This window comes from Streptomyces sp. NPDC031274, assembly GCF_055570235.1.
This window is the reverse complement of sequence record NZ_JBVIHP010000013.1, coordinates 171,546-227,056: the sequence shown is the minus strand read 5'-3', so window position 1 is coordinate 227,056 and position 55,511 is coordinate 171,546. Positions and strand designations below refer to the sequence as shown.

General features: G+C 70.3%; 53 protein-coding genes, 5 tRNA genes, 1 other RNA gene and 1 pseudogene (2 of these 60 cut by a window edge). 40 read left to right on the top strand and 20 right to left on the bottom strand.

Going from position 1 to position 55,511, the window contains the following annotated elements; all coding sequences use genetic code 11:
* Positions 1–737: the 5' end (the start) of an amidophosphoribosyltransferase gene (gene purF / locus ACZ5CR_RS22255; protein ID WP_468859923.1), read on the bottom strand. 790 nt of this gene lie to the left of the window's left edge; 737 of the gene's 1,527 nt are visible here — the first part of the coding sequence; its start codon is at positions 735–737; the stop codon falls past the left edge of the window.
* Positions 738–912: 175 nt separating this feature from the next.
* Between purF and ACZ5CR_RS22250 the strand changes: the two genes are divergently transcribed.
* The 3 genes from ACZ5CR_RS22250 (at position 913) to ACZ5CR_RS22240 (ending at position 4,088) form a co-directional block, all read left to right on the top strand.
* A complete protein-coding gene (locus ACZ5CR_RS22250; protein ID WP_468859921.1) occupies positions 913–1,014 on the top strand; it encodes a putative leader peptide in 102 nt (33 codons plus the stop codon).
* 77 nt (positions 1,015–1,091) lie between these two features.
* A complete protein-coding gene (locus ACZ5CR_RS22245; protein WP_468859919.1) occupies positions 1,092–2,525 on the top strand; it encodes a sulfatase family protein in 1,434 nt (477 codons plus the stop codon).
* A 171-nt stretch (positions 2,526–2,696) separates the two neighbouring features.
* Positions 2,697–4,088, top strand: coding sequence for an LPXTG cell wall anchor domain-containing protein (locus ACZ5CR_RS22240; RefSeq protein WP_468859917.1), 1,392 nt, complete (start codon positions 2,697–2,699; stop codon positions 4,086–4,088).
* Here ACZ5CR_RS22240 and ACZ5CR_RS22235 read toward each other — a convergent pair.
* The 4 genes from ACZ5CR_RS22235 to ACZ5CR_RS22220 all read right to left on the bottom strand — a co-directional run bounded on the left by ACZ5CR_RS22235 (position 4,030) and on the right by ACZ5CR_RS22220 (position 7,242).
* Positions 4,030–4,872, bottom strand: a complete 843-nt coding sequence (locus ACZ5CR_RS22235; RefSeq protein WP_468859915.1) for an META domain-containing protein — start codon at positions 4,870–4,872, stop codon at positions 4,030–4,032. The two genes, ACZ5CR_RS22240 and ACZ5CR_RS22235, sit on opposite strands and share 59 nt — an antisense overlap.
* Before the next feature lie 82 nt (positions 4,873–4,954).
* Positions 4,955–5,749, bottom strand: a complete 795-nt coding sequence (locus tag ACZ5CR_RS22230) for a maleylpyruvate isomerase family mycothiol-dependent enzyme (RefSeq protein ID WP_468859914.1) — start codon at positions 5,747–5,749, stop codon at positions 4,955–4,957.
* Between the two features lie 9 nt (positions 5,750–5,758).
* Entirely contained in the window at positions 5,759–6,397 is a 639-nt protein-coding gene (locus tag ACZ5CR_RS22225) for a TetR/AcrR family transcriptional regulator (protein WP_468859912.1), read from the bottom strand.
* 5 nt (positions 6,398–6,402) lie between these two features.
* On the bottom strand, positions 6,403–7,242 hold the full coding sequence (locus ACZ5CR_RS22220; protein ID WP_468859910.1) for a M23 family metallopeptidase: 840 nt from the start codon (positions 7,240–7,242) through the stop codon (positions 6,403–6,405).
* A 93-nt stretch (positions 7,243–7,335) separates the two neighbouring features.
* Between ACZ5CR_RS22220 and ACZ5CR_RS22215 the strand changes: the two genes are divergently transcribed.
* Positions 7,336–7,938 (top strand): Uma2 family endonuclease, encoded by a 603-nt coding sequence (locus tag ACZ5CR_RS22215; RefSeq protein WP_468859908.1) that lies wholly within the window; start codon positions 7,336–7,338, stop codon positions 7,936–7,938.
* Positions 7,939–8,057: 119 nt separating this feature from the next.
* On the opposite strand, the gene purL is transcribed toward ACZ5CR_RS22215, so the two are convergent.
* Genes purL through purS form a run of 3 tightly spaced genes read right to left on the bottom strand, consistent with a single transcriptional unit; the run spans position 8,058 to position 11,259 of the window.
* Positions 8,058–10,307, bottom strand: a complete 2,250-nt coding sequence (gene purL, locus ACZ5CR_RS22210) for a phosphoribosylformylglycinamidine synthase subunit PurL (RefSeq protein WP_468859906.1) — start codon at positions 10,305–10,307, stop codon at positions 8,058–8,060.
* Complete coding sequence (gene purQ / locus ACZ5CR_RS22205) at positions 10,307–11,011, bottom strand: phosphoribosylformylglycinamidine synthase subunit PurQ (RefSeq protein WP_468859905.1); 705 nt, start codon at positions 11,009–11,011, stop codon at positions 10,307–10,309. Before purQ ends, purL begins: the two co-directional genes overlap by 1 nt.
* Complete coding sequence (purS, locus tag ACZ5CR_RS22200) at positions 11,008–11,259, bottom strand: phosphoribosylformylglycinamidine synthase subunit PurS (protein WP_135332092.1); 252 nt, start codon at positions 11,257–11,259, stop codon at positions 11,008–11,010. The genes purQ and purS overlap by 4 nt, the downstream gene beginning before the upstream one ends.
* Positions 11,260–11,604: 345 nt before the next feature.
* Here purS and ACZ5CR_RS22195 point away from each other — a divergent pair, with 345 nt between their 5' ends.
* The 8 genes from ACZ5CR_RS22195 to ACZ5CR_RS22160 all read left to right on the top strand — a co-directional run bounded on the left by ACZ5CR_RS22195 (position 11,605) and on the right by ACZ5CR_RS22160 (position 16,504).
* Positions 11,605–11,922, top strand: coding sequence for a histone-like nucleoid-structuring protein Lsr2 (locus tag ACZ5CR_RS22195; protein ID WP_389915034.1), 318 nt, complete (start codon positions 11,605–11,607; stop codon positions 11,920–11,922).
* Positions 11,923–12,046: 124 nt separating this feature from the next.
* Positions 12,047–12,118: transfer RNA gene (locus ACZ5CR_RS22190), tRNA-Gly, on the top strand.
* A gap of 79 nt (positions 12,119–12,197) precedes the next feature.
* Positions 12,198–12,273, top strand: a tRNA-Gly gene (locus tag ACZ5CR_RS22185).
* Positions 12,274–12,556: 283 nt separating this feature from the next.
* Complete coding sequence (locus ACZ5CR_RS22180; protein ID WP_468859903.1) at positions 12,557–13,528, top strand: ABC transporter ATP-binding protein; 972 nt, start codon at positions 12,557–12,559, stop codon at positions 13,526–13,528.
* A 23-nt stretch (positions 13,529–13,551) separates the two neighbouring features.
* Positions 13,552–14,364 carry an ABC transporter permease gene (locus ACZ5CR_RS22175; protein ID WP_468859979.1) on the top strand — a complete coding sequence of 271 codons (813 nt, stop codon included), beginning with the start codon at positions 13,552–13,554 and terminating at the stop codon, positions 14,362–14,364.
* On the top strand, positions 14,361–15,800 hold the full coding sequence (locus ACZ5CR_RS22170; protein WP_468859901.1) for a sensor histidine kinase: 1,440 nt from the start codon (positions 14,361–14,363) through the stop codon (positions 15,798–15,800). The genes ACZ5CR_RS22175 and ACZ5CR_RS22170 overlap by 4 nt, the downstream gene beginning before the upstream one ends.
* Positions 15,797–16,405: a response regulator gene (locus ACZ5CR_RS22165; RefSeq protein ID WP_468859899.1), complete on the top strand. Its 609-nt coding sequence runs from the start codon at positions 15,797–15,799 to the stop codon at positions 16,403–16,405. Before ACZ5CR_RS22170 ends, ACZ5CR_RS22165 begins: the two co-directional genes overlap by 4 nt.
* 23 nt (positions 16,406–16,428) lie before the next feature.
* Positions 16,429–16,504 (top strand) — tRNA-Gly (locus ACZ5CR_RS22160).
* Positions 16,505–16,599: 95 nt separating this feature from the next.
* On the opposite strand, the gene ACZ5CR_RS22155 is transcribed toward ACZ5CR_RS22160, so the two are convergent.
* From ACZ5CR_RS22155 to ffs, 6 genes are all read right to left on the bottom strand, one after another.
* Positions 16,600–17,496 carry a phosphoribosylaminoimidazolesuccinocarboxamide synthase gene (locus ACZ5CR_RS22155; protein ID WP_468859897.1) on the bottom strand — a complete coding sequence of 299 codons (897 nt, stop codon included), beginning with the start codon at positions 17,494–17,496 and terminating at the stop codon, positions 16,600–16,602.
* Positions 17,497–17,614: 118 nt separating this feature from the next.
* Positions 17,615–19,108 (bottom strand): N,N-dimethylformamidase beta subunit family domain-containing protein, encoded by a 1,494-nt coding sequence (locus tag ACZ5CR_RS22150; protein WP_468859896.1) that lies wholly within the window; start codon positions 19,106–19,108, stop codon positions 17,615–17,617.
* Between the two features lie 364 nt (positions 19,109–19,472).
* Positions 19,473–21,497 (bottom strand): M48 family metalloprotease, encoded by a 2,025-nt coding sequence (locus ACZ5CR_RS22145; protein WP_468859894.1) that lies wholly within the window; start codon positions 21,495–21,497, stop codon positions 19,473–19,475.
* Between the two features lie 461 nt (positions 21,498–21,958).
* On the bottom strand, positions 21,959–23,212 hold the full coding sequence (gene purD / locus ACZ5CR_RS22140; protein WP_468859892.1) for a phosphoribosylamine--glycine ligase: 1,254 nt from the start codon (positions 23,210–23,212) through the stop codon (positions 21,959–21,961).
* Between the two features lie 397 nt (positions 23,213–23,609).
* Positions 23,610–25,967 (bottom strand): DNA polymerase III subunit gamma and tau, encoded by a 2,358-nt coding sequence (locus tag ACZ5CR_RS22135; RefSeq protein WP_468859890.1) that lies wholly within the window; start codon positions 25,965–25,967, stop codon positions 23,610–23,612.
* Positions 25,968–26,009: 42 nt separating this feature from the next.
* An RNA gene (gene ffs, locus ACZ5CR_RS22130) (signal recognition particle sRNA small type) lies at positions 26,010–26,108 on the bottom strand.
* Between the two features lie 152 nt (positions 26,109–26,260).
* Between ffs and ACZ5CR_RS22125 the strand changes: the two genes are divergently transcribed.
* The 3 genes and pseudogenes from ACZ5CR_RS22125 (at position 26,261) to ACZ5CR_RS22115 (ending at position 28,053) form a co-directional block, all read left to right on the top strand.
* Positions 26,261–26,348 (top strand) — tRNA-Ser (locus ACZ5CR_RS22125).
* 161 nt (positions 26,349–26,509) lie between these two features.
* Positions 26,510–26,653, top strand: a pseudogene (locus ACZ5CR_RS22120) (PIN domain-containing protein); the annotation flags it as partial.
* Positions 26,654–26,733: 80 nt separating this feature from the next.
* Positions 26,734–28,053: a sensor histidine kinase gene (locus tag ACZ5CR_RS22115; protein WP_468859889.1), complete on the top strand. Its 1,320-nt coding sequence runs from the start codon at positions 26,734–26,736 to the stop codon at positions 28,051–28,053.
* Between the two features lie 97 nt (positions 28,054–28,150).
* On the opposite strand, the gene ACZ5CR_RS22110 is transcribed toward ACZ5CR_RS22115, so the two are convergent.
* Positions 28,151–28,813, bottom strand: coding sequence for a response regulator (locus tag ACZ5CR_RS22110; RefSeq protein WP_468859887.1), 663 nt, complete (start codon positions 28,811–28,813; stop codon positions 28,151–28,153).
* Between the two features lie 402 nt (positions 28,814–29,215).
* On the opposite strand from ACZ5CR_RS22110, the gene ACZ5CR_RS22105 reads away from it, so the two are divergent.
* From ACZ5CR_RS22105 to ACZ5CR_RS22090, 4 genes are all read left to right on the top strand, one after another.
* Complete coding sequence (locus ACZ5CR_RS22105) at positions 29,216–29,974, top strand: S1 family peptidase (protein ID WP_468859885.1); 759 nt, start codon at positions 29,216–29,218, stop codon at positions 29,972–29,974.
* 109 nt (positions 29,975–30,083) lie between these two features.
* Positions 30,084–30,497, top strand: a complete 414-nt coding sequence (locus ACZ5CR_RS22100) for a GDSL-type esterase/lipase family protein (protein WP_468859884.1) — start codon at positions 30,084–30,086, stop codon at positions 30,495–30,497.
* A gap of 194 nt (positions 30,498–30,691) precedes the next feature.
* Positions 30,692–31,645 carry an ATP-binding cassette domain-containing protein gene (locus ACZ5CR_RS22095; protein ID WP_468859882.1) on the top strand — a complete coding sequence of 318 codons (954 nt, stop codon included), beginning with the start codon at positions 30,692–30,694 and terminating at the stop codon, positions 31,643–31,645.
* A gap of 239 nt (positions 31,646–31,884) precedes the next feature.
* Positions 31,885–32,721, top strand: a complete 837-nt coding sequence (locus tag ACZ5CR_RS22090) for an ABC transporter permease (protein WP_468859880.1) — start codon at positions 31,885–31,887, stop codon at positions 32,719–32,721.
* 57 nt (positions 32,722–32,778) lie between these two features.
* On the opposite strand, the gene ACZ5CR_RS22085 is transcribed toward ACZ5CR_RS22090, so the two are convergent.
* On the bottom strand, positions 32,779–36,144 hold the full coding sequence (locus ACZ5CR_RS22085; protein WP_468859878.1) for an AfsR/SARP family transcriptional regulator: 3,366 nt from the start codon (positions 36,142–36,144) through the stop codon (positions 32,779–32,781).
* An 81-nt stretch (positions 36,145–36,225) separates the two neighbouring features.
* Here ACZ5CR_RS22085 and ACZ5CR_RS22080 point away from each other — a divergent pair, with 81 nt between their 5' ends.
* Positions 36,226–37,188: a LysR family transcriptional regulator gene (locus ACZ5CR_RS22080; RefSeq protein ID WP_468859876.1), complete on the top strand. Its 963-nt coding sequence runs from the start codon at positions 36,226–36,228 to the stop codon at positions 37,186–37,188.
* On the opposite strand, the gene ACZ5CR_RS22075 is transcribed toward ACZ5CR_RS22080, so the two are convergent.
* On the bottom strand, positions 37,113–37,709 hold the full coding sequence (locus ACZ5CR_RS22075) for a GNAT family N-acetyltransferase (RefSeq protein ID WP_468859874.1): 597 nt from the start codon (positions 37,707–37,709) through the stop codon (positions 37,113–37,115). The genes ACZ5CR_RS22080 and ACZ5CR_RS22075 overlap by 76 nt on opposite strands.
* 229 nt (positions 37,710–37,938) lie before the next feature.
* Here ACZ5CR_RS22075 and ACZ5CR_RS22070 point away from each other — a divergent pair, with 229 nt between their 5' ends.
* The 7 genes from ACZ5CR_RS22070 to ACZ5CR_RS22040 all read left to right on the top strand — a co-directional run bounded on the left by ACZ5CR_RS22070 (position 37,939) and on the right by ACZ5CR_RS22040 (position 43,197).
* Positions 37,939–38,193, top strand: a complete 255-nt coding sequence (locus tag ACZ5CR_RS22070) for a hypothetical protein (RefSeq protein WP_468859872.1) — start codon at positions 37,939–37,941, stop codon at positions 38,191–38,193.
* 11 nt (positions 38,194–38,204) lie between these two features.
* A complete protein-coding gene (locus tag ACZ5CR_RS22065; protein ID WP_468859870.1) occupies positions 38,205–39,434 on the top strand; it encodes an SPFH domain-containing protein in 1,230 nt (409 codons plus the stop codon).
* 235 nt (positions 39,435–39,669) lie between these two features.
* Positions 39,670–40,251: an HhH-GPD-type base excision DNA repair protein gene (locus tag ACZ5CR_RS22060; protein ID WP_468859868.1), complete on the top strand. Its 582-nt coding sequence runs from the start codon at positions 39,670–39,672 to the stop codon at positions 40,249–40,251.
* A 727-nt stretch (positions 40,252–40,978) separates the two neighbouring features.
* Positions 40,979–41,305: a hypothetical protein gene (locus tag ACZ5CR_RS22055; protein ID WP_468859866.1), complete on the top strand. Its 327-nt coding sequence runs from the start codon at positions 40,979–40,981 to the stop codon at positions 41,303–41,305.
* A 67-nt stretch (positions 41,306–41,372) separates the two neighbouring features.
* Entirely contained in the window at positions 41,373–41,525 is a 153-nt protein-coding gene (locus ACZ5CR_RS22050) for a hypothetical protein (RefSeq protein ID WP_468859864.1), read from the top strand.
* A 519-nt stretch (positions 41,526–42,044) separates the two neighbouring features.
* Positions 42,045–42,341 (top strand): type II toxin-antitoxin system VapB family antitoxin, encoded by a 297-nt coding sequence (locus ACZ5CR_RS22045; RefSeq protein WP_014155093.1) that lies wholly within the window; start codon positions 42,045–42,047, stop codon positions 42,339–42,341.
* A gap of 181 nt (positions 42,342–42,522) precedes the next feature.
* Positions 42,523–43,197 (top strand): LytR C-terminal domain-containing protein, encoded by a 675-nt coding sequence (locus ACZ5CR_RS22040; RefSeq protein WP_468859862.1) that lies wholly within the window; start codon positions 42,523–42,525, stop codon positions 43,195–43,197.
* A gap of 98 nt (positions 43,198–43,295) precedes the next feature.
* On the opposite strand, the gene upp is transcribed toward ACZ5CR_RS22040, so the two are convergent.
* A complete protein-coding gene (gene upp / locus ACZ5CR_RS22035; protein WP_363210194.1) occupies positions 43,296–43,931 on the bottom strand; it encodes a uracil phosphoribosyltransferase in 636 nt (211 codons plus the stop codon).
* Positions 43,932–44,081: 150 nt separating this feature from the next.
* Here upp and ACZ5CR_RS22030 point away from each other — a divergent pair, with 150 nt between their 5' ends.
* From ACZ5CR_RS22030 to ACZ5CR_RS21990, 9 genes are all read left to right on the top strand, one after another.
* Positions 44,082–44,267 carry a hypothetical protein gene (locus tag ACZ5CR_RS22030; protein WP_160505980.1) on the top strand — a complete coding sequence of 62 codons (186 nt, stop codon included), beginning with the start codon at positions 44,082–44,084 and terminating at the stop codon, positions 44,265–44,267.
* Positions 44,268–44,484: 217 nt separating this feature from the next.
* Positions 44,485–45,060 carry a tRNA adenosine deaminase-associated protein gene (locus ACZ5CR_RS22025; protein WP_468859977.1) on the top strand — a complete coding sequence of 192 codons (576 nt, stop codon included), beginning with the start codon at positions 44,485–44,487 and terminating at the stop codon, positions 45,058–45,060.
* Positions 45,061–45,186: 126 nt separating this feature from the next.
* Positions 45,187–45,618 (top strand): tRNA adenosine(34) deaminase TadA, encoded by a 432-nt coding sequence (gene tadA, locus ACZ5CR_RS22020; protein ID WP_468859975.1) that lies wholly within the window; start codon positions 45,187–45,189, stop codon positions 45,616–45,618.
* 102 nt (positions 45,619–45,720) lie between these two features.
* Positions 45,721–45,805: transfer RNA gene (locus ACZ5CR_RS22015), tRNA-Ser, on the top strand.
* 480 nt (positions 45,806–46,285) lie between these two features.
* Entirely contained in the window at positions 46,286–46,465 is a 180-nt protein-coding gene (locus tag ACZ5CR_RS22010) for a hypothetical protein (protein ID WP_468859860.1), read from the top strand.
* A 138-nt stretch (positions 46,466–46,603) separates the two neighbouring features.
* Positions 46,604–46,897: a Dabb family protein gene (locus ACZ5CR_RS22005; RefSeq protein ID WP_389914952.1), complete on the top strand. Its 294-nt coding sequence runs from the start codon at positions 46,604–46,606 to the stop codon at positions 46,895–46,897.
* A gap of 244 nt (positions 46,898–47,141) precedes the next feature.
* Positions 47,142–48,107: an RNA polymerase sigma factor SigF gene (locus tag ACZ5CR_RS22000; protein ID WP_468859858.1), complete on the top strand. Its 966-nt coding sequence runs from the start codon at positions 47,142–47,144 to the stop codon at positions 48,105–48,107.
* A 243-nt stretch (positions 48,108–48,350) separates the two neighbouring features.
* Entirely contained in the window at positions 48,351–49,211 is an 861-nt protein-coding gene (locus ACZ5CR_RS21995) for an RNA polymerase sigma factor SigF (RefSeq protein WP_468859856.1), read from the top strand.
* Positions 49,212–49,301: 90 nt separating this feature from the next.
* Positions 49,302–50,114 carry a hypothetical protein gene (locus ACZ5CR_RS21990; RefSeq protein ID WP_468859854.1) on the top strand — a complete coding sequence of 271 codons (813 nt, stop codon included), beginning with the start codon at positions 49,302–49,304 and terminating at the stop codon, positions 50,112–50,114.
* Positions 50,115–50,387: 273 nt separating this feature from the next.
* Here the strand turns inward: ACZ5CR_RS21990 and ACZ5CR_RS21985 are convergent, their stop codons facing one another.
* The gene (locus ACZ5CR_RS21985; RefSeq protein WP_249589006.1) at positions 50,388–50,591 is read right to left on the bottom strand and encodes a hypothetical protein; all 204 of its coding nucleotides are present in this window, start codon (positions 50,589–50,591) and stop codon (positions 50,388–50,390) included.
* Between the two features lie 172 nt (positions 50,592–50,763).
* Between ACZ5CR_RS21985 and ACZ5CR_RS21980 the strand changes: the two genes are divergently transcribed.
* The 4 genes from ACZ5CR_RS21980 to ACZ5CR_RS21965 all read left to right on the top strand — a co-directional run bounded on the left by ACZ5CR_RS21980 (position 50,764) and on the right by ACZ5CR_RS21965 (position 55,323).
* On the top strand, positions 50,764–51,243 hold the full coding sequence (locus tag ACZ5CR_RS21980) for a MarR family winged helix-turn-helix transcriptional regulator (RefSeq protein ID WP_468859852.1): 480 nt from the start codon (positions 50,764–50,766) through the stop codon (positions 51,241–51,243).
* An 89-nt stretch (positions 51,244–51,332) separates the two neighbouring features.
* On the top strand, positions 51,333–53,795 hold the full coding sequence (locus tag ACZ5CR_RS21975; RefSeq protein ID WP_468859973.1) for an MFS transporter: 2,463 nt from the start codon (positions 51,333–51,335) through the stop codon (positions 53,793–53,795).
* 180 nt (positions 53,796–53,975) lie between these two features.
* Complete coding sequence (locus tag ACZ5CR_RS21970) at positions 53,976–54,794, top strand: YceI family protein (protein WP_468859850.1); 819 nt, start codon at positions 53,976–53,978, stop codon at positions 54,792–54,794.
* 67 nt (positions 54,795–54,861) lie between these two features.
* The gene (locus ACZ5CR_RS21965; protein ID WP_468859848.1) at positions 54,862–55,323 is read left to right on the top strand and encodes a PPOX class F420-dependent oxidoreductase; all 462 of its coding nucleotides are present in this window, start codon (positions 54,862–54,864) and stop codon (positions 55,321–55,323) included.
* Between the two features lie 85 nt (positions 55,324–55,408).
* Here ACZ5CR_RS21965 and ACZ5CR_RS21960 read toward each other — a convergent pair whose 3' ends face one another.
* Positions 55,409–55,511 carry the 3' end of a TetR/AcrR family transcriptional regulator gene (locus ACZ5CR_RS21960; RefSeq protein WP_468859846.1) on the bottom strand. The gene runs 680 nt beyond the window's last position, so the window shows 103 of its 783 coding nt (coding positions 681–783); its start codon lies beyond the right edge, outside the window — the gene reads right to left on this strand; its stop codon occupies positions 55,409–55,411.

Here is a 55,511-nt window from a genome sequence, read left to right as displayed (position 1 = left end):
TCGCCGGGCTCGACCTCGCGGACGTAGCTCGCGCCGCAGATGTCGAGCGCCGCGGACTCCGACGCGATGACCCAGCCGCGCTCCAGGCGGCCAAGGACCAGCGGGCGGATGCCCTGCGGGTCGCGTGCCGCGTACAGCGTGCCCTCGTCCATGAAGACGAGGGAGAAGGCGCCCTGAACGTCCGGGAGGACCTTCATGGCGGCGTCTTCGATGCTCAGCGGCTTGCCGTCGCCGTCCGTCTGGCCCGCGAGGAGAGCCGTCACCAGGTCGGTGTCGTTGGTCGCCGCGACCTGGGTCGCGCGGCCGTTCTCCTTGGGCAGTTCGGCGACGAGCTCGGCGAGCTGGGCCGTGTTGACGAGATTGCCGTTGTGCCCGAGCGCGATGGAGCCGTGCGCGGTGGCACGGAACGTCGGCTGGGCGTTCTCCCATACGGAGGCCCCGGTGGTCGAGTAGCGGGCGTGACCGACCGCGATATGACCCCGGAGCGAGCTGAGAGAGGTTTCGTCAAAGACCTGGGAAACGAGCCCCATGTCCTTGAAGACAAGGATCTGGGAGCCGTTGCTGACCGCGATTCCCGCGGACTCCTGGCCTCGATGCTGGAGGGCGTACAGCCCGAAGTAAGTGAGCTTGGCGACCTCTTCACCCGGAGCCCAGACACCGAAGACGCCGCAAGCGTCCTGGGGGCCCTTCTCGCCGGGGAGCAGATCATGATTGAGTCGACCGTCACCACGTGGCACGACATCGAGTGTAGGCGAGATCGACCACTGGTCCGAATTGGGGATACAGACCCCGCACGGAGCGTGATGACGGCGCCGATGCGTACGCCGGTACGTACGCGGAGTACGAAGCCCGTGTGAACAGGTGGGCGCGAGCGTTGACAGGGGCGAGCGGGTCCCGTGAAGCTCCTGGTCCATGCCCCTGCAGCCCCTCGATGACCCGACGGTCATCCTTGTGGAGCGCCGCCACGTAGACCTGGTCCGTGTCGCGAGCGCGATCTGTCGCAGCGCTGCCTGAGCTCACCCTCCGTCTCACTTTTCCGACTTCGGGTACGTGCCGCCCTGCCGCGCCACGCCCCGTTCAGGAGCGCAGCCATGCCCTCGAACGACCAGTCCGCCCTGTCCCGAAAGCCCGCTCTGTCCCGACGTGCCTTCGCCGGTGCCGTGGGAGCCGGTGCCGCGGCCGCCGTGGGGGTGCCCGCCGCCGCCGAGGCGCGGGAGCGGCCCTTCCGTGCGGCTCCGCGCAGAGGCGGTCGGCGGCCGAACATCCTCTTCATCCTCGGCGACGACCTGGGCTGGGCCGACCTCTCCTCCTACGGGGCGCCGCACATCAAGACCCCGAACCTGGACCGCCTCGCGCGCCAGGGCGTGCGGTTCACCGACGCCTACTCCGGCTCGGCGACCTGCTCGCCGACCCGTTTCAGCCTCTACACGGGGCGCTTCCCGGGACGTACGAAGGGCGGGCTCGCGGAGCCGATCGCGGACAAGTCCGTGGGCCTTGAGCCGACGCATCCGACACTGGCCTCGCTGCTCAAGGACGCCGGGTACGCGACCGCGCTCATCGGCAAGTGGCACTGCGGCTACCTGCCGGATTACTCGCCCACCAAGTCGGGCTGGGACGAGTTCTTCGGGAACTTCGGCGGAGCCCTGGAGTACTACTCGAAACTGGGGCTCGGCGGTGAGTACGACCTCTACGAGGGCGATGTCCAGGAGGGCGACGCCGAGTACAAAGACCTGCGCTACTACACGCGCATCCTGACCGAGCGGGCCGCCGAGTACGTGCGGCGGGACCACGGGGACAAGCCCTGGCTGCTCAATCTGAACTTCACCACCCCGCACTGGCCGTGGATAGCGGACGGGGACACGCAGGAGAGCGCCGAGATCGTACGGAGGATCAAGGCGGGCGAGAAGGGCGCGCTCTGGCACCAGGACGGCGGCTCCGTGGAGAAGTACACGGAGATGGTGGAGGATCTGGACCGGTCGGTCGGTGAGGTCCTCAAGGCCCTGAAGAAGTCCGGGCAGGAGGAGGACACTCTGGTCTTCTTCGCCTCCGACAACGGCGGTGAGCGCTTCTCGTACAACTGGCCCCTGTCGGGCAACAAGTCCTCTCTCCAGGAGGGCGGTATCCGCGTGCCGACCATCGTGCGGTGGCCCGCGCGGCTCGACGGCGGGCAGGTCAGCCACGAGCCCGTGTTCACCCCGGACTGGACCGCGACGCTCCTGGAGATCGGCGGGGCCCGGCCGAACCCCGCGTACGAGCTCGACGGGACCAGCCTCGCGCCCTATCTCCTGAAGGGCGAGAAGCTCGCCGAGCGCGAGCTGTTCTGGCGGGTGCGCGGGGAGCGTGCGCTGCGGCGCGGGGAGTGGAAGTACTACCGGGGCAAGGGCGGCGACGACCAGCTCTTCAACCTCGCCGCGGATCAGCGGGAGCAGGCCGACCGGGCCGCGGACGAGCCGAAGCGGCTCGCGGAGCTGAAGGCGGCGTGGGAGAAGACGGACAAGGGGTTGCTGCCGTACCCGGCTGCCTGAAACGCACCGCCGGAAGCCTCCTGCCTGACACCCCCTGCCTGAACTGAGCCTTAAGCGCGGCCTAAGAAGCCATCCGAGGGGTTCGCGCGGGCCGATGTGATCGCTAGCGTGCCTCGCGCGCGCCCAAGTTGATCTACAGGTCCGCGCGAACCCCCACTCGGAAGGTCCCGCATGAAGCCGTCCCCGCGCCTCTGTCTCATACCGGCCGCCGTGGCCGCAGCCCTCACCGCTGCCGCCGCCGCTCCCGCGCCCGCTGCCGAAGAGCCGGAGCGGCGCGTCCAGGTCGCCATGGTCAACTTCACGGACAGCCGGATCCCGGACGCGGGCAAGCTCGAAACCGCCCTGAAGGGCAACTACTTCGGCGCCGAAGGATCCCTCACCTCGTACTACAACGAGGTCACCGGCGGTGCGACCACCTTCAAGGCCGCCGAGGGCGACGGGGTCACAGGACCCGTCGACATCGATCTCGCGGCCACCGGCTGCGACACCGGCAAGATCAACGACCTGACGCGCGAGGCGCTCGCCGCGAAGGGCGTCCCCGAGGACAGCTACGACCATCTGTCGCTCGTCTTCCCCTCGGAGAAGGCCGGCTGCGACTGGCTCGCGCTCGGCACCGTCGGCGGCGGCACCACCTGGATGCCCGTCGGCGCCGACGGCAAGATGTCGATGACGGCCCTGGTCCACGAGTTCGGCCACAACTTCGGCTACAGCCACCACATGCGCCTCCGCTGCCCCGACGGCGACCTCGGCGCGGGCTGCGAGGAGGACGGCACCAGCCACAAGACGCCGATGGGAGGCGGCGGCTGGGAGGCCGGGCTCACCTCGCCCGAGCTGCTGCACAACAAGTGGCTGACGGGCGGCGAGGTGGCGAAGGTCGGCAAGTCGGCGACGTACACGCTGCGTCCGCTGTACGGGAGCGGCAGCGGGGTCCGTGCGCTGGACGTTCCGCTGGGCGACGACCGTCTCGTGGTGGAGCTGCGGCACGAGTCCGGCACCCTCGACGGCGAGATCCAGGGCGTGCACGCCTACCGGGTGCCGGACGGGAAGTACGCCGAGTCGGCCCTCGTGGACCCGACCCCGGACGCCGACGAGTCCACCGGCGGCGACGCCCCGGCCGACGCGGACGCGCTCAAGGCGGGCACGAAGCTGACGGACAAGGCCCGGAAGGTGGAGGTCGAGGTCGTGAAGGCGGGGGCGGACACGGCCACCGTGAAGGTGAGCCTGGACGGGGTGGCCGCGCCCGCCGCCCCGGCGAAGGCTGCCGAGCGCGTACAGGACGGGCCCGTGCACGAGGAGCGCGCACAGGACGAGCGCGTACAGGACGGGGCCGTACAGGACGAGCCCGTGGAAGCCCCCAACGACGCGCGCCCCGAGGGTGGTTCCACCGAACTCGCCGAGACCGGCGGCGACTCCGACACCACCCTCGCCTACTCCATCGGCGGCGGCCTGATGCTCGCCTTCGGCGGCGCGTTCCTGCTGAAGTCCCGCTCCCGCCGGACGGTCGCTACTTCTGCTTCTCCTGCTTCTCCTGCTTCTCCTGCTTCAGGTCGGCATTCGCGCTGACGACCGTGCCGTCGGCGGCGGTGAGCGAGAGCCCGCTGTGGGTCAGCTTGTAGCTCACCTTGCCGTCGAAGAGCTTGAGGAGCTTCTTCTCGGTGTCGGCCGCGGCGCCCTGGCACATCATCCGGGTGCTCCGGGGAGCGCCGAGGGTGATGCTGTCGCCCTTCACCTCGGCCTTGGCGGTGACGTTGTTGCAGCCGAGCTTGCCGCGGACGGTGCCGTCCTTGCCGAAGGTCAGATGGGCCTTGCCGTCCACTTCCTTCGGCAGGGACGCCGAGGCCTTGCCGTCGCCGATGGCGTTCACGTTCCACTTGGTGCCCGTCAGCGGGACATCCGGCTCCGAGGTGAGGGCCACGCGGTCTCCCTTGTCGGTGGTGAGCGTCAGCTTGTCGCCGTCGACCGCGGCCTTCAGGTCGCCCTTGGCGAGGGCCGACTTGAAGGTCTCCTCGAAGTCCTGCTTGTCGCAGGCCCTCTTGGTGGAGACGGCGTTGGCGAAGCCGACGGTGTCGCCGTCCATCGACACGTCCGCGGAGAAGCCGTTGCAGCCGTAGTTGCCCTCGGCCTTGCCCTTGTCGTCGATCGTGACGTGAGCATCGCCCGGGGCCTGCTGTTTCTTGCCGTTCACGGTGAGGCTCTCGACGTTCCAATGGACGCCGGTGATCGCCGGTCCGGACCCGACGGACCCGCCGTCAGAGTCGCTGCCCGAGCCGGTTTGCGTACCGCACGCGGTGAGCAGTCCCGCGGCGGCCAGGGCCATGACGGTCGGAGTCAGTCGTTGATTTTGCATGCAGCTCTGACGGGACAAGTGGGTGATCTGGTTCCCCTCGCCCTGTCGAGCCGCCCACGGCCTGATCCAGACGAGAGGCGCCCTAGCTCATGACCGGAAGCAGCGCCGCCAGATCCGCCCGCTCCCCGCTCGCGCTGACCTTCGCTCCGTCGAGTGCCGTCTTCCATTCCGTACGCCCGGTCGCGAGGCGGATCCAGGTGAGCGGGTCGGTCTCGACCACGTTCGGCGGGGTGCCGCGGGTGTGCCGGGGCCCTTCCACGCACTGGACCACGGCGAACGGCGGGACCCTGACCTCGACGGCGCCGCCGGGAGCCTTCACCGCGAGGGCGTCGGCGAGCAGCCGGGTGCAGGCGGCGAGGGCCTGACGGTCGTACGGGACGTCAAGGCCCGGCACCGCGTCGTTCAAGTCGTCGGTGTGGACGATGAGTTCGACCGTGCGGGTGACCAGGAAGTCGTCGAGGGTCATCGCGCCGAACCGGGTGGGCGTGAGCCGTCCGGCCGTGGCATCGGGCAGCGCGGCCTCGAAATCGGCGAGGGTGCGCGCGTACAGCTCGCCGAGATCCTCCCGCACGGCGAACGCCCGCACCGCCTCGTCCACCTGCGCCGCGGCCGACGCGGTCGCGAACGGCCAGTCGAGCAGGGCCACTTCACGCGCCGGGGGCTCCGGCATGGCGAGGAAGCGGGTGACGCCGCCCAGCGCCATCGTGAGGTGCGCGGCCAGCTCCCGTACGGTCCAGCCGCCGAGCCGTGTCGGCAGGGCGAGCTGCTCGGGCTCCAGGGCGCCGACCGCTTCTCGTACGTTCCCGAACTGGGCGAGCACCGCGGTGCGGATCTTGGCGGGGTCGTACGAGCGTGTGCGCTTCTTGGCCGGTGGCATGGGGCGAGCCTAATTCTTCCCGGGGTACCCCTGGAGACCCTTTTCCACCTGGCCGAAGACCCGCTCGGTGGCCAGCGCGCACTCCTCGGCGATCTCGTCCATCGGGTCACCGTCGAGCGTGCGCCGGTGGTTCTCCATGATGAGCGCGTTGCGGGCGCCGATCAGCTGCGAGGCGGCGACGCGTGCGAGGAGCGTGTCGCCCGTCTCCTCGGCGAGGGCGTCCGTGAGGAGCTGGACGCTGCTCATGTGGAAGCCGACCATGCGGTGCGCGAGGGTCGGTGTGGCGCCGATGAGCTGGCGCACCTTGAGGGCGCGGGGGTCGCCGCTGAGGCCGATCGAGGGGTCGCGCCCGGTGATCTGCTCAAGGAACTGTCCGCGCATCGCGTCGACCGCGGACTGCCCCGGCCGCCGCTCGCGCACCGCGCGGGCCGGGTCGCCGACGTGCTCCTCCATCGGGCTGACGATCACGCCTTCCTTGGTGCCGAAGTAGTTGAAGACGGTCATCTTCGACACCTCGGCGGCCTCGGCGATCTCCGCCACGGAGACGTGGTCGAAGCCCCGCTCCGAGCAGAGATCCACCGCCGCCCGCCAGATACGTGAGGCCGTCTGCTTCTTCTTGCGCGCACGCAGCCCCAGCTCGTCAGTCATGCAGGTCACGGTACCGGGGCGGCTTCTTCCCCCACCGTGAACGTCTCGCCGCCGGCGGGCACCCCGACGCCGCTCCAGCGGAACGGCACACCCCGCGCGGTGCCCAGGTCGGGGCCGTCCATCAGCTGGAAGTGCACGTGGGGTTCGGTGGAGTTTCCGGAGTTGCCGCAGTGGGCGATGACCTGCCCGGCCTCGACCCTGTCCCCGGCGCGGACGGCGAGCGAGCCGCGCCGGACGTGCGCGTACATGGCGTGCGTGCCGTCGCCGAGGTCGAGGATGATGTGGTTGCCGACGATGCGGCGTGCCCCGCCCACCGTCCTGCCGACGCCCTCGACGGTCATCAAGTAGACCAACGCGGCGAGGGAGTTGCGGCTGAGGTGGTCGCGCTGGCCGTCCTCGGCGTGCACGACGGTCGCGTCGGCGACGGCGAGGAGCGGGGCCCCGAAGGCGGGGAAGGCTTTGTTGCCCCGGGCGATCGGCCACAGCCAGGCGAAGGCGGGCCGCTTCGGCCCCTCCTCCGGCTCGGCCACGATGTCGATGGCGTACGTCTGCGCGAGGTTGTGCGTGCCGTGGCTCGGCACCTTGTCGGCAGGGCTGTTCAGCGCGGACCAGCGGCCGGTGACCGGCGGTTCGATCTCGACGGGGGCCGGGGGCTCGGTGCGGGCCCTGCGGCTCAGGTCGCTGTGGAGCGCCAAACTGATCCCTATCGCACCGAGCAGCGGGATCCAGCCGGCCCAGAGCGGATAGGGCAGGTCCGCGAGGAACCCGGCGCCGACATCGGCGAAAAAGATCAGCCACAGCAGGTACTGAAGCCTTCTGGCAAGCCTGCGTTGACGTATGGACATGGCGCTTCCCCCCGTACGGGTGAACGGGAGCCGAACACCCCCGGCACTGCTGGTCAGTGGCAACACTGGCCGTCGCCCAGGGAGGAGTGCAACATGACGGTCATGGCAGAGCGCACGCCGCAGGTCCAGATGTCGGTCGAGGAGTTCGAACATCTCGCCCGCCTCACCGACAAACAGCTCGAGGGCGTCAGGTTGGAGTTCATCAACGGGCGGATCGGGGTCAAGAACGTGCCGGACGGCGACCACGTCGAGATCATCACGTGGCTGACGAAACGCTGCATGCAGCACAGGCCTGACCTGTGGATGTACAGCGCGGAACATGGGCTGACGATCGAGACGTGCCGCAAGGGTCGCGCCCGCCCGGACGGATCGTTCGCGCCGGAGGGCTATTTCAAGGGCCAACGCGACTGGGCCGACGCCAGCGGTGTCCTCATGACGGTGGAGGTCACCTCGTACGACTCCGACACTCACGCACGGGACCGCGAGGAAAAGCCCGCGGCCTATGCGGCAGCCGGCATTCCGGTGTATCTGCTCATCGACCGCGAGCTAGGCAAAGCCGTGGTCCACAGCGAGCCCGATGCCGAGACCGGCCGCTATACCGACGTCCACGAGATGCGGCTGGGAGCCACTGTGGACCTCCCGGACCCGGTCGGCTTCAAGATCGACACCACCGAGCTGCTCGACTACCTCGGCTGACGAGTACCGAGCCTGCCGAGTACCCAGCCTGCCGAGTACCTCGCCCGACGCGCACTGAAGGCCCCTCCCGATCTCCCTCGGGTGGGGCCTTCAGCCATGTACGCACTGCACTGGACCGGTCAGGCGAAGAGCCCCGGAAGAGTCCCCTCGTGCGCCTCGCGGATCTCGCTCAGCGTCAGCGTGAACTCGCCCTGCAACTCGACGGCGTCGCCGTCGACCACACCGACGCGCGTCACGGGAAGGCCCCGCGCCCCGCACATGTCGGTGAAGCGCAGCTCCTCGGAACGGGGGACGGACACGACCGCCCGCCCTGCCGACTCGCTGAACAGGAGGGTGAACGCGTCGAGCCCGTCCGGGACGACCAGGCGCGCGCCCTTCCCGCCACGGAGGCAGGACTCGGCGACGGCCTGTGCGAGGCCGCCGTCGGAGAGGTCGTGCGCCGCGTCGATCATGCCGTCGCGCGAGCCCGAGATCAGGATCTCGGCGAGCAGCCGCTCGCGCTCCAGGTCGACCTTCGGGGGAAGCCCGCCGAGGTGGTCGTGGACGACCTGCGACCAGGCCGAGCCGCCGAACTCCTCGGAGGTGTCACCGAGCAGGTAGAGCAGCTGGCCCTCTTCGGCGAAAGCGATCGGCGTGCGCCGTGCGACGTCGTCGATCACACCGAGGACGGAGACGACGGGCGTCGGGTGGATCGCCGCCTCACCGGTCTGGTTGTAGAGCGATACGTTGCCGCCGGTCACCGGGGTGCCCAGGATCTGGCAGGCGTCGGCGAGGCCACGGGTGGTCTCGGCGAACTGCCACATGACGTCCGGGTCCTCGGGCGAACCGAAGTTCAGGCAGTCCGACACGGCGAGCGGCTTGGCGCCGGTCGCGGCGACGTTGCGGTACGCCTCCGACAGGGCGAGCTGCGCGCCGGCGTACGGGTCGAGCTTCGAGTAGCGGCCGTTGCCGTCGTTGGCGAGGGCGACACCGAGGCCGGACTCCTCGTCGATGCGGACCATGCCGGAGTCCTCGGGCTGCGCGAGCACCGTGTTGCCCTGCACGAAACGGTCGTACTGATCCGTCACCCACGCCTTGGAGGCCTGGTTCGGCGACGCGACGACCGCGAGCACCTGGTCGCGCAGTTCCTTCGAACTCGCCGGGCGGGCGAGCTTGTTGGCGTCGTCGGCCTGGAGTGCGTCCTGCCACTTGGGCCGGGCGTAGGGGCGCTCGTAGACCGGGCCGTCGTGGGCGACGGTGCGCGGGTCGAGGTCGACGATCTTCTCGCCGTGCCAGAAGATCTCAAGCCGGTCGCCGTCCGTCACTTCACCGACGACGGTGGCGATGACGTCCCACTTCTCGCAGATCGCGAGGAAGCGCTCGACCTTCTCGGGCTCGACGACCGCGCACATGCGCTCCTGCGACTCACTCATGAGGATCTCCTCGGGAGTGAGCGTGGAGTCGCGAAGGGGTACGTCGTCGAGCTCGACGCGCATGCCGCCGGAGCCGTTGGACGCGAGCTCCGAGGTCGCGCAGGAGAGACCGGCGGCACCGAGGTCCTGGATGCCGACGACCAGCTTCTCGGCGAAGGCCTCCAGGGTGCACTCGATGAGGAGCTTCTCCTGGAAGGGGTCGCCGACCTGGACCGCGGGACGCTTCGACGGCTTCGTGTCGTCGAAGGTCTCACTCGCCAGGATCGATGCGCCGCCGATGCCGTCGCCGCCGGTGCGGGCCCCGTAGAGGATGACCTTGTTACCGGGACCGCTCGCCTTGGCGAGGTGGATGTCCTCGTGCCGCATGACGCCGATGGCACCGGCGTTGACCAGCGGGTTGCCCTGGTAGCAGGCGTCGAAGACGAGCTCGCCGCCGATGTTCGGCAGGCCCAGGCAGTTGCCGTAGCCGCCGATGCCCGCGACGACACCCGGCAGGACACGCTTCGTGTCGGGGTGGTCGGCGGCGCCCATCCGCAGCGGGTCCACGACCGCGACCGGGCGCGCGCCCATCGCGATGATGTCGCGGACGATGCCGCCGACACCGGTGGCCGCGCCCTGGTAGGGCTCGACGTACGAGGGGTGGTTGTGCGACTCGACCTTGAAAGTGACGGCATAGCCGTTGCCGACGTCCACGACACCGGCGTTCTCGCCGATGCCGACGAGCATCGCGTCGTTCTCGGGGGCCTTCTCGCCGAACTGGCGCAGGTGGACCTTGCTGCTCTTGTACGAGCAGTGCTCGGACCACATGACGGAGTACATGGCGAGCTCGGCGCCGGTGGGACGGCGGCCCAGGATCTCGCGTACGCGGGCGTACTCGTCTTCCTTCAGGCCCAGTTCGGCCCAGGGCAGCTTGACCTCGGGGGTCTCGGCGGCGTGCTTGACGGTGTCCAGAGTCATCAGACGTTGACCAGCTTCTTCAGGATCGAGGTGAAGAATCCCAGACCGTCGGTGCGACCGGTCCCGATCAGCGGCTCGACGGCGTGCTCGGGGTGCGGCATGAGGCCGACGACGTTGCCCGCGGCGTTCGAGACACCGGCGATGTCGCGCAGCGACCCGTTGGGGTTGCCGTATCCATGGGCGGCTTCGCCGCGGGCCAGGTAGCGGAAGACGACCCGCCCCTCGGCCTCCAGCATGTCCAGGGTCCGCTCGTCGGCGACGTAACGGCCGTCGATGTTCTTCAGCGGTACGGAGATCTCCTGGCCGACTTCGTAGTCAGCGGTCCAGGCGGTGTCGGCCGTCTCCACGCGCAGCTTCTGGTCGCGGCAGATGAAGTGCAGGTGGTTGTTCTTCAGCATCGCGCCGGGCAGCAGGTGGGACTCGGTGAGCACCTGGAAGCCGTTGCAGATACCGAGAACCGGCATTCCGGCCTTCGCCTGCTCGATGACCGTCTCCATCACCGGCGAGAAACGCGAGATGGCTCCGGCGCGGAGATAGTCGCCGTACGAGAATCCGCCGGGAAGCACCACGGCGTCGACCTGCTTCAGGTCCTTGTCCCGGTGCCAGAGCGGCACGGCTTCGGCGCCGGCGACGCGGACGGCGCGCTGGGTGTCGCGGTCGTCGAGGGTTCCGGGGAAAGTGACGACTCCGATTCGAGCAGTCACTTCTCTTCCTCCACCTTTACGAAGAAGTCTTCGATCACGGTGTTGGCGAGGAAGGTTTCCGCCATCTCGTGGATACGGGCGAGGGCCGCGTCATCGACGGGCCCGTCCACCTCGAGTTCGAAGCGCTTTCCCTGACGTACGTCGGCGATCCCCTTGAAACCGAGGCGCGGAAGTGCACGCTGCACCGCCTGGCCCTGGGGGTCGAGGATCTCCGGCTTGAGCATGACGTCGACTACGACGCGTGCCACTGGCACTCCCGGTGTTGTGGTGCTGGCTGAGCGGTCCCTTCAGACTACCCGCACAAAAATTCTACTCGCGTAGATTCGTAGAAACCTACGTGAGGACGGTCACGTTCCTGCCCATACTCACGTATCGAACAGGGCACCTTCGCGAAAAATCCCGGAAAAGATCACGCATCCCCATTGCGTCCGGACACGCGGGCGGATTTAGTCGGGCTTCACAATGCATTGCCAGGCACTGTACAAAGGAAATGGCATTAGCCGATGCTTTGCACATTACAGTGCCCATAACAGCCGGACAGTCGGCATCACCGCACGTCAACGCGGTCGAGCCGCACGAAGGGACCGATATTCGTGGCGCAGCGTGTCGTAGTCACTCTCTCTGACGACATCGACGGCGGGGATGCGGCCGAGACGATCGCCTTCGGTCTTGACGGCAAGTCGTACGAGATCGACCTCAATCAAACCAATGCCAAGAAACTGCGCATGGCACTTGCCCCGTACCTGGACGCGGCCCGCAAGCAGTCGAAGTCCGGCAAGGCCTACAAGCACACGACGGTGGCCGCGAACCCGGCGGCAGTGCGCGCCTGGGCCCGCTCGCACCAGATGGACGTGCCGCCGCGCGGCCGCATCCCCAAGAAGGTCTACGAGGCCTTCGAGGCGGCCAACTGACCTCGGCCGACGCCCGGCCAGGAGTGCCCCTCGGCAACCGACTTGACCTGCACCCCCGCTGGTCGGCTAGAGTTTGGAACACGCCGAGGGGCAAGGCCGAAAGGCCCGAACCTCACGGAGTCTTGCGGGTGTAGTTCAGTAGTAGAACATCCCCCTTCCAGGGGGAAGGCGCAGTGTGCAATTCCTGTCACCCGCTCTGCATCGCCGATCAGGCACTCTTTCGAGTGCGGTAGGCTGGTGCTCGCGCCGATCAGTGAGAGCTGGTCGGAGGCAATGCGAACGTAGCTCAGTTGGTAGAGCGCAACCTTGCCAAGGTTGAGGTCGCGAGTTCGAACCTCGTCGTTCGCTCCAGATAAGAAGACCCCGGTCATCGCGACCGGGGTCTTCTTCGTGTGTGTCTTCTCGGCCTGTGCGTCTTCTCGTCGTGTGTGCCATCTCGCCCCGTGCACCTTCTCGTCTCGTGTGCCTTCTCGTCTCGTGTGCCTTCTCGTCTCGTGTGCCTTCTCGTCTCGTGTGCCTTCTCGTCTCGTGTGCCTTCTCGTCGTGTGTGGGTCCGATCGCTTCTGACATTTGTCATGCGAGCCCGTGACAGCGCGCACTGCTCCGGCGCCCGTGGCCGGGGGACGCTCTAGTCATGACTGACCAAGTGATCGACGTGACCGATCTACGGCGCGTGTACGGGGGCGGTTTCGAGGCGGTCCGGGGAGTCTCGTTCTCCGTCGGACGAGGTGAGCTCTTCGCGCTGCTCGGGACGAACGGCGCGGGCAAGACCTCGACCCTCGAACTGCTCGAAGGCCTCGCCGCACCCGCCGGGGGGCGGGTGCGGGTGCTCGGCCACGATCCGTACGCCGAACGCGGCGCCGTGCGCCACCGGATCGGCGTGATGCTCCAGGAGGGCGGCTTCCCCTCGGAGCTGACGGTGGCGGAGACCGTACAGATGTGGGCGGGGTGCACCAGCGGCGCCCGCCCGACCGCGGAAGCCCTGGAGATCGTGGGGCTCGGCAAGCGGTCCGGCGTCCGCGTGAAGATGCTGTCCGGCGGTGAGAAGCGGCGGCTCGATCTCGCGACGGCGCTCATCGGGCAGCCCGAAGTGCTCTTCCTCGACGAACCGACGACCGGGCTCGACGCCGAAGGGCGCCGCGAGACCTGGGAGTTGGTGCGGGCCCTGCGCGACAACGGCACGACCGTGCTGCTCACCACGCACTACCTCGAAGAGGCCGAGAACCTCGCCGACCGGCTCGCGATCATGCACGAGGGGCGGATCGCCGCCGAAGGACGGGTCGCCGACGTGGTGGCCGAGCAGCCGTCACAGGTCTCCTTCGAACTGCCCAGCGGCTACTTCGTAGGGGATCTGCCGCCGCTCGCCGAGCTCGGGGTGAGCGAGCACGAGGTGGTCGGCAGCCGGGTCCGGCTGCGTACGCACGAGTTGCAGCGGGCGGCCACGGGGCTGCTGCTGTGGGCGCGGGACGCCGATGTCTCGCTCGGCCGGCTCGACGTGCGCGCGGCCTCGCTGGAGGAGGCGTTCCTGCGTATCGCGCGGGACGCCGAAGGTGCGGCGGGGGCAGCTGGTACCGCGGGTGTGGCGCGGAAGGAGACGGTGGCATGAGTGGCATCAGTGACATGAGTGGCATGGGTGGCATGGGTGGCGTCAGTACGGCGGCGGTGACCACATCGGCGACGACGACTCCCGCAGGGCGGATGCGGGCGCTCGCGCGGGCCGAGCTGACGTTGCTGCGGCGCGCCAAGGGGACGTTGTTCGCGGCCCTCTTCGTGCCGCTCGCGATGCCGTTCAGCCTGCGCCAGATCGCGGGCGGCATGGATCTGAAGGCCAACGGTCTCTCGATCGGAGCCGTCGTGGTGCCGGGCGCCATCGGCATCTCCCTGCTCTTCGCCGTCTACTCTGCGCTGACCACGGTCTTCGCCGCCCGCCGCGAGGAACTGGTCCTCAAGCGGCTGCGCACCGGAGAGCTGCGGGACCCGGAGATCCTCGCCGGGGCCGCGCTGCCCTCGGTCGCCATCGGCCTGACGCAGTGCGTCGTCCTCGCGATCGGCTGTGCGGTGCTCCTCGACGCGGGGGCGCCCAGCGCACCCCATCTCGCCGTGATCGGGGTACTGCTCGGTCTGGTGATGTTCACCGCCCTCGCCGCGGTCACCGCCAGCTTCAGCAGGTCCGTGGAGTCCGCGCAGGTCATGGGCATGCCCCTGACGTTCGCGTCGATGTTCGGCTCGGGCCTCTTCATCCCCTTCGAGGTCATGCCCGACAAGGTCGCCTCGATCTGTGAGTTCCTTCCGCTCTCGCCGGTGATCGAGCTGGTGCGCGGCGGCTGGACCGGGGATCTCTCCGGGGCCGAGACCCTGGGCACCCTCGCCACCGCGGTGGCCTGGACCGTGGTCTCGGTGTTTGCTGTACGACGGTGGTTCCGCTGGGAGCCGCGGCGTTGAGGAAGTTGCGGAAGGGGGCAGGAGTGGTCGGCGGCCGGGTGCGGGGGTGGCAGCGGAAGTGGCGTGAGGGGAGCAAGATCGAGAAGGTCGAGCTCCAGAGCATGGCCATGTGGCACGCCATGCCGTGGATCTTCTTCCTCAGCTGGGGCTCGCTGCCGCTGGGCCTGACCTTGCGGCACGAGACCGTGTCGCTGATCCTGGGCTGGACGCTGATCGCGGTGGCCGCCCTACAGTCCGTGCACGTCAACCGCACGCTGCGGCGGTCGGTCGACCACTATCTGAAGCGCGCCGAGATGCCCCGCCGCGATCTGGCCGTGGCCCGCGCCCTCATGGGCGTCGCGCTGGCTCTCGCCGTCGCCCTCACGGCGATCGACGGCGTCAAGGAGGGGATGCTCAGCTTCGCGACGCTGTTCCTCGCCGTCCCGTACGGCCAGGCGCTCGCCTTCGCCGTGCCGGTCCGCTCCTTCCTCGTCCATTTCGCCGTCCTCGACGTCGTGGTCGTGGGGGCGTACGCCGCCGCCGGGATGTCCGGCGGGCAGCTCGTCGGGCTCGCCCTGATGGTCGCCTTCGCGGGCATCCTGACCCTGGGCTCCTCGCGCTGCGGCGCCTGGACGCTCTCCGTGATGTGGGAGTCCGTCCGGGCCCGCGAGGTCGAGGCGCGGCTCGCGGTGGCCGAGGAGCGGCTGCGGTTCGGGCGGGACCTGCACGACGTGATGGGGCGCAATCTCGCGGTCATCGCGCTGAAGAGCGAGTTGGCGGTGCAGTTGGCCAGGCGGGGGCGGCCCGAGGCGGTCGACCAGATGGTCGAGGTGCAGCGGATCGCCCAGGAGTCGCAGCGGGAGGTGCGGGAAGTGGTCCGGGGCTATCGGGAGGCCGACCTCGCGGTCGAACTCGCCGGTGCGCAAGGGGTCCTTGAGGCGGCGGGGATCGACTGCCGGGTGGCAGGTTCGTCCGCGGGGCTTCCGGTCCCGGTGCAGTCGGCGCTGGGGTGGGTCGTGCGGGAGGCGACCACCAATGTGCTGCGGCACGGGGACGCGCAGCGGTGCGACATCACCCTGACGATCGCTGATGAACGTACGTCCCTCGTCGTCGAGAACGACGGGGTGCCCGAGGTCGCGCCGGAGGGCAGGAAGGGCTCCGGCCTCGCCGGACTCCGTGAGCGGCTCGCGGCGGTGGACGGGACGCTGGACTTCGCGTCCGGCGACGGTCGCTTCCGCCTTGCCGCGGAGGTGCCATTGACCAGGCTGCGCGGCGACCACCAACAGGATGACGGTCAGCAGAACCACCGTCAGGACCGCCGTGAGGACCACCGTCAACAGGACGGCCCCCAGCAGGACGGCCTCCAGCAAGACGGCCTCCAGCAGGCCAGCCATCAGCAGGTCAGCCATCAGCAGGCCAGCCATCAGCATCAGGAAGCTGAAAGGGTCACTCCATGAGCCTGCGTGTGCTGCTCGCCGACGACGAGCACCTCATCCGCGGCGCTCTCGCCGCGCTCCTCGCGCTCGAAGACGATCTCGTCGTGGTCGCCGAGGCCGCGTCGGGGCCCGAGGCCCTCGCCATGGCGCGGGCGCACCGGCCCGATGTGGCCGTGCTCGATCTGGAGATGCCGGGCGCCGACGGTGTGACTGTGGCCACATCTCTTCGGGACGAACTGCCGCACTGTCGCACCATGATCGTGACGAGTCATGGCAGACCGGGGCATCTCAAACGGGCGCTCGCGGTGGGGGTTCGGGGCTTCGTGCCCAAGACCGTGAGCGCGCAGCGCCTCGCCGAGATCATCCGTACCGTTCACGCAGGTAACCGCTATGTGGACCCGGAGTTGGCCGCCGACGCGATCTCCGCCGGGGACTCGCCGCTGACCACTCGTGAGGCAGAAGTGCTCGAACTGGCCGCCGACGGGGCGCCCGTCGCGGAGATCGCCGAGCGGGCCGCGCTGTCCCAGGGGACCGTCCGCAACTACCTCTCGTCGGCCGTCACGAAGACCGGGGCGGAGAACCGTCATGCCGCGGTGCGTCTCGCACGCGAGCGAGGTTGGGTATAGTTGGGCTCGCGCTTCGGCGCAGCGCGGACGTAGCTCAGTTGGTAGAGCGCAACCTTGCCAAGGTTGAGGTCGCCAGTTCGAACCTGGTCGTCCGCTCCATAGCTCCACAACAGCTCCACAGAAAGAACCCCCGGCGCCTCGGCGCCGGGGGTTCTTCCGTCTGTAGCTGCGCGGCTTTGCGCCGGGGGGCGCCGCTACCAGGGCAGGCCCGTCAGGCGCTCGTACGCCTCGATGTACTTGGCGCGTGTGGCGTCCACCACGTCCTGCGGGAGCGGGGGCGGCGGCTGCTCGCTCTTGCGGTCCCAGCCGGAGGCCGGCGAGGTCAGCCAGTCGCGTACGAACTGCTTGTCGAACGACGGCTGGGCGTGGCCCGGCTCCCAGCTGTCCGCGGGCCAGAAGCGGGACGAGTCCGGGGTCAGGACCTCGTCGGCGATGACCAGGTCGTCCCCGTCGAAGCCGAACTCGAACTTCGTGTCGGCGAGGATGACACCCCGTTCGCGGGCGATGTCACGGGCGCGGCTGTAGACCGCGAGGGTCGCCTGGCGCAGCTGGGCCGCCGTGTCCGCGCCCACCTGACGGGCCACTTCCTCGTAATCCACGTTCTCGTCGTGCTCGCCGACCTCCGCCTTCGTGGCGGGCGTGAAGATCGCCGCGGGCAGCTCCGAGCCGTCGCTCAGACCGTCGGGCAGCGCGAGGCCGCAGACAGTGCGCGACTCGTTGTACTCGACCAGGCCGGAGCCCGTGAGATAGCCGCGGGCGACGCACTCGACCGGGACCATCCGCAGGGACTTGCAGACCGTGGTGCGGCCCTCCCAGTCGGCGGGGGCGCCGGGCGGCAGGTCAGTGGAGATGACGTGGTTGGGGACGAGGTCGGCGAGCTGGTCGAACCACCACAGGGAGAGCTGCGTGAGGACCCTGCCCTTGTCAGGGATCTCCGTGGGCAGCACCCAGTCGTAGGCGGACATGCGGTCGCTCGCGACCATCACGAGGTCGCCCGCCTCGTTCTGATACAGGTCGCGCACCTTGCCGGTGTGCACATGCACCAGGCCCGGCACCTGAAGCGGCTCGGGCTTTTCTACGAATCCGGACACGGTTCCTCCCCGTGGTTCTGACTGAGTACTGCCGATTCTCCCGCATGGGGAGAGGGCTCGCGGCCAGGGGGAGGTCGGTGGGCGGCCTCCGTGGGTGCGGTGGGCGGTGTCCGGGGCGTCAGTCCCGTTTGCAGATGCGGTCCAGGAGGTTGGCAGTGGCGCGTTGGACGCGGGTGTCCACATGGCCGGGGCGGTCGAGCGCCGGAGACCAGGCGAAGGTGCCGGAGGCGAAGACCAGGGCGCCGGACGGGGCACGGTAGAGGGACGACTCCTGGTGGCGTTTGACGCCGTCGGAGTCCTCGTACGGAGAGTGGGCGAGGAGCATGCGGTCCTGGTGCTCCGGAAGCGTCGTGCGCGGGAAATAGCGGTCGGCCTCGCCCGCGACCAGGCCCTCCAGCTCGTCCCCTTCGTGCGCGCCGGTCGCCTCCCACAGCCAGTGGTCGGCGTTGCGCACGACGAGGGGGGCGGGCTCCGGGACCCGTCCCGCGTACTGAATGCCCAGGAGCTGCTGCTCGGCCTTGTCCTGCTCGCGCCAGAGGGCGGGTTTTCCGGGGCCGTTCCGCTTGCGGCAGGTGAGCAGGCGGTCCGCCACGCCTGAGGCAGAAGGACCCAACTCCACCTGCCAGTACATGGTGTTGGCGGAGAGGAAGACGAGGGAGGTGCCGTGCTCGCGGGCCTGCTCCGTGGTACGTCGCATGTTCGACGACCAGTACTCGTCGTGGCCGGGGAAGACCAGGCCCCGGTAGCGGGTCGGGTCGATGCGTCCCGCGTGCAGGTCGCGGGTGTCGGCGTACGCGAGGTCGTAGCCGTACCGCTCGGCCCAGCGGATGAAGTCGTAGGCGTGGCCGACGTGCAGGGGCAGTCCCGCGCCCGCGTACGGACGGTCGAAGGAGACCGTGTGGGCGGCCTCGCTCTCGCCCAGGAGGCGGCCCTTCTCGTCCCACGCGTGGTAGAGGCTGGCGCCCGTACGCCCGTCCTCGGGGTAGAGGTTGTACGCCTGCCAGGTGATGTCCGGCAGGAGCAGGAGCAGATCGGCGCGGCTGTCGTCGCGGACCGTGAACGGGACGTGCGAGCGGTAGCCGTCGACCGTGGTGAGGACCGCCACGTACGCTCCTACGCTCCAGAAGCTCGGGATCTGCAGACGCCAGGAGAGCCACCAGTGGTGGCAGGAGACGGTGCGGTCGGCGGTGAGCGGGGGCGGCTGGACGATGCCGGAGAGGCGGGGGCTCGTGCTGATCTTGCTGGCGCCGTCGCCCCCGTAGTGCCCGATGCGGTAGATGTCGACGCTGAACTGCTGGGGCGGGTCCACCGTCACGTGGAAGTCGATCGCCTCGCCGGGAGCGGCGGCACCGGTGGACGCGAAGCCCTTGATCTGGCCGTGCACGTCGTCGGCGGTGCGGGGGCCGTTCGTACGGACGCGGTTGCGGGGCGCGGGGATGTTCTGCGCGCCGGGCGCCGGGGCGTGGTCGATGTACCAGGGGACGACCTGGCCCGTGTCGTCGAAGTAGTGCTCGGGGCCTCGCAGCCAGGGCAGGGGCCCCTGCCCGAAGGGGTCGGTCACGGCGTGCGCCAAGGCGCCCGATTCCCACCTGCGGATCTGCTCCGACCCCATGTGTGTACCCCTCCCTTGCTGCTCCCCCGAGATTGCTCTGCACTGTGCGGTGCGGGTTGCTCCGTTGTCCGTGTGCGGTGTTCGTCGTGCGTCGTGTGGTGTTCGTCGTGCGGTGCGTGTCGTGCGGTGCGTGTTGCCCGTGTGTCGGAGCGCGTTGCCCGTGTGGGGGCGCTGTCGGCATGTCCCGTATGGCGGTCGATCCCAGCACATCACATTACGCACGCACTCCGTCACCGTTCGTCGCTAATCGACGAGAACGGAAGGAAGCGTTCCGGTAATGGGGGGCGGATGGGCGGGAGCCGCGCGCAGGGCGGGGCCGCGGGTTCGAGTTTTCGCCTCAGACCATCCAGACCATCCAGACCAGTCAGACCAGCCGGACCGGCTTCTCCGGTCGGACGCCGAGGCGGGCCAGCCAGCCGCGCAGCGGGATGGGGTCGCCGTCCTCCACGAGGCTCAGGACGTGCGGCGTGAGGTCCTTCGCGCGCTCGCCGTCGACCAGGAGGGAGGGACCGTCCAGCCAGTCGAGGCCGGGGGCCGCGCCCGCCGTGTCCACGGCCGCGCAGCAGACCAGGGCCGTGACGTGGTCAGCCAGCAACTCCCGCCCCGTACGCGGCGGCTGGAGCGGGAACAGCGGCAGCATGCCGTCGTCCCAGAGCGCGTCGTCCGGGCCCTGTCCCGTGGGTGCGGGGCGGGGCGGGGCGGCGGCTTCCTCGCGGGCGAGCTCGGCGGTGAGGCCTGCGGCGAGGGGTCCGCCGGGGCCGTCGATGAACTCTTCGAACTCATCGAGCTCATCGGTCTCTTCGGTCTCTTCGGTCTCTTCGCCTGCTTCGGCGGCTGCTCCGGCCTCTCCGGCTTCCCTGGCTTCTCCGCGCGCGAACTCGTCGCTTTCGGGCGTGAGGTCGGGCTCGTGGGCCTGGGCGGGGATGCCGTCGGGTTCAGGTTCGAGGTCGAGGCCGCGTTCGAGGTCGAGGTCGAGGCCGCGTTCAAGTCCAAGGTCGCGTTCGAGTTCAAGGTCAAGTTCGGGTTCGGGTTCAAGGCCGCGTTCGGATTCGGTGGGATGTGTCCCGTTGAAGCCGGGGCCCTGTGCCGTCAGATGGTCCAGTACGCGACCCAGCGTCGGCTCCTTGGAGTCGGGGGCCGTCGGGTCCGCGGAGTGGCTGACGCCCAGGGAGTCCAGGACGCGGTGGAGACGGGCGGCGTCCATGCGCCACTTGCGGTCGACGACCTCGTCCGGATACTCGTCCCACGCCACCGGCGCCCAGTCCGGGCCCTGCTCGGCGGGGCCGCCGTGGAAGAGGCGGGCGGCGAGCAGTGAAGCCGCCTCGTCCATCGAACCCGGCTCCTCCAGGAGGTCACAGGCGGGGCGCTCCCCCAGGCGGGACGTGAAGCCCTCGGCCAGACGGTCCCTGCGGGAGAGCTCGGTGAGGGCGGATACGACACCCGCGTCGAGGCGCGAGGGCCAGCGCCCCATGCGCCACGCGGGCAGCGCGACCTTGGTCAGGAGCCGGTCCCACCCGGCATACGCAAGGCCCACCTGCTCCTGGGCGACGATCCGCACTCCGTAGTCCACGGCCTGGGCGCGCTCGGCGGCGGCTGCCGCGACCCCGCGCTCCATCTCACCGGCATGCCCCCGGCAGCTGCGCAGGAGCAACCGCGTCACCCAGCCGGCGCCGCTCAGGGCCGCGCGCACGAGCGGGCCGCGTCCCGGGGCGGACGTGACAGCGACCGCGGCGTCGAGCCCGCGGATGAAGCGCCGGGCCGCGGCTATGTCGGGATGCGCCGACGGGCCCGTGCCCGCCACGACCGGGGCGAGCACCGCGCGCAGCTCACCGACCCGCATCCACCACAGGAACGGGGAGCCGATGACGAGCACCGGGGCCACGGGGGCCTGGCGGCGCGGGGCGGGGCCGCCGTCCCGTACGCCATTGCCCTTGGCCTGCGTCGATACCGGGGCGGAGGCGTCGGCGGGCGGGCCGTGCGCCGGGTGGGTGCGGTCCTCGAGCCAGCTGTCGCAGTCGGGGGTGAGCGCTATCGCCGACGGCGCCGGCACGTCGAGGCGGTCGGCGAGGTCCCGCACCAGGCGGTACAGATCGGGGGCCGAGCTCTCGGCGATCGGGACGGTCGGGCTGACGGCGGGCCTGGACCGCGCGACCACGAGCGCGATGGCCGCGGCGGCGAGCAGCACGAGGGCGGCGACGACGGTCACGACGCCGCGCACGGCATCCCAACTCCCGCCGGTCATATGGCCCGTGGCCCCGCCCGCTGTCAGCACGACGGCGACGGCCGCGGGCAGCAGTGCGACGGCAAGGGCCCTGCTGCGGATGCGCAGCACGGCGAGCGCCTGGGAACGTGCGGACTGCACGCCCACTTCCACACCCGTACCTGACACGACCGATGTCACCCCCTGCTGCCTGTGCCGCCTGCTGCCCGGCCATGGGCCGGGACGGTTGGCGGACGGCAGCCGCCGTTGGATTTGCTCACTCCCCCACTGTGGCACCCGCCACCGACATCGCAATGCCGGTGGTCTGTTTGGCTCTGGGCACCTGAACCGCTTGCGCCGCACCCTAGTTGGGGCGCCGGGCATCGTCAGCCGGATGGGCCAGCGGTCACTCGATCGAATGGCTTTGGGTAAAGGTGCAGGACGGGTGCAGGACGGGCGTACGACGGGTGCAGGACGGGCGTACGACGGGCGCAGGGCGGGCGTACGACGGGCGCAGGGCGGGCGTACGACGGACAGGCCCCGGATCCGATGTCGGATCCGGGGCCTGTGAGCCGTTGCCGGGGCAGCTGCTGGGGACGCGTAGGTGACCTTGGTGACGGCCTTGGTGACGGCCTTGGTCAGAACCTCGGCTACGCCTCCGAGGCCGCCTTCGCCGCGATGTCCGTACGGTGCTGGGACCCGTCGAGGCGAATGCGGGAGAGCGCCGCGTACGCGCGCTCGCGGGCCGCGGTCAGATCCGCGCCGGTGGCCGTCACGGAGAGCACACGGCCGCCCGCGCTCACCACGGCGTCGCCGTCGCGCTTCGTCCCCGCGTGCAGGACGTACGCGTCCGGGGCATCCTGTGCCGCGACATCGCCGAGTCCCTCGATGGGGTCGCCGGTGCGCGGCGTCTCCGGATAGTTGTGCGAGGCGATGACCACGGTCACCGCGGCGTCGTCGCTCCAGCGCAGCGCCGGCAGGTCGATGAGGGTGCCGTTCGCGGCGGCCAGCAGGACTCCGGCGAGCGGGGTCTTCAGGCGGGCGAGGACGACCTGCGTCTCGGGGTCGCCGAAGCGGGCGTTGAACTCGATGACGCGTACGCCGCGACCGGTGATCGCGAGGCCCGCGTAGAGCAGCCCGGAGAAGGGGGTGCCGCGGCGGCGCAGCTCGTCGACGGTGGGCTGCAGCACGCTCTGCATGACCTCGTCGACCAGCTTCGGGTCGGCCCAGGGGAGGGGCGAGTACGCGCCCATGCCGCCCGTGTTCGGCCCTTCGTCCCCGTCGAGCGCGCGCTTGAAGTCCTGCGCGGGCTGGAGCGGGACGACGGTGACGCCGTCCGTGATGGCGAAGAGGGAGACCTCGGGACCGTCGAGGAACTCCTCGATGACGACGCGGTCGCAGGCGAGGGCGTGGGCGCGGGCGGCTTCGATGTCGTCGGTCACGACGACGCCCTTGCCTGCGGCGAGCCCGTCGTCCTTGACGACGTACGGCGCTCCGAAGGCGGCGAGCGCCTTGTCGACGTCCTCCGCGGTCGTGCAGACGTAGGACCGCGCGGTGGGCACCTGGGCGCCCGCCATCACGTCCTTGGCGAAGGCCTTGGAGCCCTCCAGCTGGGCGGCCTCCTCGGAGGGCCCGAAGCAGGGGATTCCGGCGCCGCGTACGGCATCGGCGACTCCGGCGACCAGGGGCGCCTCCGGGCCCACGATCACCAGATCGGCGCCGAGGGTGGTGGCGAGGGCGGCCACCGCGCTGCCGTCGAGGGCGTCGACCGGGTACAACTCGGCCACGTCCGCGATGCCGGCGTTGCCGGGGGCGCAGTACAGGGCGGAGACGTCGGGGTCGAGGGACAGAGAGCGGCACAGGGCGTGTTCGCGGGCACCACTGCCGATGACGAGGACCTTCACGGGCGTCAGCCTAGCTGGCGCGGGCAGGTGCGTTCGTACGGGAGCCCTAGGGGTGGGGCCTCCGGCGGTTGTACGTTCCTCCAGGCTCCATGACCTTGGACCTGGGGTGACGTCCTGACGTGGGGGGGCGGGGGAGCCTCCTGCCCCTACGTCGAGGGGGTGATGCGGGGTGAACGGGCGGATGGGCGGGGAGCATCCGCCGCGAGGCGACGGGCTGAACCGGACCCGACCCGCAGGCCGCGACGCTGCCCGGAACGACGGGCCGGACTTCAGCCCCAGGCGGGCGGCGCAGGTCCAGCCATGGGGCTGCCCGGCGGCCAGGCCGCTCGGCCAGGACCGCTTGGCCAGGCTGCTCGGCCAGGACCGCTCGGCCAGGGCCGCTGAGTGGACCGCTGGGTCAGGGCTCGTTGTTGTACTCCTCAACGATCGTCGCACCCAGCTCGCGGACGATCAGGTCATGGCCGGACAGCGCCGACTCGACCAGATCGGGGTCATCGTCCGCCCAGGTGTCGTCCTCCGGAGAGACGTGATCCGGAACGCGACGCTCCGGACCCGGAGCCTGGGCCGGTGCTGGATCCGGAGCCGGGGCGGGAGTCGGGCTCGGCGCCGACGCCGGGGTCGGGGTGGGCGCCTGCTGCTGCGGAGGCGGAGCCTGCCGGGACGGCGGAGGCGGCGCACTGCCCCCGAAGTTGCCTGCCGCGGGCGGCGGCGCCGAACCCCCCGAGGGGTCGACGATCGCCTCGACCTTCCACTGCACCCCGAACTGCTCGGACAACGCCTGCCGCAGCACATCCTCACTACCGCTGCTGGCGAAGTTGTCCCGCGCCCCCGCGTTGACGAAGCCGATCTGCAGTGTCGTCCCGTCGAAGCCCGCCACCTGGGCGTTCTGGCTGAGCAGGATCCAGGTGAAGCGGCGACGGCCCTTCACCGCGTCGAGGATGTTCGGCCACAGGGAACGCGGGTCGGGCCCGCCCACCGCAGCCGCCTGGGCCGGAGCCGGAGCCGGAGCCGGGGTTGCCGCAGGAGCGGGCGCCGCCTGCGAGTGCGAGGGCTGCTGCGGAGCCGGAGCGCCGCCGCCCGCGTTCGCGGCAGTGGGCCAGCCACCAGGGCGAGGGGCCGCCGCCGGAGGAGCGGAAGCAGGGGCAGCGGGGGCAGCGGGGGCAGCAGGCTGCGCCGGGCCGCTACCGGGCGCCGAAGCCGTGGGCCACCCACCGGGCCGACGCTCACCGGACGGCGCGGCAGCCTCCTGGGCAGGAGCCGGAGCCGGAGCCGCCTGCACCGGCGGGGCAACCGGCGCCGCATGCTCAGAAGCGGAAGAAGCCGGACCAGAGGAAGCAGCGGGCCCCGGAGAAGCAGGACCAGGTGAAGCAGCAGCAGGCCCCGGAGAAGCAGGCCCCTGCCCCCCGCCCCGCACAGCAGCCCGCGCCGCCGCAGCCCCGCCTCCCGGCGAAACCTGCTGGTCAACGGGACCGGGCGGCATCGCGCCCCCTGACTGCTGCCCCCCGGCATGAGCCTCGGGCCCAGGAACGTAAGCCATCGCGGGACCGGGACCGTGACCAGGACCGGAACCACCGCCCTGCGGACCCGCCACGAAGTTGCCGCCGCGCTCAAGGCGGTCGAGGCGGGCCATGAGCGAGCGCTCGTCGTCGTACGCGGCCGGAAGCAGTACGCGGGCGCAGATCAGTTCCAGCTGGAGCCGGGGCGAGGTCGCCCCGCGCATCTCCGTGAGGCCTTCGTTGACGAGGTCGGCCGCTCGGCTGAGCTCGGCGCCGCCGAAGACACTCGCCTGCGCCTGCATCCGCTCCACGACGTCCGACGGGGCGTCGATGAGCCCCTTATCCGCCGCGTCCGGAACCGCCGCGAGGATCACCAGGTCCCGCAGCCGCTCCAGGAGATCCGCGACGAAGCGCCGAGGGTCGTTTCCACCCTCGATGACGTGGTCGATGATCTCGAAGGCGGCCGCCCCGTCCCCCGAGGCGAAGGCCTCCACCACGGAGTCGAGCAACGACCCGTCCGTGTAACCGAGGAGGGAGGTCGCCATGGCGTACGTGACGCCGTCCTCCTTCGCGCTGGCAAGGAGCTGGTCCATGACGGACATCGAGTCACGCACGGACCCGGCACCGGCCCGCACCACCAGCGGAAAGACGCCGTCCTCGACGGCCATCTCCTCACGGCCGCACACCTCCGCCAGATACTCACGGAGCGTCCCCGGCGGCACGAGCCGGAACGGATAGTGGTGCGTACGCGAGCGGATCGTCCCGATGACCTTCTCGGGTTCCGTGGTCGCGAAGATGAACTTGAGATGCTCCGGCGGCTCCTCGACCACCTTCAGCAGGGCGTTGAAGCCCGCTGACGTGACCATGTGGGCCTCGTCGATGATGTAGATCTTGTACCGGCTGCTCGCCGGGCCGAAGAAGGCCTTCTCGCGCAGGTCACGCGCGTCGTCCACACCTCCGTGCGAAGCGGCGTCGATCTCGATGACGTCGATCGAACCCGGGCCGTTCCTCGCCAGGTCCTGGCAGGACTGGCACTCGCCGCAGGGCGTCGGAGTGGGACCTTGCTCACAGTTGAGGCAGCGGGCCAGGATGCGCGCGCTGGTCGTCTTGCCGCAGCCGCGCGGACCACTGAACAGGTAGGCGTGATTGACCCGGTTGTTGCGCAGCGCCTGCTGCAACGGGTCGGTTACATGCTCCTGCCCGATGACCTCGGCGAACGACTCCGGGCGATAGCGGCGGTACAACGCGAGAGACGACACGCGTACGAGGTTAATGGCGACCACTGACAACACCTACCGCGAACGCAAAGCGCCCCCCACGCACCCGCCAGAGCCAACCTACCCTTGCTGCCTTCCGGCCCTGGGGGAGTTCAGTCAGATAGCGCCACGTGAGGGGCTGACGCCCACCTTAGCGGATCCCGGGGACCGGAAGCCACGTCGGTCCGCCCCCGGCACCCGCCTCGGAACGATCTCGGAAGCGATCTCGGGTCCGGATGCGGCCGGAGGCGGATCATGTTCGCGAGCACTCCCCAACGTCTTGTATTGTTTGCGGCGGAGGATTCGCCTAGTGGCCTAGGGCGCACGCTTGGAAAGCGTGTTGGGGGCAACCCCTCACGAGTTCGAATCTCGTATCCTCCGCCAGTGCCTCACCGGGCACGATGTTGAAGGGCCCCGCTGCTTGCAGCGGGGCCCTTCTCCGTTGTCCGTCTCAGTTCTCGTCCCAGTCGGGTGCCGGTGCGGCTTTCGCGCGTCCTTCACGAGTTCAGGTCTCCCCGTTGCACTGGAGCACGACGGAGGAAGCATCCGCCGCCGACCGGGCGCGCGGCATCGACGGCCTGCGGCTGCTCTTCGGCTGGACGCCCGTCGATGATCGGGCGTACGACCGTGCCTGGCGGGTTCAGGAGCTGCTGACCCAGTGCGGTCGGCACCGCAGCGCGGGAGCGGTGGCCCACCGATCGGTAAGTGAACGCCGGTGCGACGGACCTCCGCCGGATCTTGGTCCGGTGCCGCCTTCTATCCTCGCCAGGTGAGTACCACCCGTCGCACCCGCCAGTTCCGGAACACCCTGCGCAGCTGGGCGATCCTGCCCGCCGGCGACGGGAGTACAGCGCAGAGCGTCGCGACGCGGCAGCCCGTACCGCGCTCGTCCTTCCTGTCGGCGTCCGGCGCGGACCTGGTGCTGACGGTCGTCGCGTTGCTGCTAGCGGTGTTGAACAGTTACCAGAATCCCTACATGGGACCGGCCGCTCCCTGGGCGAACCTGGTGCTCGCCGTGGTGAGCGCGCTGCCGCTGCTCGTGCGGCGCCGCGCCCCCGAGCTGGTACTCGGCGTCGCGCTGCTCGCCAAGGTCCTCCAGATCTCGGCTTACGCGACGCCCCTCGCCTACTACGCGGTGGGCGCCTACCGCGGCCCGCACAGCCGCCGGACCGCCTGGGCCTCGGCCGGTGTCGGCCTGGTGGTTCTCGCTCCCTGGGACGCGGAAGGGTGGTCCAGCTTCCGGACAGTGGTGGCCTGGTTCACGGTGAACTTCGTCTTCTCCTGCCTGGTGCCGCTGCTGCTGGGGCTCTACATGGGCCAACGGCGCGCCGTCGTCGCCGGTCTCGTCGAACGGGCGGAGCGCGCCGAGCGGGAGCAGCGGCTCGTTGCCGAGGCCGCGCGGGAAGAGGAGCGCCGGCGCATCGCCGGGGAGATGCACGACGTGGTCTCCCACCAGGTGAGCCTGATCGTCGTACACGCCAACGCGCTCAGCGCCGTAGCCCACGACCCGGAGGTGACGGGCGAGACCGCGCAGATCATTCAGACCGCCGGTCGGCGCGCGCTCACCGAGCTCCGCGAGATGCTCGGGCTGCTCAGGAACAACAGGGCCGATGGCCCGGCCACCGACCCGCACGATCCTGCCGCGCCGCCCGAGCAGCGGCCCGCCCCCGGCCCCGGCGCGGCCGTCGATCGGATCACCGAGCTGGCCGACGGCTCCCGGGCCGCCGGGCTGCCCGTCACCGTGCGCGTCGAGGGTACGCCGCAGCCGCTGGCGGAGCCGGTCGAGCGTGCCGCACACCGGGTCGTGCAGGAGGCCCTGACCAACGTGCACAAGCACGCCCCGGGCGCCACGACGCAGATTCGTCTCGCGTTCGACCCGCGAACCGTGCGGGTGGGGATCGTCAACGGCCCGCCCGAGAAGCCTGCCCGGCCGACTGCCGACGGTGGGCCTCTGCTGCCCAGCGGGGGGCACGGGCTGATCGGTCTGACGGAGCGGGTCCGCCTGGCCGGAGGCACCATCGAGTCCGGGCCCACCGGTGACGGCGGCTTCCGGATCGATGCCGCGCTGCCCACGACGTCGGTGCGCTGAGGCAGGTCGGGTAGGGCGGGTGTCGGGTAGATCAGGTAGGTCGGGTCGATCAGGTCGATCAGGTCGATCAGGCGAACGAAGCAGGCGAGTCAGGCGTTCAGGTCAGTCCGGCGTCGTGGGTGATGAGCGCTACCTGGGTGCGGTTGGCGGCGTCCAGCTTGGCCATGATCCGGCTGAGGTGGACCTTGACCGTGGACTGGCTCACGAACAGGTCGGTCGCGATCTGAGAGTTGCTGCGGCCCTGGGCGACCGCCACGGCGACCTCGCGCTCGCGGGCGGTCAGCTCCGCCATCCGCGAGCGCGCTTGCACCTGCGCTTCCGCTTGCGGGGCGCCTGCGCCCGTGGCGAAGGCGGCGAGCAGCTTGGTGGTGATGCTCGGTGAGAGCATCGCCTCGCCGCGTGCGAGAACCCGTACCGCGTCGGCCAGTTCACGCGGCGAGCTGTCTTTGAGCAGGAACCCCGCCGCGCCGCTCTGGAGCGCGGCATAGACGTATTCGTCGACGTCGAAGGTGGTGAGCACAGCGACGGTGGGAGGATCGGGCAGCGCGGCGAGCTGCCGGGCGACCTCCAGGCCGTCGACACCGGGCATCTGGATGTCGGTGAGCACCACGTCCGGGCGGTGCTCGGCCACCAGGTCCACTGCCACCGAGCCGTCGGCGCCCTCGGCGACCACCTCGATGTCGGGCTGGGCGTGGAGGATCATCCGGATGCCCTTGCGCACCAACTCCTCGTCGTCCAGGAGGATTACCTTGACGGTCACTCAGGCCACCTCCTCGTCCGCCCACGGGTAACGTCGCGTCGCCTGCACACGGTATCCGCCGTCCCTGGTGCGCCCGGCACGCCGCGATACGGCCAACGTCCTCGGCGGCCTCTCCCCGCCCCCTCCGCGATCATCCAGGTCCCCTCCGCGATCATCCCGCAGCACGACACGGCCGACGTGCCGTAACACTTTCGGGCAAGCCAGTCCGAGCGCTGAGAGTGACGCGCCGAGGGCGCCCGCCCGGACAAGATCGACGGTGTCGGGTCCGGCCGGGTCCGACATGGACGTTCGACGTGGACGTTCGACGACGCCCCTCGGCGCAGTCACGCGGAGCCGGTTCCGTTCCGGCGCCGCTCCTGAGCTTCGCGGGGGTCGCATCCTGAACGAGACGCAGGAGGACTGATGATCAAGCGCGGCAAGGCGGCTCTGTGTGCGGCGGCGGGAGCGGTCGCGCTCACCATGACAGTGGCACCTTCGGCATCGGCGATCATCGGGGGACACGACTCCACCTCGAAGTACCCGTTCATGGTGAGCCTGCAGAAGGACGGCAAGCACTACTGCGGCGCCTCCCTGATCAAGCGGGACTGGATCGTGACCGCCGGGCACTGCTCGGTGAACGTCAAGACCAAGCAGCTTTCCGTACGGGTCGGCGACCAGGATCGTACGAAGGGCGCCAAGGCGAAGGTCACCAAGGTCGTCGCGCATCCGGGCTTCTCCTACGAGCCGTTCCGCAACGACGTGGCCGTCATGAAGCTGGACCACCCCGTGAACGCGAAGCCCATCAAGCTGGCCGCCGAGTCCGGGCCCGCGGGTACGGACACGCGGATCCTCGGCTGGGGCATGACCTGCGAGGACGGCAGCGAGTGCCCGAAGCCGCCGACGCGTCTGCAGGAGCTGGACACCAAGCTCGTCGCCGACCGCCGGTGCAGCGAGAACTACAACCGGGACAACGAGCTGTGCACCGACAGCCCGACCGAGAACGCGCAGGCGTGCATCCTCGACTCCGGCGGGCCGCAGATCAAGGGCCGCCCCGGGCACTGGGAGCTGATCGGCGCGACCAGCCGTGACGGCGACGCCGATCCGAAGTGCGCCAGCGGCCCCGGCATCTACACCGACCTGACCGCCCACCGCGACTGGATCGAGCGCGCCACCGCGCAGTGACCGGCGACGGCTCCGTCCGCCTGGGCGTCGAGCCGATGGGCCCCACCGTTCGCGGTGGGGCCCATCGTTCGCGGTAGGGACCATCGTTCGCGGTAGGGACCATCATTCGGTGGCGAGGCGGACCGCCTGCGGGACCTCGGCCGGTGTGCTCGCGGCGACGCCCGCTGTCAGGGGTACTCCGCTGACGGTGATGAGGGACGCCGCCCGCATCGTGGTGGCGGGGTACGCCACCTACATCCGTAAGGACGGCTGCTGGCCCACCCAGCCCATCTGGGACAAGGACGCCAACTACCTCCAGGCCCGCGTGAACCAGCTCAACGGCGTGCTCGCGGACCAGAGCAGGGCCCACCACGCCACCTACGTCGACACCGCCGCCATCAGCGCCGGTCACGACACCTGCGCCGCGTCCTCCGAGCGCTACATCGAGGGCCTGATGCCCTCCAGCGCCGCGGCGCCGCTGCACCCCAACGCCCGGGGCATGGCCGCCTTCGGGGCAGCCGTCGCCGCCGCCGTAAAGCAGTAAGCACAGTGGGCGCAGTGAGCACAGTTGGCGCAGTGAGCGCAGTAAGTACTGACAGGTCCTGACAGCCTCCGGCCGTCGCTGTCAGCGCGCGGGCCGCGCGCTGACAGCGGCGGTCGGCATCGTCTTGTCCATCGAGAGCGGCGAGGGCCCGAACGGGTCCGAGCGGGTCTGAGCGATCTGTGGAGGAGGACAAGATGTCGTACGCCATCAAGGCCGAAGGACTGGTCAAGAAGTACGGGGACTTCGTCGCGCTGGACGGCGTCGACCTGGAGGTACCGGCCGGCAAGGTCATCGGGGTGCTCGGGCCGAACGGCGCCGGGAAGACCACCACCGTGCGGATCCTGTCGACGCTGCTTCGGCCCGACGCGGGGCACGCGACCGTCGGGGGCCACGACGTGGTCAGGGATCAGGTGCGGGTCCGCGGCCTCATCGGGCTCACCGGCCAGTACGCCTCCGTGGACGAGGAGTTGTCCGGCGCCGAGAACCTCGTACTCCTCGGGCGGTTGCTCGATCTGTCCCGGCGTGACGCCAAGGCGCGGGCCGTCGAACTGCTCGAGCGGTTCGAGCTGACGGAGGCCGCCCAGCGGCCGATCAGCACCTTCTCCGGAGGGATGCGGCGGCGCCTGGACCTCGCGGCGAGCCTCGTCGGACGGCCGCAGGTCCTGTATCTGGACGAGCCGACCACCGGACTCGACCCGCATGCCCGCAAGGAGGTCTGGGCGGTCGTGCGGCGGCTCGTCGCCGACGGGGCGACCGTGCTGCTCACCACGCAGTATCTGGAGGAGGCCGATCAACTCGCCGATTCCATCACCGTGTTCAACCGGGGCCGCGTCGTGGCGGAGGGCCGTCCCGACGAGCTCAAGCGGCGGGTCGGCGGTCAGACGCTGCAGGTCAGGCCGACCGTCGCCCGCGATCTGGACACCGTGAGCGGCATCCTCGCCGAGCTCACCGGCACCCCGCCCCAGCGCGACGCGGACAACGGTCTGCTCACCGTGCCGGTCGACGACCCGATGCTGATCTCCGCCCTCGTACGGCGCCTCGACGGGGCCGGAATCACCGCCGACGAGTTGGGCCTGCGCCTGCCCAGCCTGGACGAGGTCTTCCTGGCGCTCACCGGAAAGGCAGCGAAGGCAACGAAGGCAGCGTGAGCGCTCCGGCGGGCCTGCGGTGAGAGTCCCGTGGGCCGGGGGCCGGGGGCCGGGGGCCGGGGGCCGATTGGGAGGGCTATGCGCGCAGTCCCCCACACCCCTACGGGGCGCCCGCACAGGACCGAAACACGTACGTCCCCCAGCGCCGCCCCCAGCGCTCCCCAGCTCCCCCAAGCACCCCTGCCAACTTGCCAACTCCCCAACTCGCCAACCTGCCAACCTGCCGAGAGGACCCCCTCATGAGCACCGTCGCCACCCCGGCCAACCCGACCGCCCCGCAGTCGCACGCCGCCCCCGCCCTCCGCATCACCCCGGCCAAGGCCGCCCGGCACAGTCTCGCCCTCGCCGGGCGCGGCATCACCAAGTTCGTCAAGTCGCCCGCTCGGCTCGTCGACGTCGTCCTGACACCGATCGTGTTCCTGCTGATGTTCGTCTACCTCTTCGGTGGCGCCATCGCGGGCGGCGACACCGACGCCTACTTGCAGATGATCACGCCCGGCATCATGGTGATGACCGTCTTCCAGGCGAGTATCGGCATCGGCGTCTCGCTCAACGCCGATGCGAGCACCGGCATCTTCGACCGGTTCCGCAGCATGCCGATCGCCCGCTCCGCCCCGCTGATCGGCGCGGTGCTCGCCGACATCATCCGGTACGTCGTCTGCCTCGCCACGCTGGTGGCCCTCGCCCTGGTCATGGGCTACCGGGTCGACACCAACCCGGCGGCGGCCCTCGCCGCGCTCGCGGTGCTCATCGCCTTCGCCGTCAGCTTCTCGTGGATGTCGGTGTACGTCGGCATGCTGGTCAAGACCCCCGGTTCGGTGCAGGGCCTGATGACCGTCCTGGTGCTGCCGCTCACCTTCGCCAGCAACGTGTTCGTCCCGGACCGCACCATGCCGGGCTGGCTGCGGGTCTGGTCGGACATCAACCCCGTGAGCCTGATGGCCGACACCATGCGCGGCCTGCTGAACGGCGGCGAGGTCGCGGGGCCGTTCCTCGGCAGCCTGGCCTGGATGGTCGGCGTGATCGCGGTCTTCGCCCCCCTCGCGATGCGGGCCTACCGCAAGCGCGCCGCCTGAGCCCTACAGCACACCCCCCACCCCTCCCCACACCCCACAACACACACGAACCACCCGCTACGAAGACACCACCGGCTGACCGGCTTCCTTGGTCAGCCGGTTCAGCACGTCCGCCCTCGACAGTCCGGCGCCCCTTCCGTACGCCTCCGCGAACCCGGCGTCACCGAGCCGCCCCACGATCCCGGCGACCAGCTCCCCCAGCTGCGGATCCCCCTCGTCGGACACACCGCGGACGACCTGGCTCATCCCGAGCGCGGTGGCCGCCCCTGCCGCGTCTCCCTCCAACAGAAGCAGCCGGGCGAGGAGTTCGGCGGCCTGCGCGATGTCCGCGGCCTCGCCCCGGGCGAAGGCGCCGCCCACCGCCCTGGGCAGAAGCTCGCGCGCCCGCACCCCGTCGCCCTGCGCGAGCCGGTTCGCCGCCCGGGCGCCCGCGATCAGATCGCGGGCCATGTCCTCGGGGAGGGTGAGCCGGTCCGCGATGCCGTCCAGGCGGTCGAGGATCGAGTCGGCCTGCTCCAACTCTCCCGACCTGCGGTGCAGATCAGCGAGGCTGAACAGCATCTCGGCCTCCATCCGCCGATACCCCAGCTCCTTGGCCTGCCGCCGCGCCGCGTGGATGTCCCGCAGGGCGCCCTCCCGGTCGCCGCCGCGCAGCCGCTCCGCCGCGAGCGCGGCCCGGCTGTTGAACAGGTCGTCCTCGGCACCGAGTTCGGTACTGACGGCCACCGCCCTCTCGTACGCGGCAATCGCGTCGCCGTGCTCCCCGCGCAGGGAGTGGTCCCGGCCGACGGCCAGCAGGGCGAGGCCCAGGCCCCAGCGGTCGCCCACCGCCTCGAAGCCGTGCAGGGCCGCTCGGCGCGCTTCGGCACCGGCAGGCTGCTCGCCCCGCCCGGTGAGCACGAAGTCCCGCGCCCAGTGCGCGCACGCCCGCACCCAGGGGTCCGGCTCCTCAGCTGCCCGCCGGAGACCGCTCTCCCCGAGGTCGGCGTTGCCGGTGAGGTACGCGAGCATCGGGATCCACAGGAGCAGCGCGGGGTGGAACTCCCCCGCGCCCGCACGCTCGCAGTCCTCGATGAGCGTCCGCACGGGTATGCGGTCGGGATTCGGGGCTACTGAAACGTCCACATCGTCCGAAGCGTCCGAAGCGTCCGTGGACCCCGGGGTGCCCGCCATCAGCCGCACCACGCGGAACGCGGCCCGCGCCCGGCCGGGCAGGTCCTCGTCGAAGGTGAGGACCTCGGCGAGGAACGTCTCGAACTGGGTGCTCATCCCCCTGATCCCCCAGTACCAGAACAGCGCGCCCACGAACCGCGACACGAGGTCCGCGTCCCTGGCCTCCACGGCCGCCCGCAGCGCCGAGACGAGATTGTCGTGCTCGGCGTCGAAGAGCGCGATCGAGCGGAGCTGGTCGCCAGTGCGCAGGGCGGGCTCGTGCTGCTCGGCGAGGGCGAGGAAGTAGGCGGAGAAGCGCGCGGCGGTCCGAGCTCCGCCGCCATCCCCACCGCCAGCGCCCCCACTGCCACCGCCCTCACCACCATCACCCCCACCGGCCTCGGCTCCACCTGCTTCGGCTTCACTCAGGCGGTCGGCCGCGAAGGCGCGCACGGTCTCCGACATGCGGTAGCGCTGCTCGCCGTCGCCCTGGCCCGTCCCGTCCCGGTCATCGGAAATGTCCGTGTCCAGGAGGGACTTCTCCACCAGGGAGCCCAGGACGTACACGATGTCCTCGGCAGGCAGCGTGCCGTCCGAGCAGACCGCCTCCAGGGCGGCGACGGTCACACCGCCCGGGAAGATCGACAGCCTGCGGGTGAGGATCCGCTCGGGCTCATCGAGGAGGTCCCAGCTCCACTCGACCAGCGCGAGCAGCGTGCGCTGGCGCGGCAGCGCGGTCCTGCTGCCCGAGGTCAGGAGGCGGAACCGGTCGTCGAGGCGGCGCGCGATCTGGCCGACGCTCATCGAGCGCAGCTTGGCCGCGGCCAGTTCAAGGGCGAGCGGAAGGCCGTCGAGGCGTCGGCAGATCTCCACCACCGCGCCCACGGTGGACTCGTCGAGCGCGAACCCGGGCCGCACTCCGGACGCCCGGTCGGTGAACAGACGTACCGCCGCCGAACCGGCCGCCTCCGCGAGCTCCGGAGCCCCCGCGGGCACGCCGAGCGGACCGAGGTGGCACAGCGCCTCGCCGGTGATGGCGAGGGGTTCCCTGCTGGTGGCGAGAATCCGCAAGTGCGGCAGCCGTTCGAGGAGTTCGTAGGCGAGGTCCGCCGCCGCCTCGACCAGGTGCTCGCAGTTGTCCAGTACGAGGACGGCCTCACCGACATCGAGCACCTCGGTCACGTGGTCGGTCACGCGGTCGGTCACCCCGTCGCTGCTGAGCCCGGTACCGAGACCTGTGCTGAGACCTGTGCTGAGCGCGGCATGCACGGCGTCGGCCAGCTGGTCCGGGGTGCCCACGCCGGCCAGCGGCACGAACCACACCCGGCCCCGCTGATACGCCCGGTGCCGGGTCACGGCTTCGAGCGACAGTCTGGTCTTGCCCGCGCCGCCGGGCCCGACGAGCGTGACGAGGCGGGAGGCGGCCATCAGCGCGGCGAGCTGGTCGAGTTCGGCGTCACGGCCGACGAAGCTGGTGAGCCGGGCGGGGAGCCGCCTGGGCGCGGGCGCCGTCTCGGTGCGTGCTGCTGACGACTCCAACTCGCCGCGCAGCAGCGCAAGATGCACGTCCTTCAGCTCGGCCGACGGGTCGACGCCGAGTTCGTCATCGAGTCTGGCCCGCATCTCCTCGTACACGGCGAGGGCGTCGGCGTTGCGGCCCGCGGCCGACAGCGCGCGCATCCGCAGCGTGGCGACGCGTTCGCTCAACGGGCGTTCCGCGCCCGCCACTTCGAGGTCGACGAGGACATCGGCGTACCGACCGAGGCGTATCTCGGCGTCGAAGCGGTCCTCCGTTGCCGTGGCCCGCAGGTCGTCGAGGCGCGCGGCGGCGACGCGGGCGAAGGGTGCCTCCAGGACGTCCGCGAGGGCGGCGCCCCGCCACAGCGCGAGCGCGTCGCCGAGCGTCGTGGCGGCCTCCTCCAGGCGGCCCGAGGCCAGCTCGCGCCTGCCCTGCCCTGCCAGCTCCTCGAAGCGGTACGTGTCCACGTCGTCGGCGTTCACCGCGACCCGGTAGCCGCCCGCGACCGATTCCACCGCCCCGGCCCCGCGCAGGGCCTTGCGCAGCCGGGACACCAGCGCCTGCAGGGCGTTGGCCGCGTCCACCGGCGGCTGCTCGCCCCACAACCCGTCGACGAGCGCGTCGACGGAGACCGGCCGCCCCTCTTCGATGGCGAGCCTGGCGAGCAGCATGCGCAGCCGTACGCCGCCCAGGCCGACCGGCGTCGCGTCGTCGGCGGTGGCTCCGACCGGTCCGAGCAGAGAGATTCTCACCGAGCTGACTTTATCCACCGCCCACCCACCCTCCTCGTTAGTTGTACGTAAGGGTTCGGGGGCATGGTTAAGCTGGGCTGCATGCTTGATACGCGGCGCATGCAGGTACTCCGGGCAGTGGTCACCAGCGGTTCCGTGACCGCCGCCGCACGGAACCTCGGGTACACGCCCTCCGCGGTGAGCCAGCAGATGGCGGCCCTGGAGAAGGAGGCAGGCATCGCCCTCCTGGAGCGCACCGGGCGCGGGGTGCGGCCGACGGACGCCGGGCGGCTGCTCACCGAGTACGCGGTCGCCATCGGCAAGCAGATCGCCGAGGCGGAGACCGCCCTCGCCGAGCTGCGGGCAGGGCGGACGGGCCGGGTCTCGATGCGGTACTTCACCACGGCGGGCTCGACGCTCGTCGCCCCGGCACTCGCCGCGCTGCGGCGCGCACAGCCCGGCGTACAGGTGGAGTTGAAGCTGTCCGACCCCGACGATCCGATGCCGCAGGTACGGGACCGGCTCGCTGATCTCGCCCTTGTGGTCAGGCCGCACGGCCAACTGGGGGTGGAGGGCGTGCGGTTCGAGCACCTCCTCGACGACCGGTACCACGCGGTGCTGCCCGCGGGGCACCCGCTCGCCGCGAAGCGGCTGCTCGACATGACGGACCTGGCCGACGAGCCGTGGGTGGCCAGCGAGACGCCGGGCCCCTGCCTCGACCCCATCCTGGACGCGTGCGGCGCGGCCGGGTTCAGCCCGGACTTCGTGGTGGAGAGCGGGGACTACGCCACGGCGCAGGGCTTCGTCGCCGCGGGCCTCGGCGTCAGCCTGGTCCCACGACTCGGCCTCGACGCGCACCACTCCGGGGTGGTCGTGCGCGAGGTCCACAACCCGGTGCCGGTGCGGTCGATCTACGCGGCGGTACGGGGGCCCGCGCCGGACCGGCCTGCGGTGCGGGGTCTTCTCGACGCGCTGCGGGACGCGGTGGCTCAGATCGGCGGGGATTCCGCTTCCGCCGCCTCTCCAGCTACCTCTCCCTCCGCCTCTCCCTCCGGCCCGGCGTAGCACCGCACGGTGACTGTCTGCTGCGGGCTCCAGCGCTGTTCGCCCGTGCCGAGGAATCGCCAGCCCGTACGTTCGTAGAGGGCGGTCGCCGACGTGTCGTACGCGACTACGTCCAGGACCGGGTGCAAGCCCAGCTCGGCGGCTTCCGCCGCGGCCCGCGCGAGGAGCAGCGCCCCCAGTCCGTGACCGCGGGCCTCCGGCGCGACGAACAGCCGACCGACCACGGCGATCTCGTCGACCGGGACGCCCTCACGCCTGCTCCACAGGGCGGGCGCCACGTCACCCGGCGCGCTCGCGCAGAGCACGACGTGCCCGGCGACACGGCCGCCGAGCTCGGCGACCCAGGCCCCGATGGGCGAGCCTCCGTCCCCGCCCCCACCCCCGGTCAGCCAATCGGTCGGCTTCTCAGGCCAGTTGGTGGGATAGCCGTCGGCCACGTGCACCTGGGCCAGGGCTTCCACACAGGCGGGGAGATCGGAGGCGCTGCGGGGGCGTACGTGAGGGATGGGGGCGGTGTGCATCGTCGTATGCAAGCACAGGGGGCATGACTGTCCATGACCGTCCATGGCTGTCTGCCGCCCTGCTCGCGCCACACCTCAAGTCCCCGCGGCCGGGCCCCTTCTTGAAGTCCCCGCGACCGGGCCCGTTCTTGACGCTCAGATGACTCTGCCGACCATGGGCGCCCCGCGCCCCCCGCGCTAAGGTCGGGATTCAGACAGAGCCTGCATGACATGGGGGAGGCGGCCGCCAATGGCGCCGGATGAGGCTGTGATCGGCTGTACCGGTGAACTCGTCATCGGTACACGCGGATCCGCGGGGCCCGGAGAGGTCCTGGTGCGGATCCGAGGGGGTTCCGAGACGTTTCTCGCCTGGTCCGACGAGCCGCTGCCGCACGGCGCGGCCGTGCTCGTGATCGAGTCGCGGGGCAGCCGCCAGGTCGATGTCATCAAGTGGGCTGACCCGTTGGACGCGTTGACCGGCGAAGATGCCGGCAACGCCGGTTGAGGAGTCGATCCATGTTCGGTTACCGCGTTCCCGCCCCCGATGAGGCGATGCTGATCTCCGGCGGCAGGCGAGGCCTCGGCGGCGCCCCGTTCCGGGTGGTGACGGGGCACGGCAAGTTCGTGCTGCCCGTCTTCCGCAAGACCCGCTTCCTCACGCTGTCCATGTGCGAGGCGGAGGTCGCCGAGACCTGTGTGACCCGGCAGGGCATCGCCCTGACCGTGCGGGCCGTGATCGCCTTCAAGGTCGGCAACGACACGGAGAGCATCGTCAACGCGGGTCAGCGCTTCCTCTCCGACCAGGACCAGATGTCGCTGCTGACCGGCCGGATCTTCTCCGGCCATCTGCGTTCCATCATCGGCTCGATGACCGTCGAGGAGATCGTCACGGAGCGGCAGAAGCTCGCCACCGAGGTCCTTGACACCTCGAAGTCCGAGATGGCCAAGATCGGCCTGCACGTGGACTCGCTGCAGATCCAGTCGATCGACGACGGCGAGACCGGCTACATCGAAGCGATGTCCGCCCCGCACAAGGCCGCCATCCAGCGCCAGGCGCAGATCGCCCAGGCACAGGCCACCCAGGCGTCCGCGGAGGCCGAGCAGGAGGCCGCGCGGAACCAGGCCGAGTACGCGCGGCAGACCGCGGTCGTGCAGGCCCAGTACTCCGCCGAGGTCGAGCAGGCCCAGGCCCGGGCCGCCCAGGCGGGCCCGCTCGCGGAGGCGCACGCTCAGCAGGAGGTGCTCGACGCGCGCACCGAACTCGCCGAGCGCGCCGCCCAGCTGCGTCAGCAGCAGCTGGTCGCCGAGGTGATCAAGCCCGCGGAGGCGGACGCGGAGCGCATCAGGGTCCTTGCCCTGGCCGAGGCCGAGCGGATGAAGATCCAGGCCGAGGCGGCGGCGTCGTACGACCGTGTCGCGCTCGACCGGATGCTGATCGACCAGCTGCCGCTGATCGTGAAGGAGGCGGCGACCGGCCTCTCCGGTGCCAACGTCAACGTACTGAACGGCGCGGACGGACTCGGTGAGATCGCGGCCGGGCTCGTCGGGCAGGGCCTGACGATCCTGGACTCGGTACGGAACAACCTCGGTACGCCCTCGGCGCAGGGAGGGCAGGGGCAGGGCGGGAGCGAACCGGTGGACATCAAGCGGTACTTGGGCGCGCCCGCGGGCCGTGGCCAGGCGGACGGCGGGAGCGGTGGCGGTGGCGGTGGCGGTAAGGGGGACGGCCCCGTCGAGATCCAGTAGTCCTGACCCTCGGCGGCCGTACGTTCCTGGCCCTGGCCTCGGCGGTACGTTCCCGGCTCGGGCCTCGGCCGTACGTTCCCGGCTCGGGGCCGGGCTCCGGGGCGGGCGGGGCTGCGACGCTGGTCGGGGGGCGGGTGGTGTCGGTTTTTGTCTTCCCGCTGCTGGCGCTGAGGCTGCGAGCACGCTCAACGGGCCAGGCGTGCGAAGCCCCGGTGCCCGGGAGATGATCGATTCCATGGACGTCACCCTGCACCTGGCACAGGAGCCGGAAGCCGATGAGCTCCTCGGCCGCAGTCCGCTGGCCGCGCTCGTCGGGATGCTGCTCGATCAGCAGGTTCCGATGGAGTGGGCGTTCGCGGGCCCGCACACGATCGCCCGGCGGTTGAACGCGGACGATCTCGACGCGCACGAGATCGCGGCGTACGACCCCGACGAATTCGCGGCGCTGCTCTCCACCAAACCGGCGGTGCATCGTTATCCGGGGTCGATGGCGAAGCGGATCCAGCAGCTGTGCGCGTACCTGGTGGAGCACTATGACGGTGACCCCACCGCCCTGTGGGAGGGCGCCGAGTCCGGCAAGGAGCTGCAGCGGCGCCTGAACGACCTCCCCGGATTCGGAAAGCAGAAGTCCCAGATCTTCCTGGCCCTGCTCGGCAAGCAGCTGGGCGTACGTCCCTCCGGCTGGCGGGAGGCGGCGGGGCCTTACGGAGAGCCGGACGCGTACCGCTCGGTGGCGGACATCACCGGCCCCGAGTCCCTCCAACGGGTCCGCGCCCACAAGCAGCAGCTCAAGGCCGCGAAGGCCTCCGGCAGCTAGCCCCCCCCAACCCCTCGGCGTCACCCCCACCGAACAGGCTTTCCCCACCCACCCGCCCGATTACCCCGCGTCCATCCCCTGACGAACAAGCTCTCCCACCCACCCGCCCGATTGCCCCGCGTTGCCAGGGGTGGGCGGGTTGGGTCATTTGGCGCGGTCGGGGTGGGGGGCAGTTGGCGCGGTCGGGGTGGGGGGGCAGTTGGCGCGGTCGGGGTGGGGGGGGCGCCTTTTGGTGCGGTCGGCGTGGGGGGTGGGGGGGCTTCATCTGGCGCGGTCAGGGTGAGGGCTTCATCTGGCGCGGTCGGGGTGAGGGGCCGCCACCTGGCGCCGTCAGGGTGAGGGCTTCATCTGGCGCGGTCGGGGTGAGGGGCCGCCACCTGGCGCCGTCAGGGTGAGGGCTTCATCTGGCGCCGTCAGGGTGAGGAGCCGCCACCTGGTGCCGTCAGGGTGGGGGCTTCATCTGGCGCCGTCAGGGTGAGGAGCCGCCACCTGGTGCCGTCAGGGTGGGGGCTTCATCTGGCGCCGTCAGGGTGAGGAGCCGCCAACCGGCGCCGTCAGGGTGAGAGGCCGTCAACCGGCGCCGTCGGCATTGGGGCCGTCATCTGGCGCAGTCGGCATGAGGGGGACGTGAGGAGCGCGTCAGCCGCAGGACCCGCCCGTAGCCCATGAGGGCGGATCTCGGCGTCGAGGAACACCAATCGGGTCCAGTCGGGGGACATGACCCCTCATGAGCCGCGCCGCGTCACCCCGACCCGCGTGGCTCCGAGCTGCCCTCGTCCTGCTGGCGCTCCTCGGCACCGTCCTCGCCCCCGTGGCCCCCACCGAAGCCGCCCCCGCCCCACCCGCGGCTGCCGTATCCATCGAGCCCGCCGGCGAGGCCCACCAGGACGCCACCGACAGCGCACTCCGCGTACCCACCAGACGCCCCACCCCCGTCACCACCCCACCCACCACCCCGGCCACCACAGGCCACCGCACCCCCGAACCACTCCCACCGCCCGCACCCCCGTACCTCCATCTCCCCGCCCCACGCTCCGTCGTCCTCCGCTGCTGACAGTCCCCCAGTCCCCACCCCGGACTGACCACCCCCCATCAGCAGCAGCGAACCGAGGAAGACACCCATGCCCATCGACCCTTACGCGGCCCTGCACGCCCTTCTCCGCGCCGAAGCCGTACGCAACGCCCCCAGCCCCGAGGCCCCCGCCCCGGCCCCGTCACAGATCGAGGACGAGGACCCCGAGAAGAAGCGCAGCTCCGAGCAGAACGGACGCTGACCCCACCGGCGCAGACGCGGACGCGGACGACGCTCAAGGCACGCCCCCGCCCGCCTCAGTGTCTGCGCCGGGCCGTCCCGAACACCGACCGTGAGATCTCCCGCCAGATCAACCGGTTCAAGCCCTTTTTGATCCGCGTGGTGAATGATCAGGCCGAGCGACTGCTCCTGGGTCCGGTTCCGGGTCCGGTTCCGGGTCCGGTTCAGCTGAGGCACCTTCGACAGCAGCAGCCCCTTCAGACGCCCCTTCAGACGCCCCCCTCAGAAGTCCCCCTTCAGAAGTCCCATGAGACGCCTCACCGGAACCCTTCCCTCCGCTTGTCACCCCCGCGACCGGCGAAGACTCGTTAGAGGGGTTCGCGCTCCCCGTCATGGACGGCACTGGTCGGCTCTCGCTCACCTCTGTCCCTGTTCCCGGCCTGAGTGTTTCCGTTATGCCCCGATAACCGGCGTCATTTCCCAGCGTCGTACTCCGTCGCCATGGCTGCGCCCGGAGAGCCTTGCCCGGTAGGCTTTCCGTGTGATCTTCAAGCGCATCGGAAACGGCCGGCCGTACCCCGACCACGGCCGGGAAAGCACCCGGCAGTGGGCGGACGTCGCGCCGCGCCCGGTCCGCCTCGATCAGCTCGTGACGACCAAGGGCCAGCTGGACCTAGAGACGCTCCTCGCGGAGGACTCGACGTTCTACGGCGACCTCTTCGCGCACGTGGTGAAGTGGCAGGGCGACCTCTATCTGGAAGACGGACTGCACCGCGCGGTCCGCGCGGCGCTCCAGCAGCGCCAGGTACTGCACGCCCGCGTCCTCGAGATGGGCTGACCCGCTGCCGACAGCGGACCAGCAGTGGACGACAGCCGTACCGCCGGGCAGTACCGCTAGGCAGTACCGCTGGGCAGTACCGCCGGTCACTCACGCCCTCATTGGCCCTTTTGGGTTGCACTGAGCCCGAGTCAATGATCATTTAGTAGGCATCACGGCGTCACCGCACTACGCTGCGCCCATGAGCATGCTCACTCCCCCCGGTATGGGCGGCAAGTACCGCATCACGGGGGCCAAATATCCGCGTATGCGCCGACACCGTGGCCGCCGCAGGATCGTGCTCGCGGTGGTCGCGTCCGTCATCGCGGTCGGACTGATCGGCTGGGGAACCCTGCAGCTCATCGACGTCTTCACGGGCGGCGACAAGGCCACGGCGGCGAGCTCGCGCGGCGACTGCGCGGCCAGGAAGACCGGCCCCTCCGGCGGTCCCTCGGGCAGCCCATCGGGCAAACCGTCCGGGCCCAAGGCACTCCCCGAACCCGGCCAGATCAAGGTCAACGTCTTCAACGCCACGGCCCGCGGCGGCCTCGCCAAGGACGTCGCCGCCGAGCTCAAGAAGCGCGGCTTCACCGTCGGCAAGGTGGACAACGCGCCGAAGGCGTACGACAAGAAGGTCAAGGGCACCGGGATGCTGCTCGGCGCCAAGTCCGCCACCGACAGCGCGCTGCCTGTGCTCGGCACGCAGCTCGCGGACGCCGAGAGCCGGACGGACGCCCGCAAGGGCGCCGAGGTGGACCTCATCCTGGGCGCGAAGTTCAAGGATCTGGCAAAGAAAAAGGACGCCGACAAGGCTCTGGCGGTACTCGCCAAACCCAAGCCGACGCCCTCACCGTCCAGCGGCCGGAAAGACTGCTGAGCGCTGCTCCCGGCCCCCGTAGGGAACACCCTTAGGGAACCCCCGTAGGGAACTTGCTGAGCCGCTGCTCCCGGACTCCCCGTAAGGGCTGCTGAGCGCTACTCAGCAGTCCCGTACATCCGGTCCCCGGCGTCGCCGAGGCCCGGCACGATGTAGCCGTTCTCGTTGAGCCGCTCGTCGACCGATGCCGTCACGACGGTCACCGGCGTGCCCGCGAGTTCGCGCTCCATGATCTCGACGCCCTCGGGGGCGGCGAGCAGCACCACGGCGGTGACGTCGTCGGCACCGCGCTTGATCAGTTCCTGGATGGCCGCGACGAGCGTGCCGCCGGTGGCCAGCATCGGGTCGAGGACGTACACCTGGCGCCCGGAGAGGTCCTCGGGCATGCGGGTCGCGTACGTCGACGCCTGCAGCGTCTCCTCGTCGCGGATCATCCCGAGGAAGCCCACCTCGGCGGTCGGCAGGAGGCGCACCATGCCGTCCAGCATGCCGAGCCCGGCGCGCAGGATCGGCACGACCAGGGGGCGCGGGTGGGACAGCTTGACGCCGGTCGTCGGGGTGACCGGGGTCTCGATGTCGACCTGCTCGGTGCGCACGTCCCGGGTGGCCTCGTACGCGAGCAGGGTGACCAGCTCGTCGGCGAGGCGCCGGAAGGTAGGAGAGTCGGTGCGCTTGTCGCGCAGCGTGGTGAGTTTGTGCGCCACCAGCGGGTGGTCGACGACGTGGATCCGCATGACATCAACAGTAACCGCGCCCCGGACCACCTGGACTCCCCCCGTAGACGGCCGGTCCCGCCCACCCCCCGGCCCCTTGAAACACCCCGCGCTGGCATCAAACCCGCCGAACGGGGGAAAGTGGACGTACGACCTGGGGTGGTGTTGCCCATGCCCGACAGAGAGCCGGGCGGCCGAGAGCCGGACCGCGAGACCGAAGCAGAGCGCCGTCGCCGTCGTGCCCAGTTCCTGCACGAACGGGCCGAGGCCATCGAGCTCCGCGACCGTGTGAAGCCGCGCCGCGCCCGGGCGGCACGGATGCGTCAGCAGATGCGCATGCGCACCTTCCGCTGGTAGCGGCCACCGCTCGCGCAGGCCTCGGGGGAGCCTTCCGCGCGACTCGACGCGGACACGACGCGAACACAGCGGGCGGAAGACCTCTCCTCAGGCCGTGGTTTCTGCCACGATTCCGAGTGGGCGGGGCTTGGAACAGCAACTCCCCCGCTCCCCGAACTGGCCGGGGGGACACCCAAACCGTCAACCGGCACTGTCTATGACCAGTGGGAGAGTCACGGTGTACTTCGCCGCACTGCTCGCGCGCACCGAAGACGGGTGGGAAGCGAGCGACACGGAGCTCGACGATGTGGAGAGCCTGTCGGATCTGACCGACCTGGCCCGTGAGTCCACGGCCGCCGACAGCGCAGAGGACGACACCGTCCTCGTCTTCATCGAACAGGAGGGCGCCTGGTTCGGCGTCGTCCGTGTCGACGGTGAGGAGGACCCTCGTATCTACGTCTCGGACGCGGCCGCGGCCGCCCGCAGTTCGTACGGCGAGATCCTGCTCACCGACGAGATGCTCGGCCGTGAGCCGGGCACCGACGATCCGGGCGTCGATCTGGACGCCCTCGACCTGGACGGCACGGAGGACGGCGAACCCGCCGATCCTGACGCCGCCCCTGATTCCGCCACCGACGACGACACGGGGGACACCGCGGACGACGCGCTGCCCGCGGGGCCCCTCGGCGACTCGGAGCTCCTGAGCGACCTCGGCGTGCCCGAGAAGGGGCTGCTCGGCCTGGAGCCCGGTGACGCGCTCAACGACATCGCCGAGATCCTCGGGGCGGCGGAGGTGCTCGAGGCCGTCCGCTAGGTTCCCGGTGTGACCGACCGGACCGCCCCCGTCCCCCCACCCGAATCAGACCGAGTACCCGACCGAGTACCCGACCGAGAAACCGACCGCGAAACCGATCCCGTACGCGACCGCTGGCGGGCGCCCATGCGGCTCGCCCTGGCCGAGGCGGAACTGGCCGTCCAGGGCGGCGATGTGCCCGTCGGCGCCGTCGTGCTGTCCCCGGACGGCACGACGGTGCTCGCCGCGGGCCACAACGAACGCGAGGCGACCGGCGACCCGACGGCGCACGCGGAGGTGCTCGCCGTCCGCCGGGCCGCCGCCGCGCTCGGCGAGTGGCGCCTGACCGGCTGCACGCTGGTGGTGACCCTGGAGCCGTGCACGATGTGCGCGGGCGCGCTCGTCCAGTCCCGGGTCGACCGGGTCGTCTACGGAGCGCGTGACGAGAAGGCGGGCGCCGCGGGCTCCGTCTGGGACGTCGTACGCGACAGAAGGCTCAACCACCGCCCCGAGGTGATCCAGGGCGTCCTCGAAGAGGAGGCCGCCGGGCTGCTCACCCGCTTCTTCCGGGGGCGCTGAGCGGCTTCGGCACGGGCCTGGGGCAGCTCTCCTGCGGGCGCCGGGCAGCCGTCGGCCAAACGGATTTCGGACCACGGCCCACCTTGGGCTAGAGTTCCTCTCGGTAGCGTGTCCGAGCGGCCGAAGGAGCTCGCCTCGAAAGCGAGTGTGGGGAAACTCACCGTGGGTTCAAATCCCACCGCTACCGCTCTTGATACGAAGGCCCCGTCCGCGAGGACGGGGCCTTCGTCGTTTCCGGGAACAGGTGATGGGCGGGGCAGGGTCTGTCTGTCCGCAGAGAGCCCCGATGCCGTGAAGGCATCGGGGCTCTCTGCGGACAGACAGACAGACAGACAGATAGGCAGACAGACGGATAGGTCGGGGGAAGCGGCATCGGGGGGACAAGCCGCTTCCCCCGATGAGGACTGGAACCCTCAAGCCAGCGCCGTCGTTCGGGGGAAGCAGACGGCGCGTGACCCCGCAGTGGGGCCAGTCCCTTGCCCGCGGATTCCTGCCAGATCCGCTGGGCACATCACCAATCCTGCGCTCCGCGCCACGGGGAACCGTCCGGCAAAGGGCCTCTGCTGCCAGGCCGTTGGTCCCTAAAGGCCTCGTGAGCGAGGCGCGGGTTAGACTCACGCCCGTCACAGGGGCCACACGGCGCAGTAGGTAAGGGGAGGCCGAGAGCATGGCGGTGCAGGGGAAAAAAATCGGCCTCTTCGTGGTCGTCGTCTTCATTCTCTACGTGATCATCACTGATCCCGCCAAGGCCGCGGACTACGTACAGATAGGCTTCGAGGCGGTTTCGGACGCCGCCCGGAGCATCGGCGACTTCATGACGTGGGTCGCCAACGGAGGCAAGGACTGAGCGGTCGACGGCCGGCGGTCGGCAGTCGGCGGTCGACAGTCGGCGGCTCGTCCCGCCGCCCTGCGCCCCCTCCCTCCACCCTCGTCTCCCTGTCTCCCCGATACCTCACCGATCCCCCCGGCCTTTCCAGGAGTGCGCATGATCCGCCATCTGGTCCTCTTCAAGCTCAACGACGGCGTCCGGCGCGACGAGCCGCGTGTCGTCGAGGGCGTCGAGGCCTTCCGCGCGCTCGGCGGGCAGATCCCGGAGCTCACGTTCTGGGAGTGCGACTGGAACATCACCGACCGGCCCATCGCGTACGACTTCGCCATCAACTCGGCGGTCGAGGACACCGATGCCCTGAAGCGGTACATCGAGCACCCCGCCCACCAAGCGGGCGTCGCTCTGTGGCGTGAGTTCGCCACGTGGGTGATCGCGGACTACGAGTTCTGAGCGTCTGAGCCACCTGGCCCGACAGCCCCGCACCGAGCGGCCTCTCACCTGAACGGTGAGGGGCTTTTCTGCGTCTTACGGCCCAACTTGCCCCTCAACACGTAGTTATCGGGTGCTTGCACACAGTGCACATGTCTTGTGATGCTATGACCGCTTTTGACGGATGAGTTGACCAAGGTCGGCTGATCTTGACCGAGCTCGACAGGACTTGACCTGGCTTGACCGAGAAGGGGTGGCGTTGACCGTGCCGGCCAGTACTGCGCCCGAAGCACCACCCGCACCACCCACACCCTCCACACCGACCGCACCGACCGCACCACCCGCGACCCCGCAAGCGAGCAGCGGCCCCGGCGCACAGAGCGCGCCGGGCCTACAGGACGTACAACCGGGCCCGCAGGACGCACAGACGGCCCTCAGCGCTCCCAGCTCGCCCAGCACGCCCAGCAGCCGGGGTGCCGAGACGCGGGCCCTGACGCAGGTGCTCTTCGGCCAGCTCAAGGATCTTGAGCCGGGCAGCCCCGAGCACGGCCGCGTCCGCGGTGCGCTCATCGAGGCCAATCTGCCGCTGGTGCGCTATGCCGCAGCCCGTTTCCGCAGCCGCAACGAGCCGATGGAGGACGTCGTCCAGGTCGGCACGATCGGCCTGATCAACGCCATCGACCGCTTCGACCCCGAGCGCGGTGTGCAGTTCCCGACCTTCGCGATGCCCACCGTGGTCGGTGAGATCAAGCGGTACTTCCGCGACAACGTACGAACCGTCCACGTGCCGCGCCGCCTTCACGAGCTGTGGGTGCAGGTGACCGGGGCGACCGAGGACCTCACCACGGCGTTCGGGCGCTCGCCCACGACCTCGGAGATCGCCGAGCGGCTGCGGATCACCGAGGAGGAGGTCCTGGCCTGCATCGAGGCCGGACGTTCCTACCACGCGACGTCGTTGGAGGCGGCCCAGGAGGGCGACGGTCTGCCCGGCCTGCTCGACCGGCTCGGCTATGAGGACCCGGCTCTCGACGGCGTCGAGCACCGCGACCTCGTACGGCATCTCCTCGTCCAGTTGCCCGAGCGCGAACAGCGCATCCTGCTTCTGCGCTACTACAGCAATCTGACGCAATCACAGATCAGCGCCGAATTGGGCGTTTCTCAGATGCATGTGTCAAGACTGCTGGCCAGAAGCTTTGCGCGACTTCGATCCGCAAACCGTATCGAGGCGTAACCGTATCGAGTGGACTGCTCTCTCGGCGGTCCCGACGATCTCGCGAGCAGAAAAGCCCCAGACCCCCTCTTTCCTGCATCGATGTCACCCTTCATTGTCGACATGTAACTACAGCGTGTTGCCGACATGTGACATTCTGCTGGAACAGCGTTTGCGACAGCCTCACGTCCGGTATTCAGGTGGAGGCTGCGTTCCTCCGACGGGAACGTCCGCCGTGACCGTCCGCGACCTCAAGGGGGTGGCATGTCCGCAGACCAGGGCAGCTCGAAGGTGCTCACGCTCACCAAGAGCGAATCAGCGCCCGACGCGCTTGCGAGCTCAAGTGTTTCCGGGGCTTCCGCAACCATCGACACCCGCACCCTGTCCCGCTCCCTGTTCCTGCGGCTCGCCGCACTCGACAAGGACAGCCCGGAGCGTGTCTACGTAAGGGACACGCTGATTGAGCTCAATCTCCCGCTCGTTCGGTATGCGGCGGCACGCTTCCGCAGCCGCAACGAACCGATGGAGGACATCGTCCAGGTCGGCACGATCGGCCTGATCAAGGCGATCGACCGCTTCGACTGCGAACGCGGCGTGGAATTCCCGACGTTCGCCATGCCGACGGTCGTCGGTGAGATCAAGCGCTTCTTCCGCGACACGAGTTGGTCGGTGCGCGTCCCGCGCCGCCTTCAGGAGTTGCGGCTCGCGCTGACGAAGACGAGCGACGAGCTGGCGCAGAAGCTGGACCGCTCACCGACCGTTCCCGAACTCGCCAAGGCGCTCGGGGTGTCCGAGGAGGACGTGGTCGACGGCCTGGCCGTCGGGAACGCGTACACCGCCTCCTCGCTGGATTCCCCGGCCATCGAGGACGACGGCGGCGAGGGCTCCCTCGCGGACCGCCTGGGGTACGAGGACAGCGCGCTCGAAGGCGTCGAGTACCGCGAGTCCCTCAAGCCCCTGCTCGCCAAGCTGCCGCCGCGTGAGCGCCGCATCATCATGCTGCGCTTCTTCGCGAACATGACGCAGTCGCAGATCGGCGAAGAGGTCGGCATCTCGCAGATGCACGTCTCGCGTCTGCTCACGCGGACGCTTTCGCAGCTGCGGGAAGGGCTCATCGCGGACTGATCGCACTCCCCCTGTGGCGCAAGGTGCCGCGGGGGGACCGGAGTTGCTGACGGGGTTCCTAATTGACGGACCGTCAGACACACTGGCGCCATGCGACGTGGCATGCGGAACGTACTGGGTGCGTCTACGGCCGCCCTGTGCCTGGGCGGACTCCTCGCGGCCTGCGGCAGCGGGGACGGCGACGGGTATGTGGCTACGGGGCCGGTCGGCGCGGGACCTCAGCGGAGTCCGGGCAAGGGCGTCGCCCCCACCGGGGGCGTTGAACTCGTACCGCTGGACGGCAGCGAGGCGTCGCCCGGCGGCAAGAGTGGCGGCGGCAGCTCCGAGTCCCCGGAGCCGGGCGGCTCGAACAACTCGGGCAGCTCAGGCGACTCCGCCGACAAGGCCTCCGGCGACAAGACCGCGGGCGGCAAGTCCGCAGCCGACAGGGCCGGTTCGGGCTCTCCAGCCAGCCCGGGCGGCGACGACTCCACGGCCGACGGCGCCAAGCCCGGTCGTACGAAGGGGAATTCAGCAGCGGGAAGCCCGGGGGGCAGCGGGACGAGCAGCGCCCCCTCCTCCCCTTCCGCGCCCGACGCCAGCACGGGACCCAGCGGGCCCGCGAAACTCAGCGTCGGCGATCCGCAGCGCAAGCCCGCGGCCGACCGCTGGTGCGAGAAAGTGACCGTCGCCTTTCGCAACACCGGCGGATCGCCGGTGCGGTCGGGCACGGTCACCTTCGGGACGCACATCATCGGTGCCCTTGGCGTCGACTGGGCCACAATCAAGTCGACCGTGAAGCTGCCCGCACCCATCGGCGCGGGAGAGCGGGTCAAGAAGACCTGGCCCGTGTGTGTGGACGCGTGGCGTGTGCCGCTGGGCATGCATGTGGAGACTCAGGACGTCTCCGTCAAGTGGAAGTAGGGGTTCTTCTCCGCCTGCGGGTCCGCCGTGGCTCAGCGCCTGCACTCTGCCTGCGGATCCGCCGTGACTGAGTGCCTGCACTCTGCCTGCGGGTCCACTGCGGCCGAGTGCCCGCGGGTCCGCCGAGGCTGAGTACCCGCGGGTCCGCCGTGGCTCAGCGCCTGCGGGTCCGCTGCGGCTAAGCGCCCGCAAGTCCGCCGAGGCTCAGCGCGCCCACGCGGCGGAGCCGCGTACGTCAGCCCCGCGCCCCTGAAGGGGCGCCCCCTGCTTGAGCTACTTCAGCGCCAGCCAAGCCACCCCCGCCACCACCACGATCGCGAGTACGACGCCGATGATCAGGCCGATGCGCGGGCCCGCGGGCGCCGCCGCCGGCTGCTGTGCTCGGCCCTGCGGGGACTCGTCGACGAAGGCGCGGAACATCTGCGTGCTGCCGGCGGGGTCGGGGGTGTTCTGGGGGCCCTGGGGGTTGTGTGCCATAGCGCAGGACCCTAGCGAACCATCGGGGGTCGGCCCAACCCCCACTGACCACGGACTTTACGAGCGCGGTCCCAGACCTTTACCGACTCTTTAGGGCGTTGGTCCAGTTTTAGTTTGCCTGCGGCAACCAACTGTCTCTATGGTTGCCCTAAGCAACAACATAGGAGGTGCCGTGGCCGCGCAGCGTCAGTACGAGGAGCTGGCCCGACAACTCAGCGCCATCGGTGCCGTGAAGCGTGGCCTCGGAAGGGGCTTGCCGCACGACTGCCCGGCAGGGTCCGCCGCCGTACTCATCCTGCTCGACCGGCACGGAGAGATGCGGATGAGCAGGCTCGCCGAGCTGCTCGCCGTGGACATGTCGGTGACCAGCCGCCACGTGGCCCATGTCGCCGAGAAGGAATGGATCCTGCGGGATCCCGACCCCGCCGACAAGCGCTCCCGGATCCTGCGCCTGACCCCCGGGGGCAAGGCCAAGGTCGACGAGCTGTCCGACCTGTCCATCAGGACACTCACCCACTACTTGCATGACTGGTCAGACGACGAGGTCGTCCAGCTCAGCACGCTGCTCGCGCGACTGCGCGACAGCTTCGGGGACTGCCGTGCGGCTTCGGCCCGGCTCCCCTTGGAAGAGACCACCCGTACACCCGCGTAACGAAGAGGAAGCCCATGGCAACAACCACACCATCCGGTGTGCGGGGCAGCCACGCCAAGCACGGAGCGGCGCACGACGCGAGCGCTCCGATGACACACCGGCAGATCATGGAGGCCCTCTCGGGCCTGCTGCTCGGCATGTTCGTCGCGATCCTGTCGTCGACGATCGTCTCCAACGCCCTGCCTGAAATCATCGGCGACCTGGGCGGCGGCCAGTCCGCCTACACCTGGGTCGTCACCGCGTCGCTCCTGGCGATGACGGCGACCACGCCCCTGTGGGGCAAGCTCTCGGACCTCTTCAGCAAGAAGGCCCTGGTCCAGATAGCCCTGATCATCTACGTCGGCGGTTCGATCGTCGCGGGTCTCTCGCAGAGCCCCGAGATGCTGATCGCCTGTCGTGTCGTGCAGGGCATCGGCGTGGGCGGTCTCTCCGCCCTCGCACAGATCGTGATGGCCGCGATGATCTCCCCGCGCGAGCGCGGCCGTTACTCCGGCTACCTCGGCGCGACCTTCGCCGTCGCCACCGTCGGCGGCCCGCTGCTCGGCGGTGTCATCACCGACACCTCGTGGCTCGGCTGGCGCTGGTGCTTCTACGTCGGCGTGCCCTTCGCGATCATCGCGCTGATCGTCCTGCAGAAGACCCTGAAGCTGCCCGTCGTGAAGCGGGACGTCAAGGTCGACTGGGGCGGCGCCTTCTTCATCACGGCGGCCGTCTGCCTGCTCCTGGTCTGGGTGACCTTCGCGGGTGACAAGTACGACTGGATGTCCTGGCAGACCGGCGTCATGGTCGGCGGTTCGATCGTCCTCGGCCTGCTCTTCCTGCTCGTCGAGTCCAAGGCGAGCGAGCCGATCATCCCGCTGCGCCTCTTCCGCAACCGCACCATCACCCTCGCCTCGCTCGCCTCGCTCTTCGTGGGTGTCGGCATGTTCGCGGGCACGGTGTTCTTCAGCCAGTACTTCCAGCTGGCGCGCGACAAGTCGCCGACGATGTCCGGTGTCATGACGATCCCGATGATCGGCGGCCTGTTCATCTCGTCGACGGTCTCGGGCCAGATCATCACGAAGACCGGCAAGTGGAAGGTCTGGCTGGTCTCCGGCGGCGCGCTCCTGACCGCGGGCCTCGGCCTGCTCGGCACGATGCGGTACGACACCGAGTACTGGCACATCGCGATCTTCATGGCGCTGATGGGTCTCGGCATCGGCATGATGATGCAGAACCTGGTGCTCGCCACGCAGAACCAGGTCGCTCCCGAGGACCTCGGCTCCGCGAGCTCGGTCGTCACCTTCTTCCGTTCCCTCGGTGGCGCCATGGGCGTCTCGGCGCTCGGCGCCGTGATGTCGACGCGCATCACCCACTACGTGAAGGACGGCCTGGAGGACCTCGGTCCCAAGGCCGCGGGCCTGGGCCACGGCGGCACGGGCGGCGGCGGCATCCCGGACCTGGACAAGCTCCCGGCTCCGTTCCGCACGATCATGGAGAGCTCCTACGGGCACGGCATCGCCGACGTCTTCCTGATCGCCGCCCCGCTGGCGTTCCTCGCCTTCCTGATCACGATCTTCATCAAGGAGGTTCCGTTGCGTACGGCAGGCGGACTCGCCCAGGCCGCCGAGGCCTCCGAGGCCCCCGCGGCCTCTCCCGCGGCCCCGGCGACGGCCGCCTCCGCGGTCACCGACGAGCAGCCGGTGCTCGCCTCCGTCGGCGCCCACACCGAAACGGGCCCCGAGGGCACGCAGAAGCTCGCAGCGGTGGCCTCCTCGGCCGCCGGTGACGCCCCTGTGCAGACCATCGGCGGCGGAACTCCGGTCCACGGCTTCGTCCGCGGCGCGGAGAGCGCTCCGGTCCCGCGGGCCGCGGTCACGCTGATCTCCCTCGCGGGACGTCAGCTGGGCCGTGCGGTCGCCCAGGGCGACGGGTCCTACGCGGTGGACGCGCCGGGCGCGGGCTCGTACGTACTGATCGCGTCGGCCGACGGTTTCCAGCCGCAGGCCTCCACGATCGTCGTCTCCGACGAGCCCCTCACGTACGACATCCTGCTGAGCGGCACGAGCGGCCTCAGCGGTGTGGTGCGGGCCTCCGACGGCAAGCTGCCGGTCGCGGGCGCCATGGTCATCGTGACCGACGTGCGCGGCGACGTGCTTGCCACCGGGCTCACCGGTGAGCAGGGCGAGTTCACCTTCGCCGAGCTGGTTCCTGGACAGGTCACCATCGCGGTGAACGCCGCGGGGCACCGCCCGATGGCGCTGCCCGTCGAGGTGGGCGCGGTCGGCGTCACCCGGGTCGAGGTCGAGCTGAAGTCCGGTTCGCGGGTGCTCGGCACCGTGCGCGCCAAGAGCGGCCCGCTGAACGACGCCCGGGTCACGCTCGTGGACGCGGCGGGCAACGTCGTCGCCACGGCGACCACCGGCTCCGACGGCGCGTACGCCTTCACCGACCTGGACAGCGGCGAGTACACGGTCATCGCGACCGGTTACCCGCCGGTGGCGACGGGCCTGACCGTCTCCGGTGAAGGTGTCGGCGACCACGACATCGAGCTCGCCCACCCCGGCGAGTAGTCGACCCCGGCCCGTGCGGGCACTTCGAGCGGATGAGCGCGCACGGGCCGGTTGTGTAAGGGCCCCCGGGTCGGCGGTGACGTACACGGCAGGGGACGGCCGTGTCACCGCCGCCGGGGGCCGCACTCTTTTTGAGCTTCGGCTTTTTGAGCTTTGGCAATGGGCAAGGAGAAAAACGGGATGGGACTCAGCGCTCGGATTCGGACGCGTGACGGGTGGGCGGTATCCCACGCCGTCGTCACCCTCACCGACATGACCGGTACGCAGGTGCTGCGGGCCGCGGCGGACCAGGAAGGCGCCGTGCGCGACGCGACGGAGCTGGCCCCGGGCCCGTACACCGTGATCGTCACCGCGGTCGGCTACGCGCCCGTGGCCTCGACCGCGCTCGTCACGGCGAGCGGTCGCGCCGAGGTCGGCAACGTCGTCCTGGCCCGGCAGGGCGGCACCGAGCTGCCGCCGCCCGGGCCGTGGACCATCGACCCGGCGCACTCGACGGTGGGTGCGGTCGCCCAGCACCTGGGGATCACCAGCGTGCACGGCCGGTTCACCGAGTTCGGCGGGCGCGTGGAGATCGCCGAGGACGTGGAGAAGTCACGCGTCGAGGCGGTCATCAGGTCGGCGTCCATCGACACCGGCAACGGCATGCGGGACGGCCACCTGAAGTCGCCCGACTTCCTGGACGTCGAGCAGTACCCGGAGCTCACCTACCGGTCGACCGGCCTCACGCCGGCCGGTTCGGACCGCTGGACGGTCCAGGGCGAGCTGCAGATGCACGGTGTCGTACGCCCGGTCGACCTTGACCTGAGCTACCTCGGCACCGGTGCGGACCCCTGGGGCGGCACCCGCGCGGCCTTCAGGGCCACGGCGGAGCTGCGCCGGGAGGACTTCGCCATGAACTACAACCAGGTGGTGCAGGCGGGCATCTCGGCGATCGGCACGACCTTGCGGGTGGAGCTGGACATCCAGGCGGTCCAGGGGGACTCCCTCCCCCAGGTCTAGCCGCAGGTCCAGGGGGCGGTGTCCAGCGTTCCGTGTCCAGCGGTCCGGGCGGGATTAGGGTGCGTTCATGGCACCCAACATCGCTACCAACACCAGCGTGTCCCTCGATGAGTTGCTCGACTTCGTCCGCCCCCGTCACCGCGCCATCCTGCTCACCGCGCGGGCGGACGGAACCCCGCAGGGGTCGCCCCTGACCTGCGGGGTCGACGGCTCCGGACGGATCGTGGTCTCCACGTACCCGGAGCGGGCCAAGACGCGGAACGCCAAGCGGAATCCCAAGGTCAGCATCATCGTCCTGAGCGACGAGTGGAACGGCCCCTGGGTGCAGATCGACGGGGTGGCCGAGGTCATCGACTCCCCGGAGTCGGTGGAGCCGCTCGTCGAGTACTTCCGGAACATCTCCGGTGAGCACCCGGACTGGGACGAGTACCGCGAGGCGATGGTCAAGCAGGGCAAGTCCATCATCCGGATCACTCCGGAGCGGTGGGGCCCGGTGGCCACCGGGGGTTTCCCGGCGGCCAAGGCCTGAGCCAAGAGGCGCGGGAGTAGGCCGAGGGAGGGGGCGAGCTCAGGGACCCGGCTTGAGGAGGCTCAGGGACCCGGCTTGAGGGGGCTCAGGGACCCGGCTTGAGCGTCGCCTCGATGCCCGCGACCAGCAGGTCGAGCGCGACCTCGAAGTCCAGCTCCCACATCTCCTCGACCGTGGACCCGCCCCGC

Bases quoted from the DNA above. Each gene is read 5' to 3' on its own strand.
- ACZ5CR_RS22250 (WP_468859921.1), top strand. From the start codon at position 913: ATGCCCCTGCAGCCCCTCGATGACCCGACGGTCATCCTTGTGGAGCGC.
- ACZ5CR_RS22245 (WP_468859919.1), top strand. From the start codon at position 1,092: ATGCCCTCGAACGACCAGTCCGCCCTGTCCCGAAAGCCCGCTCTGTCC.
- ACZ5CR_RS22240 (WP_468859917.1), top strand. From the start codon at position 2,697: ATGAAGCCGTCCCCGCGCCTCTGTCTCATACCGGCCGCCGTGGCCGCA.
- ACZ5CR_RS22235 (WP_468859915.1), bottom strand. From the start codon at position 4,872: ATGCAAAATCAACGACTGACTCCGACCGTCATGGCCCTGGCCGCCGCG.
- ACZ5CR_RS22230 (WP_468859914.1), bottom strand. From the start codon at position 5,749: ATGCCACCGGCCAAGAAGCGCACACGCTCGTACGACCCCGCCAAGATC.
- ACZ5CR_RS22225 (WP_468859912.1), bottom strand. From the start codon at position 6,397: ATGACTGACGAGCTGGGGCTGCGTGCGCGCAAGAAGAAGCAGACGGCC.
- ACZ5CR_RS22220 (WP_468859910.1), bottom strand. From the start codon at position 7,242: ATGTCCATACGTCAACGCAGGCTTGCCAGAAGGCTTCAGTACCTGCTG.
- ACZ5CR_RS22215 (WP_468859908.1), top strand. From the start codon at position 7,336: ATGACGGTCATGGCAGAGCGCACGCCGCAGGTCCAGATGTCGGTCGAG.
- purL (WP_468859906.1), bottom strand. From the start codon at position 10,307: ATGACTCTGGACACCGTCAAGCACGCCGCCGAGACCCCCGAGGTCAAG.
- ACZ5CR_RS22180 (WP_468859903.1), top strand. From the start codon at position 12,557: ATGACTGACCAAGTGATCGACGTGACCGATCTACGGCGCGTGTACGGG.
- ACZ5CR_RS22175 (WP_468859979.1), top strand. From the start codon at position 13,552: ATGGGTGGCATGGGTGGCGTCAGTACGGCGGCGGTGACCACATCGGCG.
- ACZ5CR_RS22165 (WP_468859899.1), top strand. From the start codon at position 15,797: ATGAGCCTGCGTGTGCTGCTCGCCGACGACGAGCACCTCATCCGCGGC.
- ACZ5CR_RS22150 (WP_468859896.1), bottom strand. From the start codon at position 19,108: ATGGGGTCGGAGCAGATCCGCAGGTGGGAATCGGGCGCCTTGGCGCAC.
- ACZ5CR_RS22105 (WP_468859885.1), top strand. From the start codon at position 29,216: ATGATCAAGCGCGGCAAGGCGGCTCTGTGTGCGGCGGCGGGAGCGGTC.
- ACZ5CR_RS22095 (WP_468859882.1), top strand. From the start codon at position 30,692: ATGTCGTACGCCATCAAGGCCGAAGGACTGGTCAAGAAGTACGGGGAC.
- ACZ5CR_RS22090 (WP_468859880.1), top strand. From the start codon at position 31,885: ATGAGCACCGTCGCCACCCCGGCCAACCCGACCGCCCCGCAGTCGCAC.
- ACZ5CR_RS22080 (WP_468859876.1), top strand. From the start codon at position 36,226: ATGCTTGATACGCGGCGCATGCAGGTACTCCGGGCAGTGGTCACCAGC.
- ACZ5CR_RS22075 (WP_468859874.1), bottom strand. From the start codon at position 37,709: ATGCACACCGCCCCCATCCCTCACGTACGCCCCCGCAGCGCCTCCGAT.
- ACZ5CR_RS22070 (WP_468859872.1), top strand. From the start codon at position 37,939: ATGGCGCCGGATGAGGCTGTGATCGGCTGTACCGGTGAACTCGTCATC.
- ACZ5CR_RS22065 (WP_468859870.1), top strand. From the start codon at position 38,205: ATGTTCGGTTACCGCGTTCCCGCCCCCGATGAGGCGATGCTGATCTCC.
- ACZ5CR_RS22060 (WP_468859868.1), top strand. From the start codon at position 39,670: ATGGACGTCACCCTGCACCTGGCACAGGAGCCGGAAGCCGATGAGCTC.
- ACZ5CR_RS22055 (WP_468859866.1), top strand. From the start codon at position 40,979: ATGAGCCGCGCCGCGTCACCCCGACCCGCGTGGCTCCGAGCTGCCCTC.
- ACZ5CR_RS22050 (WP_468859864.1), top strand. From the start codon at position 41,373: ATGCCCATCGACCCTTACGCGGCCCTGCACGCCCTTCTCCGCGCCGAA.
- ACZ5CR_RS22040 (WP_468859862.1), top strand. From the start codon at position 42,523: ATGAGCATGCTCACTCCCCCCGGTATGGGCGGCAAGTACCGCATCACG.
- upp (WP_363210194.1), bottom strand. From the start codon at position 43,931: ATGCGGATCCACGTCGTCGACCACCCGCTGGTGGCGCACAAACTCACC.
- ACZ5CR_RS22030 (WP_160505980.1), top strand. From the start codon at position 44,082: ATGCCCGACAGAGAGCCGGGCGGCCGAGAGCCGGACCGCGAGACCGAA.
- tadA (WP_468859975.1), top strand. From the start codon at position 45,187: ATGCGGCTCGCCCTGGCCGAGGCGGAACTGGCCGTCCAGGGCGGCGAT.
- ACZ5CR_RS22010 (WP_468859860.1), top strand. From the start codon at position 46,286: ATGGCGGTGCAGGGGAAAAAAATCGGCCTCTTCGTGGTCGTCGTCTTC.
- ACZ5CR_RS22005 (WP_389914952.1), top strand. From the start codon at position 46,604: ATGATCCGCCATCTGGTCCTCTTCAAGCTCAACGACGGCGTCCGGCGC.
- ACZ5CR_RS21995 (WP_468859856.1), top strand. From the start codon at position 48,351: ATGTCCGCAGACCAGGGCAGCTCGAAGGTGCTCACGCTCACCAAGAGC.
- ACZ5CR_RS21990 (WP_468859854.1), top strand. From the start codon at position 49,302: ATGCGACGTGGCATGCGGAACGTACTGGGTGCGTCTACGGCCGCCCTG.
- ACZ5CR_RS21985 (WP_249589006.1), bottom strand. From the start codon at position 50,591: ATGGCACACAACCCCCAGGGCCCCCAGAACACCCCCGACCCCGCCGGC.
- ACZ5CR_RS21975 (WP_468859973.1), top strand. From the start codon at position 51,333: ATGACACACCGGCAGATCATGGAGGCCCTCTCGGGCCTGCTGCTCGGC.
- ACZ5CR_RS21970 (WP_468859850.1), top strand. From the start codon at position 53,976: ATGGGACTCAGCGCTCGGATTCGGACGCGTGACGGGTGGGCGGTATCC.
- ACZ5CR_RS21965 (WP_468859848.1), top strand. From the start codon at position 54,862: ATGGCACCCAACATCGCTACCAACACCAGCGTGTCCCTCGATGAGTTG.